Here is a 57,671-nt window from a genome sequence, read left to right on the forward strand (position 1 = left end):
TTTTGACAATGTCCTGCAAATAGGTAAATTGTCATTATTTCCTGATCGGTAAATACGGGATTGGAATTATTACTATATCTTTGACAGTAATACTTAAGTTCTGAATCGTATAAATCACAGATATACATATAAATCTTTATCAGTTTAAGCTCTTTCTTCTTGGGAATCATAATTAAAAAAATAATGGGGATTATTCTTTTAAGTTAATGATTTTCAAGAGATTGAGCAAATGTTCAACGCGCTTATTTCATTGATAATAAATAATTTAACTAAACAAATCAGCGAATTGTTTCAACTACTGATTCGCATTATCAATAAAAAGTATAATTTTTGCACAAAATACAATACCTTATGAATAAAGCACTACTGGCACTAATACTATCGCTTTGTTTATCGCAAACAGCTAAAGCCCAAAAGGACAGTGTTGATTATTACTTAGGGGCAATAAAGGAGAACTTCGACCAAAAGCATTTTGACCAAGTTATTGTAGATTGCTTTAAGGTAATCAATCTCGACCCCGATAATCTGGATGCTCACACATACTGCGGCATTTCGTACCGTATGATAAACATCTTTCCCAGTGCCATTCATTATTTTCAGCAGGCTGTTGAAATTTCGCCCCGCGACGGACGTATGCTCAATAATCTGGCAACTACATATGCTGAACTTGGATACGATAGTCTGGCACTTAATATTTATGACAGAAGCGTAGAAGCATCACCCTACAACGCCAATACTTACAACAACAGAGGAGCTTTGTACCTCGACAGGCAGGAGTTCCGTAAAGCGGAATCGGACTTCAGGCAGTCGATAGAAATGAACCCCTCATCGCCACACCCTTACGTGAATATGGGGAACTTCTATATGGATCAAAATAAGTACAATGAAGCACTACCTTACTTTGATATGGCAATAGAAAGAGCTCCCGGTTTTGCCAATCCTATCTACTGCAAAGCCCTAATGATTGAAAAAACAGGAGGCAAGAAAAAACATTACGAATCGTTAATAAAAGAGGCAGTAGAGCAATACACGAAAAACATAAAAGACAATCGTTACGATTACGATGCTTTGCTGCGCAGGGCAAAAGCTTACGATAAAATCGGCAAAAAGTATTTAGCGAAAATCGATTATAGGAAAGCCCTGAAAATGTTCGACCAACTGGTAAACCAAAACCCTGACAGTTGGCGGATGCTTTACGCTCGTGGATCGGCCTACTACGGACTGAAAGAATATGATAAGGCTAAATCCGATTTTGAAAAAGTTCTCTTCCTCAATCCTAAGCATAAAGGAACGCAGGGGAAACTAAAAGAAATAAAGAATAAAAACCTATAAATAAAAACTATTAAAATACACACACTTATGAATCAGTTTAAAATAATCAAAAAATCGAACTACTGGTCTACCGACCAATTATGCCAAGAAGTAGAAGAAACACTAAAACAACTGGAAGATGCCGGATACGAAATTATAAGCGTCTCGATGGGCGTGAATCTGTGGTGGGCACCCACAGCCTATATCACCGTAAAAAAATGAACGTATTTTTTTTAATATCGGCCGATATTCTTGTCTTAATTGCCATCAGGATATGGGTTTTCAAGAAATTAGAAAAATAATTAACTGAAAATCAAAAGGTTGAAAAAATAATTAAAGACGTTGTCGAAAACAGGAAAGAGCGTGAGAGAACACGACAACAGTTTTTACGCTGAACTTAAAACGCGCGGAAAACAATCGTTTTTCCTTCCACTTCAATAACAAAAGAATCGCCAAGGACTTCGTTCAGTGTTCCTTGCCACCAGTTGGTCAGTGTTCCACGGGTTATAGGGTATCTTAGGTTGTGCGTCGTTACGGCGTCTTGCCCTATACTGAAAATGGATACCTGCTGCCCTACCCTACTTTCAAATTCGGAAGTGCTGTCAATAGCCCTGTAAATGCCATAATCGGTAATAATTTCCACGTCCATACCGGGCAGGTCAAGATATTCGGCAAGGAGGCTTATATTACCTATGGTATGGTCTTCGCGCCTACCTGTTGCCCCAAGTATAACAATTTTTTTACGTCCCGAAGCCTCACAAAAAGAGATTGATTTGGTTAGGTCGTTCGTATCCTGTTCGCTTACAGTAAATATTATGGATTCGAACCACTTCCGATTTTCGGGCCTCAGCGAATCGCAATCGCCTACAATCGCATCAGGGACACGCTCCACTTGACTATCCATCAACTGATTAACTGCCCCGTCACAGCAAACAATATACTTGCTGTTTTTCAAAATAGTCAAGGGTAAGCAATTCTTCGGAAATTCACCGTTTGCAAGAACCACCGTTTGGGCAACAGTATCGAGTGTAGGGAGCTTATAGGTTTTCATTTTAAAATTTTATTTTTCTTTATTATCGGTTGCTAATGCCATGTTTCTCCAATTCAACAAACCGAAAACCGAAACTACGGCATAAACCGCATACAAAACAGCCGATGGGTACAATCCCATATAAAAGAACAATGCCGCCGAAACAACGTTGGCTACGATAAGCAGCAACCACTGTTCAGCATACCTTTGCGCCAACATCCACATGGCGGCAATACTCAGCGTTGTTATAAAACTATCGCCCCAAGCTACAGTGCTTTCTCCTAAATATTGCAACACATAGCCTATCAGTAAAAACAAAGTAATGACGACAGGTAATAAAAACAGAAAAACTTTCCGGGGTGCCCGCCTAACGTTCCTTTCGTCCGTTTGAGACGCTCTTCCCCACATAAACCACCCGTAAACGCCGGCAAGAATATAATATATATTGATGACAGCAAAAGCATATATCCCTGCCGATACAAAAACATATACATAGAACAACGACATGAGGATGCCTGTTGGCCACATCTTCATATCGGCTTTATACTCGTAATAGAGATATAGAAGCCCGAACAATGTGCCCAACAGTTCCTGCCAATGTGTTTCTATGAAATTTATCATTGATGGCGGTACTAAAACCTTAATGTTAATTTAGCCATGAAGTTACGTGTGGCTTGCGGAAACAGGCCTGTGTAAACTTCTTTGGTTCCGTCCGTAAATTTATAAGTTTCTGTCCAAGCATTAGCCACATATCTTTTATTTAAGACATTATTGACAAAAATTTGCAAATCGGCGCTGCCTACTCCTTCCAGCTTAAAAGTATATCCGGCAACCACATTACCTACAAAATAATCGTTCAGGCGAAGTTCTTCGTCCGAAGTATTATCGTAATATTGCTTACCCACGTATTTACCTACAAGCGACAGTGTTGCGTTCTTAACCGGAAAGAACGAAATGATTCCGCTACCAACAACATTGGGCGAAAACGAAATATCCGTTTTTTTATGAAATTCCGATACTTGTCCTTTGGAATTCCAATCAGTATCGTACAAATCGTAATAAGCCGTATAATTCTTTATTTTATTCTGGCTAAAACTAACATTGGCATCAACCCTAACCCAATTGGTTGGCTTTACTGCTCCCGAAAGTTCAATACCTATACGGTAGCTGTCAGGAACGTTTTCCATCAGCTTGTAGCCCACATCGTTAAGTTTTCCGGTTTGTACCATCTGGTCTTTGTAGTACATATAGTAAGCGTTTGCTCCGAACGAATACATAGCGCTTTGCTTGGTATAACCCAGTTCGTAGTCGAACAAACGTTCCGATTTTATTTTCTGTGTGCCGCCGCCTTTTATCGATTCTTTAATGTCTGTACGCAAAGGCTCGCGGTTGGAGATCGCCGCAAAAGCGTAAACATTACCATATTTGGCGTTTTCGCCCAAAGCATACGATACCCCTAATTTAGGGTTGAAGAAGCTGTAATTATTGCGGTTGTTTATATTGGCAAAATCGTCGTCCATGCCAAACATCCGGTAGTCTACATAGCGGTACTGAACATCGCCAAACAGATTCAGATTCTCAATAACATTATACTCTGCTTTTGCAAACAGGCTGAATTCTTTCTTTTCCGAATTATTCCTGTACCATTCGTAATTTTTTGGAATATTCTCGTTATACTTTACCCAAGGCAAACGCCCGTAATGGTTACCATGAAAAGCTGACACAAAGCCTCCTCCCGTTATTTTCAGTTTATCAGCCTTGTACTCTAAAGCCATATTTGCCGTATAAAGGTCGTTATCCATCAATTTCCGGCGAATAACATCCGATATTTCATACTCAACCCCGTCTACAATTTGGTTATCTAATCCGAATTTGCTGCCTAAACTTTGATCCGCTTTGTAATTTTCGTAATAGCCATAGCCATGCATGTAATTGAAACTGGCATTGAAAGTTAAAGAAGCACTCAAAAAGCGCGAGTAGCTAAGTTGCGCAATATCAGAATAATAATTATCGGTTTCATTGTCATAATAGCGGGTATTGCCGTCATCGTCGGTATATTCTCCGGCGGAGTTATAGCGACGGTCTTTTGCCATTTGCTCAGGACTGATACCTTCCCACGTTATGCCCGTGTGTTGCACTCCTTTCATATAGCTCAAACGGAACAGTTCTTTTTCGCCATAATACGACAGAGCCACATACAGGTTGCGGTGGTCAACCTTTCCGTTACGGATGTAACCGTCTCCGTTCACTTTCGAGAAACGGGCATCAAGCGACAAACCGTTTTTAAGTATTCCCGTTCCTGCGGCAAGCGAATACAGGCTTGTGCCGTAACTCCCCAAAGAACCTGTTGCCTCGCCATATGGTTTTGAATTTGCGGCCGTGGTATTCAACGAAATACTTCCCCCAATAGAGGCTGTACCGTTGGTAGACGTCCCCACCCCACGTTGCACCTGTATGCTTTGCAGCGAGTTCGAAACATCGGGAAAATTAACCCAATAAACCTCCTGACTTTCAGGATTATTAAGCGGCATACCGTTCAGGGTTACATTGATGCGGGTTGCGTCTACCCCACGTATACGCAGGGATGTATTTCCCACACCCGAACCATCTTCGGAGAATGCTACAACCGAAGGCAGTGTTTGCAAGATAAAGGGAATGTTTTTTGCCGCATTGTCTTGCTTAATTTGTGTTTGGTTGAGGTTAGAATAAGCTATTGGAGCATTTCCTCCGGCACGCTGAGCCGATACGGTTACTCCCTCAAGCTTAACTTGTTTGATACTGTCGGGCACTTCCACAGCACAGAGCGAAGATGCGGAGAATAAAGCCCCGATAATGAATAGAATTTCCTTTTTCATTTAAAAATAAATTATCAAATAAATAAAAAAGGGGTCTTAAAAAAAAGAGATGATTACCAAATTTAGAACGCCCACAGTATTATATAACTCTTAAAGCGTATCTATCTCCCTACGCCGGTACTAACCGAATCAGGTTCGATGGGTATGATCTCAGCCTGTTTTTAGGCACCCCCTAAGATTTCGGGGCAAAGGTATATATTTTTCTATAAAAAGCTTACTAAATACAAACAATATTTACAATATAACATTAAATATACGTAACACACTTATAATCTGATGTATAAAATGGCAATCAATCCATTCTGTAACCGAATTTACGGAGCAGATTGTCGCGGCTGCGCCAGTCTTTTTCTACCTTGACGTACATTTCGAGGAATATTTTTTTCTCAAAAAAGCGTTCAATGTCTTTCCGTGCCATTGCACCCACCTTTTTCAGAGCCAGCCCCTTATGGCCGATGATGATACCCTTTTGCGAATCGCGCTCGCAAACAATCAGCACCCGGATGTTGATGATATCTTTTTCTTCTTTAAACTCCTCTACAACTACCTCCACGGCATAAGGTATTTCCTTTTGGTAATAAAGAAGTATTTTTTCGCGGATTATTTCCGTAACAAAAAAACGGGCAGGGCGGTCGGTCAAAGCATCTTTCTCAAAATAGGGAGGCGATTCGGGTACAAGCTCCAACACTCTTTTCTTAACTAAATCTACATTAAATTTGTTAAGTGCCGATATTGGGTATATCTCGGCCTTAGGCAACAATCCGTGCCACTCTTGCACCAATTCTTCCAGTTCCTTCTGATTGGTCTGGTCTACCTTATTTATAAGCAGTAATACCGGTGCATCAACATTCTGTACTTTGTGCAGAAACTCTTCGTTTTTGGCAGTCTTTTCAACTACATCGGTAACATAAAGCAGAACATCGGCATCGCTCAACGCCGATTCCGAGAAATTAAGCATCGACTCTTGCAACTTGTAGTTTGGGCGCAGCACTCCCGGTGTGTCCGAATATACTATCTGGTAATCTTCGGTATTAACTATCCCCAATATCCTGTGGCGGGTTGTTTGTGCCTTCGATGTGATGATTGATATACGCTCGCCCACCAGCGCGTTCATCAAAGTTGATTTCCCCACATTAGGATTGCCTACAATATTTACAAATCCGGATTTATGCATTTTTCTCTTTCCTTATTATTTTTAATGTTGAAGTAACAAAGATAAATTTAATTATACAAAAAACGTATCTGCATTTACCGCAAATACGTTTTCGTTAATATGATGACAACAAAATATACTCTTGCAATTTTAAGTATTCTTTGTTTTAGTATGCCCATTTAAGGTAAATTGCACCCCAAGTAAAGCCCGCGCCAAAAGCAGCAAGGATTATATTATCGCCTTTCTTCAGTTGGCTTTCCCATTCGGCCAAGCAAACAGGTATCGTACCAGCACTGGTATTGCCATATTTCTGAATATTGATCATTACCTTATCGGACGACAAGCCCATACGATTGGCTGCCGCGTCAATAATACGGAGATTTGCCTGATGAGGAATAAACCATGCTATATCGTCTTTGGTGAGATGGTTGCGTTCCATAATCTCAGCCGCTGTATCGGCCATTTTAGAAACAGCATGTTTAAATACAACTTGCCCGTCTTGGTAGATATAATGCCATTTGTTTTTTACGGTTTCTTCGGTTGCCGGATAAGCAGAACCTCCACCTTTCAGGTATAGGTGAGGAATACCAACACCATCTGTGTGCAAAATAGAATCCATGATACCTACATTTTCTTCGGTAGGCTCCAATAAAACAGCCCCTACGGCATCACCAAACAAAGGACAGGTTGTCCGGTCGGTATAATCTGTAACAGACGTCATTTTATCGCCTGCCACAACAATCACTTTTTTATATTTGCCTGTACGCACAAAATTGGCTCCTGTTTCGAGGGCTACCAAAAAGCCAGAACATGCAGCTTCCATATCGAAAGCAAAGGCATTTTTTATCCCAACATTCTCGCAAACAATAGCAGCCGTTGCCGGAAAAGCATGATCGGGAGTGGTGGTTGCGAAAATAAGTATTTCAACTTCTTCGGGACGGGTTTTTGTTTTTTCAAGCAACTTTTCCACTGCTTTTGTGCCCATCACAGAAGTTCCTTGCCCTTCTCCTCTCAATATACGACGCTCTTTAATACCTACACGTGTGGTTATCCATTCGTCGCTTGTATCGACCATCTTGGCCAAATCGGCATTGGTTATAACATCTTCAGGAACATATGCTCCTATACCAGTTATCGCTGCTTGAATCATTGTTCTATGGTTTTATTTTTTATTACAAAAAAACGCCCTAAAATTTTTGAGTCTTTTAGGGCTTTTATTGTCTCGACAATCAAACTGCTACCTCTTTCTCTATAGCCAATTTACCTCTGTAATATCCACAATCAGGACATACAGTGTGGTATTTATGCCATGAACCGCAATTTGAACAAACGGCCAATGTTGGAGCCACAGCTTTGTCGTGAGTTCTTCTTTTTGCTGTTCTCGATTTCGATTGTCTGTGCTTAGGATGTGCCATTTTTTTATTTAAATTTAGTTATGAATTCTTTGTTTTATTTTTATGCTAATCTTTTCTTTCTCTATTGTGGCTCTGTTCAGTCTTCCACATTTATATCCTTGAGCGCGTCCCAACGCGGATCGGTAGGCATCTCTCCAGCCTCTTCGTTGTGCGCATCACTGTCCATAGTGTCAATATCGTCTTCGTCGTCAGCGTTGGTGGCCCTGTGTTTGTTCAATTTGGTCGACATCATTCTGTTGCATTTTCCCGGAGCATGCACACGCTTCATCGGGATACTGAGCGAAACAAATTCGAACAAAAACCAAGCTATATTTATCTCCCCTTCGTCTTCGGGTATGACAACTATTTCGTCGCTCTCTTCGGAGTATTCTTTTCCGAATTTCACAAACAGTTTGTTCTGTGCAACTACTTCTACCGACAGGTCGTCCAAACAACGGTCGCAGGGAACAGATACAACTCCATTCAAATCGAAACCGAATTCAAATGTCGATCCGATTCTTTTTACCACCAATTCTACCGACACATCGCCTCTGCGTATGTCAGACTCACCATCACCAATATTAGTGAAGTAAGTTTTATCCAATACGTAATTGAATGTGTGACTGCCTTCCGAAAGGCCTCTCAATGGTATGTTGTATATTCCAAATTTTCCCACAACTATTCCGGTTTGCACCATGTATAAGAATGGACGCAAAGGTAAAAACTTTTTTTTAAGTACCCAATATTTGAATAATCTTTCTATAACGACCGCATCAAATTTGGATAAAGTTACTTCAGATACACAAACTATCTAAAAAAAACTATTCAAATTTGATGCGGTTGCTCTAAAATACAGAATAAGTAACCCGTAGTGTATTCTCCAAATGCACCACGGGTACCGTTTATTTCTAAGTTATAGAATCCTTCGGCATTCTACAACAAAACATCAAAAACGCAACTTTATTTTTTACAGATAATACCTTTCTTGACAATTGTTATACCTGCCCCGAAAGTGTCTCTTCCAAAATATTTCCCGGTATTGAAACCCAAAGATAGCTTCACATCCAAATCGGGCATTTTAGGCGGAGTATAGGTCAAGTTGAGCAACGATGCTACACCATCTTTTACCGACTTATAAGGCACATAGTATGTCCCCCACGAGCGGCCGGTGGTTGCAAGCAGGTTATATTTGAAGGTTGGATGAAGATATCCCTCAATACCCAAATGAAAAGCAATTATACGGGAACTTTTAAAAACCAGACTTCCATCGGTGTTATACTCCGGCGAAAGAAACAAAGGCGTGCCCATAGTACGTCCGTAATACGACCGTCCCTGTACATAATCCAGATTGTTGTAATAATTATCGTTCCCGTTTCCTTTATTGCGTATGCCATCGTGCTCATCGTCCATCATCATATTAAAATGGATGGGGCCTGTTTGTTGTTTTGTGTATATGTATTCGAGAACAGCTCCCGATAACAATTGTTTTTTGCCCGACTTATACTCCACACCCAGCAACATATCCTTGTAGTTTTCAAAAACCATGCCTGAGCCATCGTCAAAAAAATGTTGCGTATATAAACTTATACTTTCTTTATCTTTCAGCTTGTAGTCGAGTTTCAAGGTATAGGAACCAACCTGCGAACCGGCAACATAAGCATTATCACCAAATGTTGATTTGGAAGAACCTTCTTTGGCTATCATTACCCTAAAAAAATCGTCCAATCCCTTGGGTTGCTTCACAATATTGTAACCACCGGGCGCATTTTTATCTTTCTGATAGAGGGTTCCGCCCCATTGCACTTGATGGTCTAAACCGAGAGTAAATTGTAATTTATGCTTTCCTTCAATATTACCGAATCTGAAATAAATGGATTTGTGGTGCGACAACACATCTTTTTCATAGCTTTGCCCATGGGGTTTCGCCACATCTTCCATATAGTTGCCATCCATATATTTCCCCACAGCAAAATCGCCTTTGATGTACATATTTCCTTTGGTTTTAGGGATCAAAAGGAATTCCGGAACGCTTATCTTAACTTCCGGCATGGGTCGCGAATTGTTAGAATAGCTAAAATCACCCGAACTTAAATAAGGATTTAATGAAGAAGTGTAATCTTCCTTCGACCCTATATTTAAGCGAACAAAGCGCCAATTCAACTCACCATAAAGTTGCTGTATCCAAAGGCTTCCGTACGAATGCGGAGACGAACCCGCAATGTCCAATCCTGCCTTAAAAGACCAATCTTTGTTGATTTTCTGTTCATGGAAAGCCCCACCTCGCACATAAAAATTATTAGCATCCAACGGAACCATTCCCCAGTTATGGTACTGCATCCAGAAAGGGGTATTATCGCCCGAAGACACCGAACCGAAAGTCTCGGCTCTATAAGATGTTTCGGACTGCGATACGGCTTTTTCCGCAAAAAAAACGAGACAAGCTATCAGTAAAGTTATGTGTGTTTTCATAGTAACGATCAGTATTTTTTGAAGGTATAGGTCTTCTTATCAACTTCCGACAACAAAACCAACCGTTTGCCGTCAACTTTTTTTATGATAAAAGTATTATCAAAATCTGTCCACCCAGAATATTTCAGAAAATCGTCTACCCTATATCTCTGGTCAATGCTTATTTGCACTTTATCGTCGGCCGGAAAATCAACATATCCGTAATAAACTTCGGCCTCATTTTCGTTTATAAGATGTGTAAAAGAAAATACCGCCTGTCGCTGGAAGCTATAATACACCGTGTCAACATGCGTTGTGTTACCGTTCGTGTCTTCAACCGTTTTCAATTGCCACATACCATTCATGCGGTGTTCCGAATCATCGTTACAGGAAACCAGCAGGAACAGCAAACCCAAACAAAGATATAATACTCTTTTCATCATAAATCATTTTAATATCTTCGCAAAAGTATAAAATTATACTCATTCCTGCTTCAAATGTTTTTAACAATAGGCATTTATTAATACTTTTGCAACATATTTTTAGAAATCAATACCTTAACAGAAAGTTATGAAATATATTCTTCTCCTTACACTTACAATACTAACATTTTCCATAAACACAGCAACCGCTCAAAACCTAAGGGGAAAAGTTACCGATAAAAACGGAGAAGCCGTATACGGAGCTACTGTCTACATAAAAGAACCCAATCAGGGATTAGCCTGCAACGAAGAGGGCGAATACCAAACAACCCTATCGCCCGGAAAATACACAATCGAATTCCGATGCTTAGGCCACAAAAGTAAGCACAGCACTGTTTCCATAAAAAAAGGAGAAACAACCGTTCTGGATATCGTTCTGGAGAACAGTCCGTTTAACCTGCAAGAAGTTACAATATCGAAGAAAGAAGATCCCGCCTACGAGATAATGCGGCAGGCAATAAAAAAAGCTCCGGTGCATGCCCGGATGGTAAGCAGCTATAAATCGGAATGTTACATAAAAGGTGTATTCGAACTTCAGAAAGTGGGTAAACTCGTCGATATGCTGTCAAAAACGGATGGGATGAAAATGTCGGACATGAAAGACAAGCTTTTTATCCAAGAATCGCTCAACGAAATAGAATTTACTGCTCCCAACAAGTACGAACAAACGGTAAAAGCGTTTTCGAGCACCATTCCCGACGATTTTGAGGCAAAAGACGCCTTGACGCTGATGCGGGGGTCGCTCTACGAAGAAAAATTTTCGGGGGCAATTTCGCCTCTCAACCCCTCGGCTTTAGACTACTATAACTTTCGTTACGAAGGCTTTACCGAAAACGGGAAAGAAACAATCAACAAAATAAAGGTCATTCCCAAATACGATAACCCCATGCTGTTTAAAGGCTGGGTATATATTGCCGAAGGCACTTGGGACTTACGCAATGCCGAACTTACGTTTTCCATTATGGGCATCGACCAAGCCTTCAACATTACATATAGCCCGGTCAAAGATGATGTTTACCTCCCCACTTCTTTTTCGAGCAACATGAAGGCGGATATATTCAGCATCAGCGGTTATTACAACTATCTGGCTTCAATAAAATATCTGGATATCGAAATAAATAAAGAAAACGATGTTATTGCCCAGATCGAAGAAAAGAAAAAACGCGACTTCGAAATAAAACTCGATACAAACTATCACGTAAAATCCGACAGTTTAGCAACTAAAAAAGATTCTACCTTTTGGCTTAGCGTTCGTAATGCTCCCCTCAACGAACGTGAAATAGTCAGTTACGAGATGAAAGACTCCATACAGCACCGTGTGGATTCGTTGCGTGAAAAAGAAACCAATACCAAATTCCGTTGGGGCAGCATCCTTACAGGCGGAAAAGTGGGAGGCGATTCCACCCGCTTTGAATTTCGTTACGGAGGGATACTCGGCGCATGGCCTCAGGAGTATAACTTTGCCGATGGCTTTTGGTTAGGGCAAAAATTCACACTTAGCACACGGTTCAATAACCGTAAAAACAAAATTTCGCTATCGCCACAGGTATATTACACCACCGCCCGCAAAAGCGTTGTGCATAAAACAACCCTCGCACTAAACTATGCCCCCATGAAGCTGGGATATGCCTACATTGAAGCCGGAGAAGAATCAACCGACTACAATCCCTACGGGACAAACCGCAAGGACAACACATACGGGTCTTTAATTTTTGGGCGGAACCGTAGCCAACTTTACAACAAAAAATACTTTGCCGTTGGCAACCTGATAGACATCAGCAACGGTTTGCGTATAGGTGTAGGCTTCACTTCGGCCAAACGTTCGGGCTTGGAGTGGAACACCAGATATAGCTTTGCCGAAGGTGGCCGGTTTTTAGGAGTGCGAGAAAAAATAGTAGAAAACCGCCCCGAAGCCAAAGACTTTAACCTGACCGCATACAGCGTACTGCTTACATACTCGCCCTACGCTTACTATTCGGTGTACAACGGGCAAAAAAGATACCGCGAAATCACATCACCCACCTTCAAGTTACTATACAGCGAAGGCTTTTCTGGTTGGCATTCCAACAGCTCACGCTTCCGCAAGCTGCAAGGAGAGATAAGGCAAGGCATCAAGTTGGGATATTTCTCGTATTTGGCTTACAGTGTAGAAGGTGGAGCATTTTTAGGAAATAAATCGAAAACGCATTTTGCCGATTATAAACACTTCGATGCCACAGATTATGTAGTGATGCGCAAAAGCGCGTATTCGTCCTTCCTGCTTATCGACAGCTACGAGGCATCCACAAACGACTATTGGGTACAGACGCAACTCAATTATTCGTCGCAATACCTTCTGCTGAAGCGGCTCCCGTTCTTGCAGAGAAAACTTTTTCGCGAAAACCTGCACCTCAAAGCCCTACATACCCCTAATCTGAAATATTATTCGGAAGTCGGTTATTCGATAGACCTGTTAGGTTTCCTGAATTGTGGTATCTTTGCATCGTTCAAAAAATTCGATTACGATAAATTCGGAGTACGCCTTTCTATCAGAACAGGCTTGTTTGGAGGAAACGATTAAAAATGACAAACATTAAACCTTGGATATCGGCTCTGCGTCCGCGCACGCTTTTTCTGGCCGTGGCCACAACCATTTGCGGTAGCGGTATGGCTATGAGCGCAGGGCGGTTCAGCACGAGCATATGTATCCTGACGATACTGACTGCCACCTTGCTACAACTGCTCTCTAATCTGGCTAACGACTTGGGCGATTTTCAGCACGGAACAGACATCACCGGTAAGCGCCTTGGCCCCATCCGTGCCGTTCAGAGTGGAAAAATCACTCCACGCCAAATGCTCACAGCCATAGGCGTTACGGCTGCATGCTCTGCCATTGTGGGATTATGCCTTATTTACAAGGCATCGCAATTTATGAGCATATACGTAATACTGCTTTTTATCGCTCTGGGGGCGACATCTATATGGGCAGCCATAAAATACACGGCAGGGAAAAACCCATACGGATACAAAGGCTTAGGCGATGTGTTTTCTTTTCTGTTTTTTGGTCCGGTATCGGTAGTGGGTACTTATTTTTTGCATACCCAAACCGTAGATTTCCGGCCTTGGTTACCGGCAATAGCTTTAGGGTTTTTCACAGCCGCCGTTCTTAATATCAACAACATGCGCGACATGGAAAACGACAAGGCTTCGGGCAAAATAACACTCGTTATCCGTATCGGATTGGCAAACGCAAAACGCTATCACACACTACTTACCTTTGGCGGAATAGGCTGTTTTGTCTGTTACAGTGCCTTATACGCAACAGCGTGGCATCAATGGCTTTATGTGGTGGCTTTTGTACCTTTTTTAGTGATTCTGCGCAATATTTTCAAAACAAGCAACAATAAAGCCTTAGACCCTTATCTGAAGTTTACATCTATGTCTGCATTCTTGCTTTCAATCCTTTTTGTGGTATGTATAAACCTGTAAAAGTATGGGAAAAATAAAAACTGATAAACTCAACGGCATACCCGAAACCCTGCTTATACCACTCTATTACAGGTCGGTGTTGGCCGGAGAAGATAATCCCTTGATAGATGCTACATACGACAGGGATATAGTAAAGGCCATCGACTACGATTTTTCTAAATTTGAAGCCGACCAACGCTCTCTAATCGGCATAGCAAGCAGAACACATATTATTGATAATATTACCCGCCAATGGCTAAAAGAACATCCAAACGGAATTATCATTAATATCGGTGCGGGGTTGGATACCCGCCCTTTACGCTTCCCGGCGGCCAGATGGTATAACGTTGATTTACCGGAGTCAGTAAATATCAGAGAGAAACTCGTGCCGGCAAATAATGAAGTGAATATCGCCGCCGATGCTTTCCAAAGGGATTGGATAACGCAAATTCCTAAACATAACGATGTACTCATCATTTGCGAAGCCCTCCTTATGTTTTTCCCACCGGAAAAAGTGAAAAGCTTTTTCCAGTCCATAGCATCCGTTTTTCATGATTCGTTGTTGGTATTCGAAACAATACCCCAAATGATGGCACGCAAAAAGAAAATGAACGGCAATCCCCTGCTATGGGCAAACGAAAATCTGACCGAAGTAGAAAACTGGGATTCCCGGTTACATACCATAGCTACATATTATCTGCCCGATTGTTTCTCCGACAGGTGGCAAGAAGCATACGCAACACTTAGTCCATTGTTAAACGACGAACTGAAAAAAGGCTTTAAAGTGGCTGTGATGGCAGTAAACCAAAGGTTGTGATTTATTTGCTCAATTTACGGAGGCATTGATACGCTCCCGGATCTTTGCCCAAGCATGGGTATCGAACAGGCAACTATTGCGCATCGTCCGATACATTTCTTTGAACCTCGACATCGGTATTGTGTAGCTCAATATATTGGCCTCGAAGTAAGGACGTACCGATGGGTCGAAAAACCCGACGAAAGTACGCTTGCCTCCCTCCTTGTTCTCAAGAATTGGTTGTGTTACCACACTACTGCAACCCGAACCAAATGTAGAAGTTACCGCCTCGTGGCTGTTATTATCGAAGAAAGCCCACGCAGTAAGCCCCGAAAGCACATCGGGCGTTGCAAGGAAAAGAATGGCTTCCACTTTATCAAACGTATCCAGCTTATCGACCCGTACAAAGTTCAGAAATCTGGCCTGTGTTCTGGAAACTCTTATCGATTCTATAAATTCCAATACCATTTCCGGAGTTTGTTTATACCTTTCTTTCAACGAAACAAAATTGGGTATGAAATCCGACATTTCGCTAAACCCTGTATAGAATTTCCCTCCCAAACAGCCAATAGTATCGGCATTGAGACTGACTGGTTCGCCTCGACGAACATCTTTCATTGCTTTAAAGAAACATCCTCCTATTTTTTCGGTTTGGGCAAGGGGTACATCCGAATACCAGAACGCAATGGGTAGTTCGGGCGCCGGGCCAAATGCTTCCCTGTAATTGTCGATAAATATACTGACTTCCATAGTTTTTTTATTTGATTCGTGTCCGTACAACAAATATACTCCGAAAATAATGTATTACAAAAGATTCGAGGTAGGTAAAAAAACAAAATATAGTAGACCTAAGAATCAGTTTGTTATATATTGGTTCACACTTTTTAGTTCTGTTTTTTGATAATTTAGGTTACCTTTGTTATTCGTAATTGCTGAAAAAACTAAATGACGAGTAGCATTTTATATGGAATATTGATAGGTATTCTTGTATCGGCTCCAATGGGGCCTATTGGCGTATTATGCATACAACGGACACTCAACGAAGGCCGGAAGCATGGCCTGCTGACCGGCGTAGGAGCAATGCTCTCTGATATGGTTTATGCCATAATAGCCGGCTTGGGCATGGGTTTCGTTGTAGAGTTTATAGAAAACAACCACTACCCTATCCAGATATTAGGCAGTTTGGTTCTCCTTGTGTTTGGATATTTTGTTTCTAAATCGAACCCTGCGGCAAATCTGAAGAAACAAGACGAAACAAAAAAAGCCACACCTTATTGGAAAATTCTGCTTTCGTCTTTCTTTCTGAACCTCTCGAACATAGGTATCTTTTTCTTTTTCATAGCCATGTTTGCCCGCTTCACATTCATATCGCCCAACAACGTAAAAGAAAGTTTTGTAGGGCTTCTGTCTATCAGCGTAGGCATACTGCTGTGGTGGTTTCTTGTTTCGTATGTCGTAAATAAGGTCAGCACACGGTTCAACCCCCGCGCATTGATGGTTTTTAACCGCATATTGGGCTATATTCTTATCCTTATAGGTATTATTGGTACAATATCGGGTATTTACAATTGGATAAACCTGAGATACAACATATTACCCATATAAACCCCACTCAAAAAAAATCTAATTATTATGGATATCCTGTTTATTATCATTCTTCTTGTTATCGGAATTTTACAAATAATTCTTTTCTTCAAGATTTGGGGTATGACCAACAACGTGCGCGCACTGAAAGGGAAACCACACCATATCATGCCAAGGTGTTCGGACGAAATGCCTTTATCTCAATTTAAATCAGACTTTTATTTCTTGTCATGCAACGGATATAAGGACGAAGCCAAAAGACTTCTACTCTCCAGAATATGGGAATGCAGCGATATGGCAACTCTTATAAGGTGTAAAAATCTCAAAACTTTTGATGAAACTTATGCCAATTTAAAAAGCGCATATTCGTATTTTTTTGAATATATTGGCGAAGAGTTCCCTACATACAACCAAATAAGAAAAGATAAAGAAGCCAGCGCGTCTTAATTTCCTAAAACCACCCCTTTCGTTTTAGCAACCAGATAGCCACTACCGTAACCAAAGCCATAACTCCCCAAGCAAAAAGGTATCCGTATTGCCAATTCAGTTCGGGCATTACATCAAAGTTCATACCCCAAACACCTACTAAAAATGTCAGGGGAATAAATATGGACGAAACAATGGTCAGCCGCTTAATAATATCGTTCATCCGCTGGTTATTATTATTGTAATATAAGTCTTGGAGCGACCTCAACGATTCGCTATAAATATCCAAATCGCCCAGCGAAGCACGCAACTTATCGTCAAAGTCATTGAAGTATATCAAACTCTCGACCGATATCAGATTGTTGGAGTTGTGCAACAGGTTCACATATTCTTCACGCATGGGCGATATAATACGCCTCATCGACATATAATTAGCTTTGCCATTACGGATAATACCCATAACATTTATATCCGTGTCCGCTTTATCTATCAGTAAATCCTCCAAATCGCTAAGCCGGTCGATAAATTGGTAAATCGCACCATCAATCTGTGCATAAATGCTATTGAGGAGGATATACAATAAATAATCGGCTGCTTTTTCGCGCAATTGCACCTGTGCCCCTCCGATAGCTTGCTCCACTTCATCAAAAAGCGGATTGCCCGATTCCTGAAAAGTAATCACAAAACCTTTCCCCAAAACCAAGACCAGTTGTTCTGTTTCGAGCATTTTATCTTCATTTACATAAGCATCCGATATGAACATCAAAGTGGTTTCCGGGTAAGCCACAACACGGGTCATTCGCTGTCCGGAAAACATGTTTCGTACATCAAACCTCTCAACCCCCAGTTCCTTACATATTGCCGAAATACGCTTTATATCGGTAAAGCCTACAACCTTAAACCACGATACGGTTCCCGGTTTGAGACAGTCGTACAGCCGAGTGTCTGGCAAAACATCTTTTACGGTAACCTGAAGTTTATCGTACTGTATAAGCCTCACTGTTGTAGGGATATCGAAGTTACCACCGTAAATTATATTCTCTGACAGGTGATGGGCATATGCCCTTTTACGAGGCTTTATCTTTCTGTTTGGGTGTTTTGACATGGCGATTCTAAAAATAATATATTATATTTGTTGGCTTATTAATGTAACAAACAGAAAGTAAAATAGCATCCCCTAAAAGAACTGAATTTCTATAACTTTTTTTAAACCGAATACATTAAAACACAGAATGAAAAACATCCTGTATGCCCTAAAGAATAAAAAACTACAACTCGTATTCCTGTTTTATATTTTACTTGTTTTACCCCTATTAAGCCCTTTGGCCGAAAACATATCGGGGTGGGATTGTTTTTTTATCATCTCTGCCAATTGTATTCTTTTTTGTTGCTTAGCTTTGCTTTCTCTGTTTTGCTCGTCAAAAGCCGAAAAAATCATTTTTTCTATTCTCCTCGTCTTGGCAATCATACCCGGTATTATTTATATAGCTTACCTGCTTTTTGCTCATGTTTTGCTCGAATCGAACAGCATTACCAGCCTTTTCGAAACAAATCCGGAAGAAAGCAAAGAATTCATAGCCGACTACCTCAGCCCGTGGGTTACGGTAGGCGTACTTACCTACGCTTTGATTCCCGCCATAATGATATGGAGGATGAAACCCGCTATACCCCTCAAAATAAAGGAACATAAGCCTCTCTTTATTACTATAACATTTATTATTTGTTCTTGTTTACTGTTAGGATTGGAAAAACTACCGAAGCCAATATACATAGCTAATTTTTACAGGACATTTATTTCGTACCAAATAAGGACACACCACGAACAGAAAGCTTTTGCCAAACGCCAAGCAACTTCTTACGAAGTCACCAACACAAAGCCTGACAGTATTCCCCAAACCATAGTTGTTGTTATAGGCGAATCGCTGACAAGGAATCACATGGGCTTGTATGGTTATGCCCGCCCCACCAATCCATTGTTATCAAAAAGAGGCGAAAACCTGTTTGTATATACAGACGTTATATCGCCCCAAGTGCATACCATTCCTGTAATCAGATCGGTATTGTCGTTTGCCGATAAAGAAAATCCCGATTATATAACCGAAAAGCCAACCCTGTTCGAGCTTTTTAACCGCGCAGGCTTCAACACTCACTTCATAACCAATCAACCGTTTGGCGGCAATGTAAAAACAAGCTACGACGTACTTCTGAATCTGGCTCAGCACAAATATAGCCTGAACAACCAGAAAAAGCACGACGAAGTGGTTTTACCCGTATTAGATTCCATCCTTACTACCGATACTGTACGCAGCAAACTGATTGTTATACACCTGATAGGCAGCCATATGGCCTACAAGTTTCGTTATCCCGAAAAGTTTGAGGTGTTTAATCATAAAAAAGACCGTCTTGTGGAAAACACCCCTTTCAGAAATGCGTTGGCAAAAGAGACAATAGATAGCTATGACAACTCTGTGATGTATAACGACTTTATTGTTGACAGCGTTATCCGACTGCTCGAAAAAAGACCGTTGGACAAAACTTCGATGATATATTTTTCGGATCATGGAGAAGAACTCTACGACACACGCAATTTTGCGGGGCATGCCTACGAAAAAGTTTCGCCCTACATGTGCCAGATACCTTTCATAGTATGGTTTTCTGACACTTACCTTAATCAGAATAAAGAAACCATTACCATAGATACCCGGCGTCCGTCTTCCACAAGCGATTTTATGCACAGCATTTCTACTTTAGCCGGACTCAAATATCAGGATTACGACCCAAGCAAAAGCATTTTTTCGGCACAGTTTAAACCTCAAACACGTTATGTGGGGCAAAAAACTTACGATGAAGTTCTTGAAATAAAATAAGCTGAAAACTGCGTCTCAAAAGCATTTTTTCGGTACAGTATGTAATGTTGAACATTAGCCAAACATCTTGTTTAAGAGAAAGAAGTCTTTAATGACTATGATTGATAAATCGCACTTTTTATGTAAGTTTGTACATATCAAAAAAAGAAATAGAAACAAAGCAGTTCTTACTTTTGACCTAAAAGTGAAGAATAGATGCAAAAATCCGGAATTTGAAAAGACATAAATGAAAGATCATATAATATCCAGCGTTGAAAACCAAAAAGCTATTTTGGTAGGGCTTATCACACAATATCAAACCGAAGAACAAGTAGAAGAATACCTCGACGAACTGGCATTCCTTGCCGATACAGCCGGGTCGCAGGAAGTAAAACGCTTCACCCAGAAACTTGACCAACCTAACCCCGTTACATTCGTAGGTTCGGGCAAATTGCAGGAAATAAGGCAATATATGGACGAAGAAGAAGTTGGTCTTGTGATATTCGACGACGAACTGTCGGCCAAGCAAATCCGTAATATAGAAAAGGAATTGCAGGTAAAAATACTTGACCGTACAAGCCTCATTCTCGACATTTTTGCCATGCGAGCGCAAACAGCCTATGCAAAAACACAGGTCGAACTGGCACAGTATCAATATCTTTTACCACGACTCACCCGCCTATGGTCACACCTCGACCGTCAGCGAGGCGGAGGAGCAATGATGCGTGGCGTAGGTGAAACCCAGTTGGAAAGCGACCGCCGTATAGTTAAAGATAAAATTGCCGACCTGAAAGAAGAGTTAAAGTCAATAGACCGGCAAATGGGCGTGCAACGCAAAAACAGAGGAAAAATGGTGCGCGTAGCTCTGGTTGGTTATACCAACGTAGGAAAATCTACCTTGATGAACCTCTTGAGCAAATCGGAAGTATTTGCAGAAAATAAACTGTTTGCAACACTCGACACCACTGTACGCAAGGTAATTGTAGATAACCTGCCTTTTCTACTATCCGATACCGTTGGTTTTATCCGCAAATTACCCACACATTTGGTCGAATCGTTCAAGTCGACTCTCGATGAAGTCCGCGAAGCAGACCTCTTGGTGCATGTAGTCGATATATCGCACCCCAATTTTGCAGAACAGATAGAAGTAGTAGAAAAAACCTTGCTCGAAATTGACGGGGAAGAAAAGCCCAGCATTCTTGTATTCAACAAAATTGATGCCTTTACATACGTAAAGAAAGACGAGGACGACCTGTCGCCCGTGAAACGGGAAAACCTGTCGCTCGACGAACTACGCCGTACATGGATGGCAAAGATGAAGAATAATTGTATTTTCATATCGGCTGTCAACAAAACGAATATCCCTGAATTGAAGCAGATGCTTTACGACAAGGTAAAGGAAATACACATAGAACGCTATCCATACAACGACTTTTTATTTCAGAAATACGAAGAAGATCATGAGTAATAGCATTTACAGAAAATTATCGGGCAAAGAAATAGCCCAACTTACCGAAAATCGCTGTTCTTGCTCCGATTGGAATTCGGTTGAAGTAAAAGATGGTTTTCTGGCACAATACGTGCAAGATGTAAGCTTTTCGGGAATAGTTAAACTGGGTACTTTCAATCGTCTTTTTGAACTGGAAGGCGGTGTACAAAAACATTCGGGCATATACCACGCAACCATACACAACTGCACCATCGGGGATGATGTCTATATATGCAGCATCCGCAACTATATAGCCAACTATACTATTTGCAATGACTGTTATATCGAAAATGTAGACGTCATTGTTGTTTCCGGAGAATCGTCTTTTGGGAATGGTGTAAAAGTTGCTGTTCTGGACGAAACCGGTGGGCGCGAAGTTGTTATTTATAACGATCTGTCGTCACATCTGGCCTATATCTATGCTTTCTATAAATATAAGCCCGAACTGATAAACCATATTGACCGCCTGATAGAAGAATACATACAGCAACATACATCAAACCAAGGCATTATAGGTAAAGGAGCGCGTATTATTAATTCAGGAGTCCTGAAAAACATCTGCATAGGCGAACACGCAAAGATAGAAGGGGCATCCCGCTTGTGCAACGGTTCGGTAAACAGTAGTTATCTTGCTCCGGTTTACGTTGGGAATGATGTTACGGCCGATGATTTCATTATATCTTCGGGAACAGTTGTGGCTGATGGTGCGAAGCTGAAACGGTGTTTCGTTGGGCAGGCATGTCAAATCAGATCGGGATTTTCGGCAAGCGATTCGCTGTTTTTTTCGAACTGTCATTTCGAAAACGGCGAGGCATGTGCCCTCTTTGCCGGACCATATACCGTGAGTCATCATAAATCTACGCTGCTTATTGGTTGTATGTTCTCGTTCATGAACGCCGGATCGGGATCGAACCAAAGCAATCATATGTATAAACTGGGACCTATACACTATGGCATAGGCGAACGCGGGGTGAAACTGGCAAGCGATTCGTACATCATGTGGCCTGCCCTGATTGGGGCATTTTCGTTAGTTATGGGGAGGCACTATAATCATGCCGATACTTCAGATTTTCCGTTCTCGTATTTAATTGAAAACAATGGCCAAACATACCTAGCCCCTGCTGTTAACTTTGCAACAGTAGGCACAACACGCGATGCCCGGAAATGGCCTAATCGAGATAAACGAACAGACAAAAAACTATTAGACAGCATTTCATTCGCCCTACTCAACCCCTATATCTGCCAAAAGGTAATAAATGCCATCAACATTCTCAAAACCATAGAAGCAGAGCAAACCGGCAAAGATGTTTACCAACACAATGGTGTGTTGATACGAAAATCCGCCCTGCAAAAAGGGATAAAACTATACAATCTTATCTTGGATAAGTATTTCGGAGAAGTTACAGAACGAAGCACAAAACTTGGTTTTGAGTATAAAAAAGAAGGAACAGAAGACTGGGTAGACCTATCCGGGCTGATTGCCCCCAAAGTCAGTATAAACAAGATATTGAATAATGCTTCGAGCTTAGAAGGAATAAACTCTTCCCTTGGCCAACTATTAATCGATAACGATTACTTAGAATGGAATTGGGCGAAAAACAAATCAGGTGACGTTGCCCTGCAAAATGTGATAGAAAAAGGCAAAGAAGCCACAACCCTGCTTAATGAAATGATAATAAAAGATGCCGAAAAAGAGTTTGATTCAAAATTCATGACCGGGTTTGGCTTAGACGGAACAGAAAAAGACACACATACCGACTTCCAAACAGTGAGAGGCACTCTAAATGAAAACCCTTTTGTAAAAGATCTGCAAAGGAGTGATAATGAAGGGGAAAACACTATTATTCAATAATTTTAACGTATAAAACAGTATCTTTTCGTTAAGCTTACAGAAATTATCAAACATTTTATTAGCTTTGTCTATATTTTTTAATGAATGCAAACACTAAAAATATGAAAAAGAATATTTTATCTTACTTAGGAATAACGATGCTTTTGCTCGGCTTTCTTTTTACAGCAAGTTCGTGTGATGGAGACCCCGGACCAATGGGCCCTCCAGGAGAAAGTACTCAATGGGCTATCCTGACAATGGATGTTGACGAAAGCAAATGGCAATGGGATCCGGATGATGAATGTTACTATTACGAATTCCGAAATGTGAGCCAATTAAACAGAAATGTTGTTGAGAACGGTGCAACCGTTGCTGCGGTATTGCTCGATGGTACATATCGTCCATTACCTTTTATTAGTAATTTTTACGATGGAGGAAATTACATTACCGAAACCATTAATTACGAATATGGTATAAACTTTATCCGTTTTAATGTAACGGCAAACGATTTGTTCGATAACACGCCTAACACTTATCTGCCACCATCTCGTTCTTTTAAAGTTACCTTGATGTGGTAGTGATCGGAAAATATTTATAAGATACAAAAAGAGCAGTTTTCTTTATTTAGGGAAACTGCTCTTTTTCATTTTTATTGGTTGTACAACAATGCAATATTAGAACAGGTAAGTTACATTAACGTTCCAAGTTTTATCTTTCTTACTTTTAAATATTGCGTCGGTAACACCTATTTTGTCTTCACCATAGTTGTCGGTCAATTTAAAGCGGTAATCCATACCTACTTCGAGTTTGCTGAATAGGTTAACGCCTACACCAAAGTCGAGCCCCATACCGAAGCTTTTTGACTTGATTTTGTCAAGGCTCTCCTGATTAAACTTAAAATCTCCACCACCTAACTTAAGTTCGGCATAAGGTCCGCCTTTAGCATATACGCCCAAAGTGCCAAGAAGAGAGAATGTTTTTTTAATATGCACAGGTACCATCAGGTAGTTGTAGTTCGAAAGTTTTGCGTCATAATCATTATCTTTCAGCTTATAATCTTTATAGCCGTATAAAAGAGCGGCATCAATGCCAACACCTACCAATGGTAAACCAAACTGTACTGTTGGCCCTACCTGAAAGCCCATCCTGTTGTGCGCATTCAATATATCTTTGCTTATTTTGTTTTCGGCAACATCAAAACCGGCTTTCAACCCGAATTTTATCTGAGAAGTTGCTGTGCCGACACCCATCAATAGAATGCACAAGGTTAAGGTAAACTTATTAAAGTAATTTTTCAACATATCCGTTAATTTAATTTGTTAATAAAAATCTTCGATAAATATATGAATATTATTTAAGTTGGAGAGCGAAATTCATGAAAAATAGAGCGAATAAGAAACTAATCTGTATTTTCTAAAACTGTTTAGTAATCGTATAATAAAAAAACAACGAGGAAGCATTTCTTTAATGAACACTTCCTCGTTAAAAAAGTTTTATGTTGAAGCCGTTTTTTCTTATTCGGCTAACAAAATACGCATCATTTCAATAACAGATTTCGAGATAGGAGTACCCGGGCCGAATATTGCAGCTACACCGGCTTTGTACAAGAAATCGTAGTCTTGAGCCGGAATAACACCTCCTGCCACAACTACTATATCTTCACGGCCAAGTTTCTTGAGTTCTGCTATAACTTGTGGAACAAGAGTCTTGTGACCGGCAGCCAACGAAGATACACCTAAGATGTTCACATCGTTTTCTACTGCCTGACGGGCTGCTTCTTCCGGAGTTTGGAACAATGGCCCCATGTCTACGTCAAATCCACAGTCGGCATACCCTGTTGCAACAACTTTGGCACCACGGTCGTGACCGTCTTGTCCCATTTTAGCAACCATGATACGAGGTTGACGACCTTCTTTCTTGGCAAATCTGGCCACCATATCGCAAGCTTCTTGGAATGATGGGTCTTTTTTCGTTTCTGATGAATACACGCCTGATATAGTTCTGATTATAGCTTTATAACGACCTACAATAACTTCGCAAGCATCGGAAATTTCGCCCAATGTTGCGCGTACGCGAGCTGCTTCGACAGCAAGTTCAAGCAGGTTACCTTTTTTAGTTTTAACACATTCGGTGATGGCTTCCAGAGCTTTCTTAACGGCTGCTTCGTCACGTTTAGATTTCAAATCGTTCAGACGTTCAATTTGCTGACGGCGAACTTCTGTGTTGTCAACATCAAGAATATCAATAGGATCTTCTTTAGCCAAACGGTATTTGTTGATACCGATAATTGTTTGCTGGCCAGAGTCGATACGGGCTTGTGTACGTGCGGCAGCTTCTTCGATACGCATTTTAGGAATACCTGTTTCGATAGCTTTAGCCATTCCGCCAAGTTTCTGTATCTCTTGAATAAGCTCCCAAGCTTTATGTACAAGTTCGTTTGTTAGTGTCTCAACGTAGTAAGAACCTGCCCATGGGTCAATTTCTTTACAGATTTGAGTTTCTTCTTGTATATAAATCTGAGTGTTACGTGCGATACGTGCCGAGAAGTCGGTAGGCAAGGCAATAGCTTCGTCCAAAGCGTTGGTGTGAAGCGATTGTGTGTGTCCTAATGCGGCTGCCATAGCTTCGATACATGTACGGCCAACGTTGTTGAATGGGTCTTGCTCTGTCAAAGACCAACCTGAAGTTTGGCAGTGAGTACGCAACGCCAACGATTTTGGGTTCTTAGCGCCAAAACTTTTCACGATTTTAGCCCACAACAAACGTCCCGCGCGCATTTTGGCAATCTCCATAAAGTGGTTCATACCGATAGCCCAGAAGAACGACAAACGTGGAGCAAAAGTGTCGACACCGATACCCGCGTCTATACCCGCTTTCAGGTATTCCATACCATCGGCAAGAGTGTAAGCCAACTCGATGTCGGCAGTAGCACCCGCTTCCTGCATATGGTATCCCGAAATTGAGATAGAGTTAAACTTAGGCATCTTTTGCGATGTATATTCGAAGATGTCGGCAATGATTTTCATGGAGAATTCTGGTGGGTAAATATATGTGTTACGCACCATAAATTCTTTGAGGATATCGTTTTGTATCGTACCTGCCATTTCTTCTAACTTAGCACCTTGCTCCAAACCTGCATTGATGTAGAATGCGAGAACAGGCAAAACGGCACCGTTCATAGTCATAGAAACTGACATCTGATTCAAAGGAATACCGTCAAAAAGAACTTTCATGTCTTCGACCGAACAGATAGAAACCCCTGCTTTACCTACGTCGCCAACAACACGAGGGTGGTCGGCATCGTATCCGCGGTGAGTAGCTAAGTCGAAAGCTACGGAAAGACCTTTTTGTCCTGATGCAAGGTTACGGCGATAGAACGCGTTCGATTCGGATGCCGTAGAAAAACCTGCATATTGGCGGATAGTCCAAGGGCGCATAGCATACATGCCCGAATAAGGTCCGCGCAAGAATGGAGGAATACCCGAAGCATAGTTAAGATGCTCCATTCCTTCCAAATCTTCTTTTGTGTAAACTGATTTTACAGGTATCAATTCGGGTGTAAGCCAGTCGGCTTTGATCCCGTTCTTTTCAGTCCATTCGGCAGCGTTTGTGGCTGCGAATCCTGTATTTTTTATATCTATATTTTTAAAATTTGGTTTCATTGTTTTCTCTCCTGTTTAATGTTATTCGATTCCCAATTTCGCATTAAAGATTCTCAAAGTATCAAGAACGTTGCTCTTAACATTGATGAAATGCTCAATGCCTTGTGCTTTCAGCTCTTCGGTTGAAGCAGGAGCTCCGGCAACAACAAAGTGTTTGTTATTTTGCTGAGCCAGTTTGTAAGCTTCAGGTGCATAAGTAGCATATTCATCGTCGCTGGAACAGATAACAATGATATCCGCGTTTTTATCGCAAGCGGCTTTAACGCCTTCTTCAACAGTTTCGAAACCTAAGTTGTCGATAACCTTATAACCGGCACAAGCAAAGAAGTTTGACGCAAACTGAGAACGAGCCAAACGCATAGCCAGATTACCGATTGTAAGCATAAATACTTTAGGTGCGCCCGATTTTTCGGTAGCCAAACGAAGCTTTTCGAAATCGGCAGCCAAACGGGTTGTTGGTAGAGCCATATATTGAGCCTCGCCTGTTGAACATCCGCATCCGCAAACGGCATCAATGTCTTTAACAATCTTGGCCGAAGCGTTTTCTGTGAAGTTAGGATATTGGTTAGTACCCAAAAGAATTTCACGACGGGTAGCAACAGATTTGCGGCGTGCTTCGGCCGAAGCGCAGATTGCAGTCTGGATGCTTCCGGCTTTCAATTCTTCATAGAATCCTTTTTCGTCAACAGTAAGGAACAATGCCCAAGCTTGTTCTGCTATGGAAGAAGTCAGGTTTTCGATATAATAAGAACCAGCCGAAGGGTCGGTTGTGTTATCGAAATGGCATTCTTCTTTCAGAAGTAGTTGCTGGTTACGGGCAATTCTTTCTGAGAAATCGTCAGCTTCTTTAAACGACTCGTCGAAAGGACGAACGGTAAGAGAATTGACATTTGCAATCGTTGCCGACATCGCTTCGGTTTGTGTACGAAGCAAGTTTACGTGAGCATCGAAAATTGTTGTATTGTATGTCGATGTTTCGGCATGGCTGTAAATCTTAGCTGCGCATTTATCGTCAGTATAAGCATTTACTATTTCGGCCCACAACCAACGGGCAGCACGGAATTTTGCGATTTCCATAAAGTAGTTAGTGCTGATACCAAAATTAAATTTAATCTTTTTGGCAACTGTTGCAGCATCTACACCAGCTTCTACAAGTTTATTCAGTATTTCGTTTCCGTCAGCAAGGGCGTAACCCAATTCCTGATATATATAAGAACCTGCATTGTTGAAGGCAAGACCATTAACGGCCAACACTCTGAACAGAGGAAGTGCTTCGGCAGCCTTGACAATCTCAGTGGCTTGTTTTACCCAATCGGCATTATCCCGGCCTTTTTTAAGGATTAGTTTGAATGGGTCGAAGTTTACTGAGCCCACGCATTTTGACAAGTCTACCTGTTTAGATTTTAGATAGTCGGCTAAAAGGTTCACTAACTCGAGCGATTTTTTGTGACAAGTAGAGAAGTTCAACTCAACCGATTCGGGGCAGATGCCTGCTAAAAGAACCTTAAGGTTATCGGCTGTAACATCGTCGCTTTTAATGATAAAGTTCAAAGAAGTTACACCTTTCTCCAAAATATCCAATGCTTTTGCGTTGGCTGCTTTCATGTCAACAACGGTTATGTCTTGGCGTACATACCATTCGTTGTCTTTTTTTGTTCCCCTCACATAAGGAAATTCTCCGGGAAGAGCATCGGCAGTTTTTAAGCCTTCTATATTCTCACTTCTGTAAAAGGGGTTAACGTTGAAGCCTTCGTTTGTTTTCCAAACAAGCTTCTTTTCAAAATCAGCACCTTTCAGATCGGCAACAATTTTTGCCATCCATTCTTCCGTTGTAACGGGAGGGAAATCTGTAAACAGCTTTTCTTTTAGATTTGCCATGTTTATTTAATATAATTATTTAGTATATAGGTTATCCAATGTATTTATTTCCAGATATTTCTACGTAAAATATTCCGAATCGTAAGTTTTATAATATTATAATACCTGATTCTGAAAAAATTAACTTCGAAAAAAACCACCCAAAGGTAGTCTTTTTGTTTGGGATATAATACCTTTTTATCAATAAATTTGATGTCTTATTTGCTTATTCAATCTATTGACACCGACAATTTTTGAAAAGAGAAGAATAAATAAATCATTTTATTTTTTTTGGCAATATATTACCCCTTTTCTGAAATACGGAGGAACAATGTTATTTGGCTTTGATAATGAAATCGTCTGATTTTGTACATAAAAAACCGATAGATAAAAATCTATCGGTTCTAAATATTTTACTATAAATCCCATCAGCCTGTTTTAGAGCAGAATAACATTATCTTATTTTTATACAAATGCCTTCAGACTCATGTCTTTTACGGGAGCCGAATAGATAATAGCCCCTGATGAAATGAAATCGACACCTGTTTCTGCTATGCCCTTAACCGATTGGATGGTTATACCTCCCGATGCTTCGGTTTTTGCTGTACCATTGATAAGCTTTACGGCCTCCGTCATTTGTTGAGGCGTCATATTGTCGAGCATAATAATATCGACCTGCTTTGTAGCAATAGCCTCCCGCACTTCTTCCAGATTGCGGGTTTCAACTTCTATCTTTAAGTCAAGATTGTTTTCTTTCAGGTATCTGACGGTTGCTTCAACGGCTTGGGTTATTCCCCCCGCATAGTCGTTATGATTGTCTTTAAGCATAATCATATCATAAAGCCCATAACGGTGATTTTGCGCTCCACCAATATAGACAGCCCATTTTTCGCACATGCGGAAGTTCGGGGTTGTTTTGCGGGTATCCAGTATTTTTGTTTTTGTGTTGGCTACCAATGTGGCCATTTCTGCAGCCGAAGTTGCTATTCCACTCATTCGCTGCATGCAGTTTAAAACAAGGCGTTCGCAAGTAAGAATGGAGCGGGCAGAACCCGATACAATGAAAGCAATATCGCCTTTCTGTACTTTTTCGCCATCATTTTTCAGAACTTCCACTTTTAGGCTTTTGTCGTAATAACGGAAAATCTCTTGTGCCAAATCTACACCGGCCAATAAGCAATCGTCCTTTATGAGCAAACGTGCTTTTTGCTGTGAATTTTGGGGAACACTTGCCAGAGTTGAATGGTCGCCACTGCCCACATCTTCGCGCAGGGCTTCGCTGATGAAGTGCCGCAAGTTTTCGGAGGTAACGTAATCGGGTCTATGCATTTTTGTCAAGATCTTTGTTATAGAATGCCCCCCTGTTTTCGTTCTGCTCTATGCTTTGCGTTATGATAAGGAAAGCAACGCTCACAAGGTTTCGCAGCTCCGAGAGTTGAGGCGAAAGGATTGAAAAATTATATATTTCTTTTACCGAACGGTAAATTTCTTCTTCTTTTTGTTTTGCTAATTTCAGCCGGGCATTACTGCGGACTATCCCCACGAGATCGCTCATCAGCGTTTGCAACTCTTTGCGTAAATAATTGAGCAATACCATCTCTTCGTTTACACGCATCCCTTCTTGGTTCCATTCGGGTACTTTATTGAGGTTTATGTAGTTGAAGTCATCTTCGGCCAGCCTTTCAACGGTTTTCATGGCAGCCCGGTGACCAAAAACAAGGGCTTCGAGAAGTGAGTTCGAAGCAAGCCTGTTTGCCCCGTGCAGCCCCGTGTTGGAACATTCGCCAACGGCAAACATATTTTTGATGGTGCTTTGTCCCACCAAATCTACTTCAATTCCTCCGCAAAGGTAATGACAAGCCGGAACCACAGGAATCAAGTCATTAAACATGTCCAGACCCTCGTCCTTGCATTGTTGGTAAATGTTGGGGAAATGTGCCATAAATTTATCGTGATCCAGATGGCGGCAATCCAGGCAAACATGGTCGTCGCCCCGGAGTTTCATCTCATTGTCGATGGCACGGGCTACGATGTCGCGCGAGGCGAGTTCCTCCCGTTCGTCGTACTTGTGCATGAAAGGTTCGCCCGATACTGTGCGGAGCTTAGCTCCAAATCCACGCACGGCTTCCGATATGAGCGACAACTGTCCGGCCTTTCCGCTGTAAAATGCTGTGGGGTGGAATTGTATAAACTGCATATTGCTGATTTTGGCTTTTGCACGGTGAGCCAAGCCAATACCGTCGCCTGTTGCAATAAGGGGGTTTGTTGTGTTTTTATAAACATGCCCGCAACCACCTGTTGCCATGAGGGTTATTTTTGCCGACATTTTCTTTATCCTTCCGGTTTTCAGATTCAGCACATATGCCCCATAGCAGTTCAGATTGTATTTGTCGAACGATTCGTTTGGTACATGATGCTCGGTTATCAAGTCTATCACATAGTGATGATTCAGCAGTTCGATGTTTGGCTTGTGTTTTACTGCTTCCAAAAGAGCCCGTTCAATTTCAGCACCTGTTATATCCTTATAGTGAACCACCCGATTTTCGGTATGTCCGCCTTCGCGGCCAAGGTCGAAAGTTTGCTCGTTATTTTTGTCGAAGTTTGCTCCCCATTCCACAATTTCACGAACTCTTTCGGGGCCTTCTTTCACCACTACTTCAACGGCTTCTTTTTTGCACAACCCGTCGCCGGCACGCAAGGTGTCGGCAATGTGTTTTTCAAAACTGTCTGTTTCGAAGTTGGTTACGACAGCTACGCCGCCTTGTGCATATTTTGTGTTCGATTCTTCGTCGTCCGATTTTGTGAGAACCGTAATCTTTGCATCGGGTTTCTTTTGTGCAATTTTCAGCGCATACGATAGTCCTGAAATTCCAGACCCTATCACCAATACATCTGTATATATCATCCCATCATGTTTATTTGATATTCTTCGAAAGCTCCAACATCTTGTTTATAGGGCGTAGAGCTTTTAACCGTAGTTCTTCGTCCATCAAGATTTCGGGGAGTTCATATTTCATGCACAAATACAATTTTTGCATTGTATTCAACTTCATAAAGTGACATTCGCTGCAATTGCAGGTCTCGTCGACTGTCAGCGCGGGAATAAGTTTTTTGTGCGGAGCGCGTTTACGCATCTCGTGGAGGATTCCTTCTTCGGTGGCAACGATAAACTCTCTGCAATCGTCATTCACTACATAGTTCAACAGATTGGCAGTGGACCCTACATGATGCGCCACTTGCAACACTGGTTTTTGAGCTTCGGGGTGGGCAATCAGTTTAGCATTGGGGTGTTCGAGCATTTGTTGAGCAATACGCTCAAGCGAGAAAGCTTCGTGCACGATGCAAGCTCCATCCCAAAGAATCATGTTGCGCCCTGTTATCTGATTGATATAGCGCCCCAGATTGCGGTCGGGAGCAAATATTATTTTTTGATCTTGTGGCAATGAGTTGATGATGTGTTCAACGTTAGACGAAGTGACGATAATATCGCTTTCGGCTTTTACCGTCGAATCGCAATTAATGTAGCTCACAACAATGGCATCGGGATGCTTTTCTCTTAAAGCCCGTAAGCCTTCGCCCGAACAAGAGTCGGCTAACGAACAACCAGCCAGAAGATCGGGCAAGACAACTTTTTTGGTGGGGTTCAGTATTTTTGCAGTTTCAGCCATGAAGTGAACGCCGCAAAAAACAATCATGTCGGCATCCGTATTTTCGGCAGCCCGTGCCAATTGTAGGCTATCACCCAGAAAATCGGCAATATCTTGGATATCGCCTATCTGATAATAGTGAGCCAAAATAATGGCATTTTTTTCTTTTCGCATCCGGTTTATTTCTTCAACCAGATTTGTACCCTCAGGTATTGGCATATCCAGATAGCCTTTAACTTTAAGGTTTTCGATAGCTTTTTGGAGTGTTGACATATTATGATTTAATGAAATAGGCACGAATTTACTTATTTATATTCTAACAAACGTAATTTGCATTTGTTTATTTGTTTTCCGTCTGCAAAATGTAATAGCCTTGCTTTTTGCTTCAGGAAAGGATATTTTATTGCTCTGTATTTTTAGCTTCGTTCCAGAGTGCGTCCATTTGGGCTAAGGTCATGGTTTTTATGTCCTTGCCCTGTTCTTTTGCTTTCTGCTCAATATAGTTGAAGCGGCTGATGAACTTCTGGTTGGTACGTTCCAGAGCATTATCGGGATTTACTTTATAGAGGCGCGCGGCGTTGATGAGGCTGAAAAACAGGTCTCCGAATTCTGATTCCATCCGGTCGGGGTTCATTTGGCTTACTTCCGATTGTAGTTCCTGATATTCTTCTTGCACTTTTTGCCAGACGTCTTCCTTCTGATTCCAGTCGAAACCTGCATTGCGGGCTTTGTCTTGTATGCGGTGGGCTTTTGCTATTGATGGCAACGATGCAGGTACGCCTTCGAGTACGGTTTTGTTACCTCCTTTTTCTTTAAGCTTTATTTGCTCCCACGATTTTTCTACTTCGCCGGCTGTTGCTGCCGCATCATCGCCAAAAACATGGGGATGGCGGAACACAAGCTTGTCGCAAAGGGCGTTGCATACATCGGCAATGTCGAAAGCGTTCTTTTCTTCGCCTATCTTTGCATAAAAAACCACATGGAGCAACACATCGCCAAGTTCTTTTTTTATTTCTTGGTTGTCGTTACGGATGATTGCTTCGCACAGCTCGTAGGTTTCTTCTATTGTATTGGTACGCAGGCTTTCGTTTGTTTGTTTTGCATCCCAAGGACACTTTACACGTAGTTCGTCCATCGTATCGAGTAGGCGGCCAAAAGCCTGCATTTTTTGTTCTTTAGTATTCATCGGAAATAAGAAATCTTTTTTTATACAAAAATAGCAGACTTCGGCGAAATCTGCTATCTTTTATCATAAGACATTTAGTTTTTATTCGGCTGTTGCCTCTGCTTCTTCTTTACCAAAATTGCTTAACCCTGTTTTCAGGAACTTAATGTACTTGTCCACATCCTCGTCGTAAGCATAAGATGGGCCTATTGGGTTGCCTTTATGATCGAGCGTTACATAATATGGTTGCGAGTTGGTTCCAAACTTATGGCGTTGCAAATAGCTCCATTTGTCGCCCAAGGTTTTCAGTTTGCTTGTTTTACCGTTTTCGGTTACTTCAATTGGCTCGGCAAGTTTGGTTTTGTCGTCAACCATGAGTGTGATAAGAACGTAGTCTTGTTCCAGATATGTTTTAACTCGTGGGTCAATCCAAACCGAAGCCTCCATTTTACGGCAGTTTACACAACCAAAACCGGAGAAGTCGACCAATACGGGTTTATTATTCTGACGGGCATATTCCATACCGGCTTCGTAATTGTCGAACTTAGCGTGAACGGCTCCGTCGTACAGATTAAAATCTTGCGTAGTTGACGGTGGGGCAAAAGCACTGATAGATTTAAGCGGTGCACCCCAAAGACCGGGAACCATATATAGCGCAAAGCTTAATGATATCATAGCCAAGAAAAGACGGGTTACGGAAATGCTTTTCAAATCGCTGTCGTGCGAAAATTTAAGTTTACCAAGCAGATAAAGTCCTAACAGCGCGAATATGATAATCCAAAGTACAAGGAATACTTCTCTGTCCAATATGCGCCATCCGTAAGCCATATCGGCAACCGAAAGGAATTTAAGAGCAAGTGCAAGTTCAAGGAACCCAAGAACCACTTTCACTGAGTTCAGCCATCCGCCCGATTTTGGCATGCTTTCGAGCCAAGAAGGGAAGATTGCGAACAAAGAGAAAGGTATAGACAGTGCTATGGCAAATCCAAACATACCTGTTGCCGGAGCAATGATTGCGCCTGTACTGGCTGCTTCGACCAACAGTGTACCGATAATAGGGCCTGTACATGAAAACGACACCAACACCAGTGTGAATGCCATGAAAAATATGCTGAGGATACCTGTTGTAGAATCGGCTTTGCTATCCATTTTGTTTGTCCACGAAGAAGGAAGTACCAATTCAAAAGCACCCAAGAATGAAGCTGCGAACAAAACAAGTATTGCAAAGAATATGAGGTTAAACAGAGCGCTTGTAGATAAGTCGTTCAGTGCGCTCGCACCAAATATACCGGTTATAACCAAACCTAACAGTACGTAGATAACTATAATGGAAAAGCCATAAGTCAACGCGTCTTTTATTGCTTTGGCTCTGCTTTTTTTATTTCTTTTCAAGAAGAAGCTCACTGTCATCGGTATCATTGGCCATACACAAGGCGTTAGCAGGGCTACCAATCCTCCACCAAAACCAAGAACAAAAATCATCAGAAGCGATCTGTTTTCAACACTTCCGGCAGCACCATATTCTCTTAATTCTTCGATAACAGGTGTCCATAAATCAGTGTTTCCATCAGTCGATGTTGTGGCTGCGGGAGCTACTGCTGCTACCGAGTCGGTTGTTGTTGCTATCGAATCCGATTCTCCGTCACCTTCGGCGGCGGTATCGTCACCTTTATCGTCGGCTACAACTAAAGTCGCAGGCAGGTCTTTAGACGAAAATTTAAAATCTATGGGTATCGGAGGCATACAGGCCTGATCGTCGCAGGCTTGTGCCCGGACGTCACCTTCCAATTTGAATTTGGCTTTATCTGTAACCTTGAAGCGTTGTACAAAAGTTGCCGAGTTGGCAAAGAATCCGATTTCCATTTCAAAAACGGGGTCAAACTCTTTGTGGGCGGCGCGTGTTGCCCTGAATGAGCCTACTTTGGTTGCGCCTTGTATCGCGTCTATCGAAAGTGTAGTAGGGTTAGGTCCGTCTTGAGGCACTTTTATGTCGTAAATATGCCAATTTTTCTGGATAGTGGCAGTTGCGGTAAGTTCCACTTCGCTGTTGCCTTTATCCACTAATTTAAAAGACCATGAAACCGGATCTTGTGCAAATATTTTGCTGGCAAATGCGGTTACAAGGAATATCAGAAAAAAAATCTTTTTAGCCATAAGTAAGATTAAGTATGTAATACGATTCTATTGAATAATCTGGTTGGCAAAGTTATAAAAAAAAATATTCTCCCTGTAAACACCTGCGTTTCCTAATTTTTTAACTCTACAACATGTTTTGCGTAGCATGTTACGGCATGTAATAAAATCAATATTGGGTTAGTGGATTGAAATATAATCTATTGGGAGGGCATGAGCTATTAACACTTTTGCGGAATATTTTTGTAACGATCACAAAAACACTCCGTCGGAATATTTTAATAAAGGCGCATTTTTAAGTAACATTAAATTTCTTTGCAGATTATTTTATATGATTTCAGTTTTCTATACTTGCTTTTGACACAATGGTAGAGACCACAGGCTTTTTGTTATTTTATCAGCTTAATTATTTTCTCGGAACTTAAATCGTTATTGTATAACTCATTGAGTACACTCTGTCTTATAATGATTTCTTTTTCATCAAAATCTTTTTCGTAATATTCGCAAATAGTTTTTAGAAGACCGGTTTGATTTTCGGGAAAGTCTATACACAAACTATCCAACCCCGAACCTTCGGTTATGGCATGATTAGCTATACAGTATCGTCCCGAATACAAGGTGTTTATTAGTTTTAGTTTTACTCCTGCCGGATGTTTTGCGTACAATATATTAATGGATGCGTTTCGGACTAAGTCCTGCATTTCGTCATGGTTTGGACTTGCCTGAACGGAAACATTGTTTAGCGACAAGGCGCTTTTTTTAATTGAGGTATCCGGATTTTTTCCTGCTATAATAAGCTTTAAAGAACGGTCGGCCTTAGCCACATTTTCGATGAGAAATATGGCCGCGTTTATGTTTTCCGAAACGCTTAAGTCTCCATGAAAAAGCAAATAAGGATGCAACACTTCTGTTTTTATATCAACATCTTTGTTTTGATGAAAAACAGGGATATAAACCGTCTTGTTTTCTCCATACACTTGCTTGTAGTAGCTGGCGTCAGACAGGGATAAAGGAATAATATAGTCGGAATATTTTAGTTGGGATTCAAACTTTTTTAAACGGAACTTCTCTATCGTGAAAAATATTTTTTCAACAACAGAACCACTTGTTTTTGCCAACCCCGAATAATAATGATGCTCTATATTGTGCGCCCTGACTATTTTTGTGCGATGCCTCAACTCCGGATTGTTTATATAATAGCAAGTATGTAATCCTTCAAATAAGATAGGATAATTGTTCGACAATAAGTTGCGAAGTAAATTCTCGTTTTCCCTGCTTTTTACAATATACGGTAAGGTTGACAACTGCGATAAGAAGCCGGTTTTTCTTTTATAATAATATACTTCGGCACAATATTTATTCAATTCGTCGGAATGTTCCCTTCCATATTCAAAACAATGTAGCGTGATTTTTGCACCCGCTTTATACAATGCCTTTATTTTATAAAAGACATCTATAACACCTCCATAATTTGCCGGAAAAGGAATATTAAAAGAAACAATATTGATATTCATTACAAATACATTATATTTCGGACAAAGATAACGTAATTTAAAGAGCGACTAATTTTCAAACAATTTTTTTACACTATCTTTGTTCTAAAAGAAAGATACATCGTGCTGATAGCTCAACAAAAGAAAAAAGAAAATATTGCCGAATACCTGCTGTATATGTGGCAGGTAGAAGATTTGATTCGTGCCAACGGATTGGATATCAATAAAATTCAGCAAAATATTATTGATAAATTCAATCAGCCGGAAGACGTAAAACAACAAATACATGACTGGTATGCCAATCTGGTGGAAATGATGCGGTTGGAACATGTTGCGCAAACGGGGCATCTTCAGATAAATAAAAATATCATCATAGATTTAACCGATTTGCACTTGCGTTTGCAGAAGTCGCCACAGGAAGCATTCTATACAACAGCCTATTATAACGCTTTGCCCTATATTGTGGAACTACGGGCTAAAAACAAAAAAACGGACGTGCCAGAAATAGAGACTTGTTTTGAAGCCCTTTACGGATTTCTCCTGTTGCGGATGCAAAACAAAGAAGTGTCGGCACAGACTCAGACTGCAATTAAGCAAATATCCGCTTTTTTGCGGATTCTTGCCGAAAAATATAGGCAGGAGAGGGATGGCGAATTGGAATTATAACAAAAAAACATACAAAACTTACATTAAAAATGTATATGCAAAAAAATATATTAGTAACAGGGGCTAACGGTCAGTTGGGTAGCGAATTGAGGAGAATTGTTAGTAATGACGGAACTAACTTTCGTTTTTTCTTTACAGATGTGGCCGAACTTGATATAACTAACCCGGAAGCAGTGGAGGCTTTTGTTTCTGGAAATTCTATCGATTATATAATTAATTGTGCTGCTTATACGGCTGTCGATAAAGCGGAAGATGATGAGGAACTTTGCCGGAAAATAAATACGGATGCGGTACGCAATCTGGGAATGGCTGCGACGAAACATGGGGCGAGGGTTATTCATGTGTCGACCGACTATGTTTTTGATGGAACAAAAACGAGTCCTTACGTCGAAACTGATGCCGTCTGTCCAAAGTCGGTTTATGGTATTACCAAGCAGGCAGGCGAAGCTGTATTGCAGGAGGTTTGCCCCGAATCGGTTATTATCCGCACGGCATGGCTGTATTCAGTTTATGGGAATAATTTTGTAAAAACCATGATTCGTCTGGGTAAGGAGCGCAACGAACTGAATGTTGTATCCGACCAAACAGGCACGCCAACCAACGCCGCCGATTTAGCAAAAGCAATAGTAAATATATTAAATATGGCCGAAAAAGGAGGTTTCGTTCCGGGCATATATCATTATTCTGACGAGGGAGTTACGACCTGGTACGACTTTACTGTAGCTATTCATAAATTGGCAGGTATTACAAGCTGCAAAGTGAATCCGATACCAACAAGTGCCTATCCCACGCGCGCCGTCAGACCACAATATAGCGTATTGGATAAAACTAAAATAAAAACAGTCTACAGCCTTGGAATACCTCGCTGGGAAGATAGTTTGGCTGTTTGCATCGATGAGTTGTTGAACTAATTGTCCCGTCCTAAAAAGGGGCTATAGGTTTAATTAGACAAAATATTAATAATTTATGAGATAGTTGTCGAGCTAGCCCGACAACTATCTTTGTTTTTTACAGGTTTTGATATCTACATTTTTTTGCTTTGCATTTCATCTGAAGTTTTCATGGATCATCCCGAATTCTTGTGAAGACAAATTTAATTTTTCGAGCGAGAAGAAGAAATAGAATATAGTATCAATCAAAAGGAAAATCACCATAAGCTGCTAACAATAAGTATTCTATAGATACAAAATACGCCAACTCTATATATAAAGCTCCCTATTAAATCAAAAAAAATATCTTTTTGTTTTCTCCTCCACAACTTTCCAGGGTGATCCCAAATTTTTGTTTTTAAGTTTCTAAATAAAAGAAGCGTACTATCTTCCGTCCTATTTCGTCTATTTGAATTTGCGGATTCCTATAAACTGGACATAAAAAGTACAATCCCCCTATAATGGGAGCTTTATTCTGATAACAAAGATATAATATTTTGTAGGATACAAATATTTTAATCTATAAAGATGAGATAAATATAATTTGCGTGAAATTAAATGGAACTAAAAATCTATACTGAAATTCTTTTACTCTTTCGTACTAAAATGATTACTTTTAATGCAATTTTGTTAACACTCAATATAATTTGTATTTTTGAGATATGCAGAAAACAATCGACCAAAAAGGATAATATTATGGGATGTGAATGCGTGCATTGCAAAAATAATCTTCCATTTGATTTACCACATGAGATTATTGAGGCTGCAAAGAACGGAAATTTAGTGATTTTTGCAGGTGCGGGGATTAGTACAGAATCAAAGAGAATATTTAAAGAAACCTTATATGGAGATGTGGCTTTAGATTTAGACCTTCCTGCTAATACAAATTATGATTTCCCAACCTTAATGTCCTTATATTGCGAACAAAAGAATGGGAGACAATTACTATTAGAAAAAATTAGGCATCGATTTGAATATTGCCATCAATTTAATGAGCTATATATGGATGCTACAAGCTTTCACCGAGAGTTATCATCAATATATTTGATAGATACAATCTTTACTACTAACTGGGACGATTATTTTGAAAGAGAGTGTAATGCAATCCCAATTGTAACAGCAGAAGATTTTGCTTTTTATAATACTTCTGGTCGAAAAGTTTTCAAGATTCATGGCTCAATAAGTAATTATGGAAGTATTATTGCAACTACAGAAGATTATAATAATTGCTATAAAAATCTTAAATCGGGATTAATGGGTAGTTATTTGAAAACTATTTTAGCTACCAAGACTGTTGTTTTTATAGGTTTTTCATTTAACGATTTCGACTTCAATAAGATATATTCTTATCTTAAAAAGGAAATGAGAGATATTTTGCCTCATTGTTATATTGTTACCATAGACAATTCATTCAAAGAAAGATTTGCAAAAGAAAAAGCAACTGTAATTAATACGGACGGGAGATATTTTATATCAATTATTAGAGAACATTTAGAGGGTTCAAATTATCTAATTCCAAAAGACAATCTTGAAACAATAGAACTATTATCAATTTTAAATGCTAAAGCCCATAGAGTTTCTACCGACTTATATTACGAGAAAAAATCTACAACAAGATTATATAATTTATTTTATCAGGATGGTCTTAAACATGCTTTTGATTATTTTATGTACCATTCCAAGTCAGGAATAATATTTAATGCTGAAAAAATATTTAATCAGATTAAAACTTATGAGTATTTTAAAAAGGGAATGCTAAAAGCCAAAAACTACCCAGATTATACCTATGTTGAGGGGTATATTATGGGCTTATACTCAATTATTGATAAAAATATAATTGATGATTTTCCTCTTTATTATATTATTGGATTGGGGCATGTAAATGACAATAAAGAGTATATTTCTTTATTAGAAGAGCAGGAAATTTATCACAAAACGGCAGATAAAATAGGAAAAAAATATTTCAAAGAATACTTCGATGAAAAAACCGAAACAGTCCCGCATCATAGACCTTTTATATTTTAAATTTTAAGAACATAAGCGAATATACCAACTTCCCGAAAGATTTCTTAGTAAGAACAAAAGACAACCTCAACAATTACGAAGGGGATTATGCTGTTACAAATTTGATTAATAGCTATTTATGGCTAATAATTATTCCTGATGAATTATTAATAAAAAAGTTACCTAATTACCAATTTACAGATAATGATAACTCTATATATAAAGCTTATAAAACGGAAACCATAGCGGAAACAAAAAAGCCTAACTAATAATAGTCAGACTCTATTTGTCGGGATACCAGGATTCGAACCTGGGACCCCCTGCTCCCAAAGCAGGTGCGCTAACCGGACTGCGCTACATCCCGTAACAGGTGGCATTTAAACCGATGCAAAAGTACCACTTTTTTTTTAACTACAAAACTTTTTTGCGTTTTTTCGAATAAAGAAAAGCAAACAATTTTTATTGTAAAGGTGTTTGGGGCTTTTTAGTACAAAATAATAAAGCAAGAATATGTTGATTTTACAACTGTAAAAACATGCGGCATACAATTATATCACTATATTGCACATCAAAACAAACAAGTACTTTTCATGAGAAAGTTTAATATAGTTGTCCTCCTTACACTTCTTCTCCTTTTCGTTTCGTGCCAGAAGAGACAGGATATAGACAATCTATTTTCAGAATAGAAACTTCAACAACCTCAATAATAAATATGAAACAGAATTATTTTTTAGCAGGATGTTTATTATTTTTTTATGTTCTATTTACCCAGAATGCAAATGGACATACCAATCAAGTGTGGTGGGATAACTTACCACAAAAAAACAATAGAAATATATTAAAAGTACTGCCCACAGAGCCACAATATGCTTACGATGTGAAGTGGTATTTTCTGAATCTTCATGCCGAAAATAATACGGTACAACTATCGGGAGACGTTACCATTAAAGCCGAAGTTATTCTTCCATCTATGGAAACCTTTTCGTTTCATCTTCATGCCGATTATACCATCGACAGTGTCTTTGTAAACGGGATAAAAAAAGAATTCTTAAACAAGGGTGACGAAAGATTAGTTACCAACTTGAATTTTGAAAAAGGCACATTGTTCGATGTCCGGATACACTATCATGGGGCTTTGATGGAAGACAATGGGCATTTTTCCGGAATAAGAACGCAATTGGAAAAGAGCACAAACAAAAATGTTACATGGACGCTATCCCAACCCAATAATGCTTATCAATGGTTTCCCGTAAAGCAAGACCTGACCGACAAGGTCGACTCCGTTTGGGTATTTGTCACAACATCGAACATCAATAAGGTAGCATCGAACGGCTTGCTCAGTAATGTTGTTCCACTCCCTGACAACAAGGTACGATACGAATGGAAATCGAACTACCCTATTGACTATTATTTGATATCGATAGCCGTTGCCGATTATATGGACTACTCTTTCTATGCCGAGATTCCAGAAGCAAAAACAAATCTATTAGTTCAGAATTATATATATAATGATTCGGATTTTTTCGAAAAACACAAACCAAATATCGACAAAACGAGAGATATGATTACATACTTTTCTTCGATATTTGGTCCTTATCCGTTTCAGTCCGAAAAATACGGACATGCCGCTGCGCCTATGGGAGGAGGCATGGAACACCAAACAATGACAACATTAAGCATTTTTAGTGAAGGTGTAATTGCACACGAGCTGGCACATCAGTGGTTTGGAGATAATGTTACATGCTCATCGTGGGAGTACGTTTGGCTGAACGAGGGTTTTGCCATGCACGCCGAATACCTTTGGTATGAACATCTTTATGGACAGAAATATGCATTCGATGCTTTTAACAACAATATATTAGAAAACATTCGAATAGAAGGAAAAGAAGGCAGCGTTTATGTACCAGCTCAATATATTGACGATGCCGACCGGATATTCAGCAATATTTTAACATACTACAAAGGTGCCGCACTTGTCCATATGTTAAGGCATGAATTGGGCGATGATTTATTTTTTAAGATGCTCCGTGCTTATCAACAAAAATTTGCAAACTCTTCTGCAAATTTGAAGGACTTTATAGATGTTTTGTCCGAATTGTCGGGAGAAGATTTTACTTACTTTTTCGATCAATGGTTTTATGGGGAAGGATACCCGTGTTTCAATATCACTTGGCAAGAAACCGATAGCAAATTGTATTTAAAGTCCGACCAAACCACCACAGTTCCGGCCACTACTCCCCTATTCAAAATAAATTTTGACCTGCAAATCAATTATGAAGATGGATCCAGCGAATTAGTTTCTTTTTTTCAAGGCCAGACGTCACAGTATTTTTCGCACGATATACCCTCCGATAAGAAAATAAGATCCATTACATTCGATCCTTCGCATTGGTTGTTAACAAAAGCTGAAGTAAGGCAAGGAACAGCATCGGTAGAAAATGAATTTGCAGACAGTGATATCAGTGTATCCACCAATACAACAACAAAAACAATTAATATTGAGTTCGGAAGCGCATTGAATGGTGAAAAAGTTATTCAATTGTTCAACAACTCCGGAAAAATGGTTTTGAGCACCAAATCCAATAGTACAACACATATCATCAGTACATCAAATTTGGATAGTGGAGTATATATCTTGTCTGTTTCTTGTGGCGGTAATATTTATAACGAAAAGCTTATAATACTTCCTTCGTAATCTAAAAACATCTCCGGAGAGTTTCACTAAAAGCAAAAAAAACAGGATTCAAGTCTAAAAACCTGAATCCTGTCCATATTTCATTATCTTATCTGGTGTCTTTCCTTATCTTGCTATAAACTTATTTGTTTCAACTAAGTTTCGTCCTTCTTCTATTGTATAGAAGTAAACACCTTTCGACAAACCTACGCTTTGCGAACCACTTAAGTTTCTTAGTGATGTTTTATAAACAACGCGTCCTGTTACGTCATAAACCGCTAACCGACGATTAGCCGATTTATCGAAATCGTATACAAACTCAGTGTTGCCACCGGCTGTTATAACATTTACGTTACGTTGGCTAATTGCATCATCATTAATACCCTGAGTATCTTTATAATCATAGTTTATAGTAAGAGTTACAGACTCTTCAGTATTACTTTCAGGATATAGTTTATAAATAACCTTTACTTGCGTATAAGAGCCTTTTTCAGGAAGAAAAGAAAGGTGTGGATTTCCTGATGATACACCAACCGGCACCGAGAAGTTTAGCGAAATATCATTATTGCCTATAACACAGTTGCCAAAACAAAAACTTAACTCACCTGCCTGTGGCGCAGTTACTACAGTTTGGCTCATAGTTGCGTTGACAGGAAATATAGAGGTATTTTCGCAATGTACTCCCGACTCCATAGCCAAGCCGCCAAAACCATCATCTTCAACTTCTGTAATTGTTATCTCCGCATTATCAGCCATACGTTGTCCATCACGAACAAAAAACAAAGACTGAGCAGAAATTGATGCTCCACCTAAAAACAGTGATGCAACAAATAATGTAAAAATCTTTTTCATATATTTTTCAGTTTTATTAATTTATAGTCTTTTTTCAAATCTCTTTTAGTAAAGAGATATCTCTTCTACATCGTACACCTCTTTGGTCTGTTCATTATATACAAACCCTACAACACTCATATTGTCGGTATTCCATACAAACTTACCATCAGTGCCCTTAGCTATAGTATAAACAACGTTTTTCGTCACTTGTTCATCTTTAGCAACAGTAACAACTTCGCCATAAATGCTATTAATGGCATCCCTGAATATATGATTGTGTATGTATTTGTCATTATAACCTCCATCCGGCATTTGCTGACGGGCTTGTATTCCGCTTTCTAAAGCCCAAAGCAATACTTTAAGATTATCTTGATCTTGAACACCTGTTACGGTATATTCTACATTCACATCGCCCGTTGTGGAATTAAAATTACTTGTTAAAGCAATATTCACCGGAGACATTTTTGCTGCGCGAACACTTACCAAACCAGGCCATGAGCTATATTCGCTCGATGGCTTACCTCCATCAACTACTGCTGTTGGAAAAACATTTGGCACACCATAAAACTCTATGTATTTATCACCCATATCTGTACGCAAAGGTTTTACAGATTGATTCCCGGCATGCATAGACACCACAACAAGACTATCTCCGTATATTGTACTGACAAGATTGTGAGTTAGCTCGGCTGCGGTTGGGCAATTAACACATCTCTGCCCTGTAAAATCGACCAATAAAACTCTTTTACTTGAAACCACCGGAAAGTCGATATAACGATCTGCTTCGTCAATATTATCGCATGCCTGAAAAGACAGAGCAAATATGGCTGCGAGTATATAAATTAGTTTGTTCATTGTTTTTTCTTCTTAAAAATTGTAGCTATAAGATAGTTGTAAACCTTTGTAAGCCGGTACTATGCGGCATACACCTCCCGAGCAGTTATAGCCTTCGCGTGTACGACCATAGCTTACCATCAATCGGTGCGATTTGTATGTACCTGTAACCGACCCCATATAATAATGAATATCAGTTTCGCCCACATTGTATGTATCCGATACCGAAAACATCAGATACGGAAGCAGAGAATATTCCAAAACTCCCGCAATCCAATCACCATAATCTTGTTTGGTTGTCAGATATTGCAATTCCCCACGCAAGGTGTTCTTATTATTAATTTTATATTTACCTTCAAGAATAAAAATATGAGTTTTCACTATTTCTGCTTTATCTAAAGTAGTAGGTTTTCCATATACAGCCAAGTGATTAAAATATTGATGCATGTATGTGAAATTCATCAACAGTGGAGCACTCATTTTCTTTTCTACTCCAAAAATCAAATCCTGATAATAGATTTTTCCACCCATCTTGAAGAAGGAAGAATTATAGCCTTTTGTACCCATCCATGTACCATATTTTTGTTCAACAGGATCCATTTCTATACTGCGGATATGAGAACCTCCAAGTTTTACGCGTGTTCCGTATTTTCCTCCCAGCGGAGTATTGCGTTTGAAGGTATATGATAGTTCACCCTGGAAAGCCCACTCTCCTTCGGGCTGGGTTGAATACGGATAGAGCGTGGCCAATGCGTATGTTTGTTGCTGAACAAATGCCGGCAAGTGGTTTATAGTAGAAGACAATGTTGATGGATTTCCACCTGGAGCCTGTCGTGTACTCATAAACGACATATTATCGCTGCGTTTTGCCTGCAACAATACACTCATCCCTTTTTTAGAATATGAACCCGCTAACAGCAATGCTTGTCCTTTGCGATAGATATAAGGGTGATTAAGATTATTTTCTTTATAAACACTTCTGAATGTAGGGTCATTGTTCTTTATAGCATATTCTGCTAAGAAACTATAATTACCCTTTTGCAGTTTTGCTCTGAAATCGAAAGCTCCAACATTTTCGGGCAGATTAAGTTTGTAATGTATAGTAGGATCATCAGGATTCACTCCTGCTTCTATAAATTCATCGCCTCTGTGTTTGCCTACATACGAAGCACCAAAAGTAAGGTATGTGTTCGATTCCGCAAGTTTTTTACTCCATTGGTCAATGCTAAATTCAGCATCCGCACCCCAAATAAATGTTTTGTGGTGGTCAAAATAATAACGTTGCTTACCTCCCAAAACTTTCAAGCGTACTCCTTTAAATGGCTGAGCAGCGATACGCCCCCCACGCAGAGAGTTATCTATACCCAAACTACGCTCTTCGTAAGTACGGAAAATGAGACCACTACCAAACTGATCGTAAAAATCACCGGCAGTAATCTGTATCTTGTCGAATTTGGCTGTCACATAAATATTAGGAACACCCCAACCCTCAAAGTCTTTTTCGTCGAAACCTATCAGCGGATGCTCCATAAATTCGAGGCGAGCCCCGGCTTCAATATGTTTACTGTTCAGGTTTAAGTTGAAATATGTATTGGTGAGCCACCAATCGTCCGAGCCTTCGGCCCCGATTTTCTTATCCTTTTCGGGGAAAAGCATTATTTCCGACTGGAGACTACCATTAATTTTAAAATCTTTCCAGAAACTGTCGTTTCCTTCCTGCGCTGAAGCCCGGTTCGCCGAAAGGAGACCGAGCAACAACAAACTGCCTAACTTCAGATAATTCTTTTTCATAGATTATTCTTATTCCGCATTGACAAGTTTACGAACTTCTTCTATAAGATGCTCTTCCGACCCATCGCTATATCCTGTTCTGGTTGAAACAATTTTTCCGTTTCCATCTACAACAAACGTTGCGGGAATCATATTTACACCTAAAGCACGTTTAAAGTCGCTGTTAGGGTCGAGCAAAACATCGTAATCCCAACCAAAGCCATCAACCAAAGGTTTTACTTTAGCGGCATTCTGAGCCTCATCAATCGACACGGCAAACAGTTTTACACCTGTTTCGTCTTGCCAATCGGCATAAACTTCATTTATGGCTTTCAACTCACGGTGGCAAGGTTTGCACCATGTTGCAAAAAAGCTTATAATGAATGGCTTGCCATCATTGTTGAGTTTCGCTGTATCGATAGTTTTTCCGTCCATTGTTTTTAGGCTTACCGACGGAAGCTGTGCAAATCCGGTTAAAACACATGTTAGTGCCAGGATTAGAGATAAAAAATACTTTTTCATTTGTATAAAAATTTAATTTTAATCAAAACAAAATTTGCTAAAAAGGTTATCATAAATATTGAACACTCAATCTGTATCTACAAATATAGGTATTTATTCGTCAACCGATATTAATGCCCAGTATATACAATAATATTTAAGATTTTAGACTTACTCGTTAACAAAAGGTTTAAAGTCCGCAAAAATAAAAAATCTATCTCTAACTAAGATAGATTTCTTTTAATGCTGTAAAACAGGTTGTTCTTTTATTTCAAATTATTAATCATCAAATGCAGTCGGTTCACTATGTTTACATCGCTTACACCGCTATCGTAGTCGAGCGATAATAAGTTCATCCGAGGGTAAAGTGTTTTTATTTTTTTCTCCACTCCTTTAGCCACAATATGATTGGCAATACACCCAAAGGGCTGCAATGACACCACATTATTCACATTCTGCTTGGCATACGACACAACTTCGGCCGGCAACAACCACCCTTCGCCAAACTGCGCTGTCAACGACACAATGCCCTTAGCGTGTTCCGACTCTTCAAATATATCGGGCAATGGCACGAAGTACCGAAAAGCAGACGATGCTTCATTTACTTTATTCACATATTTATAAGTAAGCTTATAGATTTTCTTCATCAGCCAATCTGGCAAACCAGACCGTTCCAAATTACTTTCCTTCGAATATTTCCTGTTTACAAAGGTCTGCAAAAAGAAATTACTCAACATCGGAGGGCATACCTCTATCTTATTTTCTATCAACCAATTTATGACATCACGATTAGCAAACGAATGGAATTTCAGATATATCTCTCCAACAATTCCAACTTTCTGATAGCTATCATCATCATTGACAATACCATTAAAGTCAGCTGCCGCAGTAGCCAACAGCTGCAACAATCCTTTAGAATCGTTAGCGGCTATACGCTGATTGGCGGCTTCTATATAATAATCTCTCAACTTCTGAGCCTGCCCCCTACTCTTTTCGCGTACCACCGAAGCGTGATAGAATTGCGACAGGCAGTCGCCAAACAATATGGCGGTAAGTGTAATCTTTATTATCTTGAACCAATTTATATCAAAGCCCGACTGTTCGTTGCTCAATCCGCCAAAAGCCAGTGCAACAACAGGTATTTGTGGGTATCCGGCATCCACCAAGCCATTCTTTATTAAGGCAATGTAATTAGTGGCACGACATTGCCCTCCTGTTTGTGTTATAGCTACGGCGGTGTTTTCAGGGTCGTATTTTCCGGATTGTACGGCCTTAATAATATCACCTACAACCAGTGTTGCCGGATAGCAAACCTCGTTGTTTGCATATTTCAGTCCGGTTTCGGCCGATTCTATATCGCTCTTGGGCAACTGATCTACCTCAAAGCCCGAAAGCTTTAGTATGGTAGGCACAAACGGCGAAAGATAGTCTGTAAAGAAAGGCGCGATAATCTTCCGCTTTTTCTTGTCTTCCTTCCGGTAAACTTTTGTTGTAACAAAGGGTTTGATTGCCCCCGACTTAGCGCCACTGTATTTAAGGCTTTCGATGAGAGATCTTACACGTAGTTTGATGGAACCGATATTGCTTACATCATCCAACTTCAGTATAGTCAACGATTTATTGTGCCGTTTCAGTATATTAGCTATTTCGTCCAGCAAAAAAGCATCGGGGCCACAACCAAAAGACGTCATCTGCATGAAATGAATATTCGCACCTTCCGTGGCAACCCATTTGGCAGCTTTTGTTATACGGTTAATGTATGCCCATTGCGATATCATGTGAGTTTCGCGGTCTACATCAATGCTATCGTTGTTCCGTGTAATATCTTCCGTCAAAACATTTACTCCTAAATCGGCAATCATGTCCGATAGTTTGTGTTGCACAAGCGGATCACTGTGATAAGGTCTACCGGCCAAAAGAATAGACAATCGCCCCTCTTCACAGCTTTTCTTATACAAAAGTTCGTTTGCTTCCCGCATTTCCTCCTCATACCGGAGCTGAGCGGCAAGTGCCTTATCGACCGCCCTGCAAACCTGCTTATCGGAAACACCCAATGTTTTGAAATAAACTATACAATTTTTCTTCAGCAGTTTTTCGTCCTTAAATGTTATGTTGGGCGAATCGACAGGTATATTGTAGCTTTCAAGAGGGCCTATTGCGCTTTTCACCACATCCGAATAACCCGACACGATTGGGCAATTATAGCTATTCACCGCCTTTGCGTTTTCTTGCCTCTCATAAACCACATAAGGAAAAAAGATGCGGTCTACACCTTTTTCCATCAAATCGTAAATATGACTATGAACCAACTTTGCAGGAAAACAAATATTATCAGACATCACCGAATGGACTCCCTCCTCATATTTCTTGAAAGTTGAGGGTTCCGACAAGTATGTTTGTACACCACATTCGTTGAACAAAGCGTTCCAGAACGGATAATTTTCGAACATATTCAAAATACGGGGTATGCCCACCACAGGCTTCGACGCATCGCCACTCAGCCTTGGGCGATTAAATATCTTATCGTATTTGTCTGTATATAGGTTAGTGCCTCTTACTTGTGCCGCCGCACCGTTCGAAAATATTTTTTCACACTTATTTCCGGAATAATAAATATTTCCGTTATCGAATGTATATTTATTGATGAGGCAAACGTTTTCGCATCCACGGCAATTAATCTGCCGGGCTGTGTATTGGGCTGCCTGCAACAGGTCTTGGAGCTTTACAACTTTCGTTTGGCTCTGCATCGACTTCGAAAACAAAGCGCATCCGTAAGCCCCCATCAGTTCGGGCAGGTTGCTACGATGCACTTCCAAGCCTATAAGGTTCTCGAAGGCTCGCACAACCGAATCGTTGCGCATAGTGCCTCCCTGAACTACAATATGCCGGCCCAGCTCTGTGGTATTTTTCAGTTTAAGGACTTTATACAAACAGTTTTTCACTACCGAATAAGACAGCCCCGCCGAAATATCGGCTACGGTAGCCCCCTCGCGCAAAAACTGTTTTACCTTCGAGTTCATGAACACCGTACAGCGCGTACCCAAATCGCAAGGATACTTGGCCGTACAGGCAATCTTTGCAAAATCTTGCACCGTATAATTCAGCGATTTAGCAAACGTTTCGATAAACGACCCACAGCCCGACGAACAAGCCTCGTTTATCTCCATTCGGTATAATGCCCCGTTTTCGATAAACATGGCCTTCATGTCCTGCCCACCAATGTCGAGGATAAAAGAGACTTCGGGGTCCATCGTTTTTGCCGATAAATAATGGGCTATTGTCTCTATCACCCCATAATCGAGCCCAAATGCCGCTTTTATTAAATCTTCGCCATATCCGGTGGAGCAACTGCCTTTTATTTGCAGATCTACGCCTGCTTCATGACTTTTGGCAAGCAGTTCTGACAAACCATTACGGACAGCCTGTATAGAGTTCCCTTGATTGGGAGCATAGTAGCTATAAAGAAGGTTTCCGGCTTCGTCAATCAACGTTATTTTGGTTGTTGTTGAACCCGAATCTATACCCAGATAGCAGTAACCTTTGTGATCTTTAAGCGGTGTGGATTTTATTTGTTTTTTATTTTTTTGCTCATGCCATTCCTTAACATCCTGATCATTACTGAAAATCGCTTCCAAACGATTATCTATTTTCAAATCGAGCCCTTTTTCCTCTTTTTGTAAGAATTCTAAGAACCCCGACAATACTACCGGCTCAGCCTCTGTCCTATCGGCCAAAGCAGCCCCCCATGCAGGGAGCAGGTTTGAGTTGTCAAGAATCACATAATCGTCTTCGTTCAGATGTAGATAGTTTATAAAGGCATTCCGCAAAGCGGGAATAAAAGTAAGAGGCCCTCCGCAAAACAATACTCTGGGGTTTATGCTGCATCCGTGCGATAATGTAACAACAGTCTGCACGGCTATCGCATGAAAAATAGACGCCGCAATATCGGCTTTCGATACATTTTTACTCACCAAGTTCTGGACATCGGTCTTCGAGAACACACCACAGCGCGAAGCTATGGGATATACATGTTCGGCCTGCAAAGCCAAAGAGTTCATCTCCTCTATGCTGCAATCGAGCAGAATTGACATTTGATCTATAAAGGCACCCGTCCCTCCGGCACAGTTGCCATTCATTCGCATATCGGGTACACCCCTATCCGAAAAGTAAATAACCTTGGCATCTTCGCCGCCGATATCTATTACAGTCGAGATATTTGAGAATTTCTTTTTTATCAGATTTGATACAGCAACAACTTCTTGCTCAAAGGGAATAGAAAACCGTTCTGAAAGCCCCATGCCTGCCGATCCGGTTATAGTTAAGCCTATTTTACATTCGCCAACAACCGCCAACAATTGCCCAAACAACGTGCGAACTGCTGTTTTCACATCGGCATGATGCCGTTCATATTTAGAGAAGATTATCTGTCCCGAATCGTCTACAGCAACCATTTTTGCAGTAGTAGATCCTACATCCAATCCCACTTTAAATATATTCATATCAAATCTGTATTTATCTTTCAGCACCCACAACCAACAGTGCATTTTTTCTCAAGAACAAAGATATAACAAATCTTATTTTCAAACAGGCGTTTAATACATTTTTTAAGAAATACGAACATCGAATTAAGAATAAGAAAAAAGAGATACCCATAGCGGATATCTCTTTCCATAATCTAAAAAAACCGTCAAGGAAAAAACCTGTTAAATGTTTAATTTTTCGTATTATACTTTTCCTTCTCGCTTCGTACTATTTCCCTACGGTCATTTTTAAATTTTAGTTTTAGTTCTTTTATTTGTTTTTGTTGCTCTGTTTGATCTATACTGCTTCTTTTTATGGCCTCAAGTTCTTTTTTATGATTTTCGCGCAGAGCCGAAAGTTTCCCTTGTGTTTCTTCGCTAAAACGGAACTTCATTTTGCAATCCATATCCCCCTTCATTTTCATGCGGTTTATTTTCTTTCCGTAATAATCGTTCTTCACTCTACCTGTCTCTTTCAGTGCGGTCTGTTGTTCGGGGGTAAGTACTTTATTTATGGCCTCGTTTCTGGATGCTCTCAGACTTTTTCCTTTGTAGTTCAGGTCTTTCTTTTTTTCTCTATAATCGGCATTTATGGCATCTATCTGCTTTTGCTGTTCGGTAGTCAAATCCAGTTTTTGCAGCAAACAAAGCCTATCTTTTTTTTGAGGAGCACGAGCATTCTCGGCACTAATGGTCAATGTTGCTGTTGCGATCAGTGCTATGACAAAAAATAACTTCTTCATAATCTTTCTAAATTTTTGAGTTTACGTTTTTTTGTTTCGTTTTCTGTTTAGATTAAAAAGCAGTCCGAACGTTTAATCAACATAGTAGATTTAACTTTTTGTCACCATATTCGAGCTAATAACTTAAAAACGCTAAAACTTAAAAGACTAACACTTTATATTCAAATCGATCAGCACCTTCTTTATACTCTCAAAAGTAGTGATACGGGTAGGAACAAGAGGAAGCCGGAGTTTATTTTCGATATACCCCATCATGTTGAGCATGCTTTTTACACCGGCAGGATTACCATCAACAAACAGTAGGTTAAACAATTCGCTAAAACTGTGATGTATGGTCAAAGCACTTTTATAGTCACCTTCAAGGGCAAGGCGTGTCATACGGCTGAACTCCTTAGGGAAAGCATTTCCTATAACCGAAATAACACCAACAGCCCCCAATGTAATGAGAGGAAAAGTAATAGCATCATCGCCCGATATGACATCGAAGTCTTCCGGTTTGCGCTTTATTATTTCGTCCATCTGGTTCATATCGCCCGATGCTTCCTTTATAGCAATCACATTCTTAAATTCGCGGGCTATGCGCAATGTAGTTTCGGCAGACATGTTTACCCCCGTTCTGCCTGGAACATTGTACAGAATGACAGGCAGTTCCGATGCTTCGGCTATCGTTTTATAATGCTGATAAATACCTTCCTGCGATGGTTTATTATAGTAAGGAACAACCGACAGGATAGCATCTACTCCCTCGAACGCTCCATTCTTCAACTCGTTGGCTATGGCACGGGTGTTATTGCCCCCCACCCCTTGAATAACAGGGATGCGGCCCGCAACGCGCGAAACCACCAAATCTACTATCTGCTTTTTTTCGTCATCGCTAAGAGTAGGTGTTTCGGCGGTTGTACCCAACACAACCAGATAGTCTGTTCCATTCTGAAGCTGATAGTCTACAAGGCGGGCTAAGGCTTCGTAATCTACACTTTCGTCATTTTTAAACGGAGTTACCAATGCAACCCCTACTCCTTTAAGGTTTATTTTCGGCATAATGAGGGAAGAATATCTATATAAATACAAATCTACAAATTATTTGAACTCCCAAACATATAGTTCAAATAAAATTTTATTTGTTCATACACGTACAAAATATCTTTATCTTCGTCTTTGAGGATAATGCAATCGTAAACATTCTTTTCAGATTCCTTTATCCCGATACAAAAAGAACTTTTGTTTTTCATCAGAAGATAAGTAAGGCAATTTTCTTTTCCCGAAACCGTGAAATCGAACAAAGTATCGTACCGCAAATTATCGAATTCCGCTTCTATGGGTGGTTGTAGCATTTGCTTCCAAGATAGGTCTTTTTCCTGTTCTATAACCCTTACTTCGGGCAGAAACTTAAATTGAGGCCCGGTGGCATCCGTTTTTTCTTTGTTGTCAACAGTCCATGCCGATACTTGCTTGCCGCAGCCTTTCAGGTCGAGTATAATTTTTTCGGCCAAAGGATAGTCCTGATAATCGAAAAACAAGACAACATCCCTAACCGCATCGAACGATTTGAAAGAATGAGGTCGATTGTTCTTCTTATAGACATCATTGATTCCCTTTTTCAGGAAAAAATTTGTTTTTATAAACTTCATATCTCTTCTATTCAATCATTTTCAGAAACTCTTCTTCGTTCAGAATCCTTACATTCAGCTTTTGTGCTTTTTCGAGTTTTGCAGGCCCCATATTGTCGCCGGCAAGGATAAAACTTGTTTTGGAAGAAATTGAACCACTGTTTTTACCCCCGTTCTGTTCTATGAGGTCTTTATACTCGTCGCGCGAGTGTTTCTCGAATGTTCCGCTTATAACAATTGTCTGTCCTTGCAGCTTATCGGTTCTTTGTTCCATAACAGAACTGCTCACCTCCAACTGCACACCAAACGAACGGAGTTTTTCGATAAGAATCCTGTTGTCTTCGTCTTTGAAGAAGTTTATAACACTGAAGGCTATACGCTCGCCTATCTCGTCAACCTCGATCAGTTGCTCAAGGGTTGCTTCTGCCAATTTTTCTATCGAAGGGAAAGCCGAAGCCAGTTTCTTTGCAACCGTTTCGCCTACATAACGGATACCTATCGCATACAATACACGCTCGTAAGGAACGTTTACCGACTGGCTGATGGCTTCCGTAAAGTTCTTCGCGCTCTTTTCGGCCCATCTGTCCAAACGGATCAGTTCTTGCCAACGTAAGGTGTACAGGTCGGCTATATTGGTCAGTAGTTTTGCATTATAAAGTTGGTTAATAGTTTTTTCCGATCCCCCTGCAATATTCATCGCTTTGCGGGTAATAAAGTGTTCTATCCGTCCTTTTATCTGGGGAGGACACTCTTTTGCATTAGGGCAGTAATAAACAGCATCGCCTTCGTCACGGACAAGTTTTGCTCCACATTCGGGACAAGTGTCTATAAACCTGACTTTCTGGGCAAACATATCACGCCCGGAAGCATCCACTTCGGTTATTTTGGGTATTATCTCACCTCCTTTTTCCACATAAACCATATCGCCTATATGCAGATCCAGAGCCTCTATGGCATCGGCATTATAGAGCGAAGCCCGTTTAACCACTGTGCCCGAAAGTTGTACCGGTTGCAGATTGGCAACAGGAGTCACAGCCCCCGTGCGCCCTACCTGAAAAGAAACGAAAAGCAATTTTGTGAGTTCTTTTTCAGCTTGAAATTTAAAGGCGATAGCCCATCGGGGGAATTTGGAGGTATAACCCAAATTTCGTTGTTGCCGCAATGAATTTACTTTAAGCACAATGCCATCTGTGGCAACAGGAAAACTTTTACGTTCAACGTCCCAATGTTTTATAAAATCGAAAACCTCCTGCAAGCTTTTCACTTTGCGTGTAGCGTCCGATATCTTAAATCCCCATTCACGGGCTTTCATCAGATTCTCGTAATGGGTTTCTGACGACAAGTTTTTCCCTACCATATAATACAGATAAGAATCCAACTTGCGGGATGCCACAACTTTAGGGTCTTGTTGTTTTAATGTGCCCGATGCAGCATTACGAGGATTGGCAAACAAAGGCTCTTCTTGCTCGGCTCTTTCTTGGTTGAGCTTATCAAATACCTTCCACGGCATCAGAATCTCGCCCCTGATTTCGAATTCGTCGGGGTAGCCGCTTCCTTGCAAAGTGAGGGGAATGCTGCGTATGGTGCGTACATTTGCCGTAACATCGTCACCCACAACACCATCGCCACGGGTTACGGCCTGTATCAACTCCCCATTGCGGTAGGTCAGGGAGATTGATGTTCCGTCAAATTTGAGTTCGCAAACAATTTCGAAATCATCGTTCAGGTCTTTTTTTACCCTCTCGTAAAAATCCGTCACCTCCCCTTCGGAATAAGTATTGCCCAGCGAAAGCATAGGATATTTATGGGCAACCTGTTTGAAGTGCTTATTTATATCGCTCCCTACGCGTTGTGTTGGAGAATTAGGGTCGGCATATTCGGGGTATTGGGATTCCAAGTCCGAAAGTTCCCGGAGCAATTTGTCGAATTCGAAATCGGATATCATAGGATTCGACAGTACATAATAATTATGATTATGCTCATGCAAAATTCTCCGTAGGTTGTCTATATGTTGCTTAGGGTCTGTTATTGCCATATTCTTAGGGTGATTGCTATTACTAACACAAAAGTAAAAAGAAAAAGCATTATTTTATAGTTTAAAGCAAGCTAAAGAAATTCAAAAAACACTGGCTTTCATTTTCAATCCTGCCGCTTGATCAAAACCAAACATAAGGTTCATATTCTGTATAGCCTGTCCGGATGCTCCTTTCAGCAGGTTATCTATGAAAGATTGTATCAACAGTTTCGTTCCATGCTTTTCGATGCAGAGAATGCACTTGTTTGTGTTTATCACTTGTTTCAAGTGGGGATTCTTTTTTATGACAAAAACAAAGGGGGCATCCCGATAAAAATCTTCGTACATTCGGATTGCATCTTGCTCTGTTCCATCAAAATGGGTGTATGCCGTAACGAAAATACCCCGCGTGAAGTTGCCCCTGATAGGGATAAAGTTTATATCCTCTTTAAAGTCGCTTTGCAAGGAAGCTATAGTTTGGCGTACTTCGCCCAGATGTTGGTGACTGAAAGCCTTATAAACGGAAACATTATTGTTCCGCCAACTGTAATGAGACGAAAATGTGGGTTTCACCCCCGCACCCGTAGTGCCTATAATGCCTGTGATGTGTACCTCGGCATTCAACAATCGGGCTTTTGCCAATGGCAGCAACGCCAGTTGTATAGCTGTGGCATAACAGCCGGGGTTAGCCACACGGTGTGCCGTTTGTATCTGCTCTTTATAGAGTTCGGGCAAACCATACACAAAATCATTATCGGGAGCATTGAGGCGATAATCGTTCGACAAATCTATCAATTTCAAGCTATTAGGAATAACATTCCCGGCAAGGAATTTTTCTGTATCGCCATAGGGTGTGCAGAAAAACAGTACATCCACTTCGTCAAGAGGCAGGCTATCGGTAAAGACCATATCCGTCTCGCCAAACAAATCGTTGTGAACATCGTACAACTTATTGCCGGCATTACTTACACTATTCACAAAATGAAGCTCAGCGTAGGGATGATTCAGAAGTATCCTTATCAGTTCGCCGGCTGTATATCCGGCCCCGCCTACAATTCCGGCTTTTATTCTATTCATGGCTCCAATCTTTTTTTCAGATACCGCAAGAAAGCAAATCTTGGCCTTGTCTGTAAATATTCCAAATTGTATTGATTGGCGTATGCTTCCCGTTCGAAAGAAATATTCATATACGCCCTATCCGGATTTCTATATCGAATCCACTTTGCGGTCCACTCAACGGTATACCAAAGGTAGAAAAATATATACAACAACTCCTTCATTTGTGCAGTATGTATCGCCTCGTGGTTAATGATATGGGCCGAAAGAACACCATACTCTTTCCGGGCAAAAATAAACCCGAAGATATTGATGGCTGCAAACCTTTTGAATGGGAATATGTTGTTGTATATTATCTTCATTGTCGGAGGAAAGAACAAACCCTGTTTAAATTAACATCATTAAACAGGGTTTTTATTATTTATCAGTAAACAAATGCCTTATCCTTTAGCCTCTGGCTCATCTTC

48 protein-coding genes, 1 tRNA gene and 1 riboswitch (1 of these 50 running past the window's edge) are annotated in these 57,671 nt (G+C 40.4%); of the genes, 16 read left to right on the plus strand and 33 right to left on the minus strand.

The genetic code is table 11. The features are described 5' to 3' along the window. Window positions 1–351 precede the first annotated feature (351 nt). Window positions 352–1,332, plus strand: a complete 981-nt coding sequence (locus tag M2132_RS07475; RefSeq protein WP_280672781.1) for a tetratricopeptide repeat protein — start codon at window positions 352–354, stop codon at window positions 1,330–1,332. Window positions 1,333–1,359: 27 nt separating this feature from the next. Continuing rightward, window positions 1,360–1,533: a hypothetical protein gene (locus M2132_RS07480; RefSeq protein WP_280672780.1), complete on the plus strand. Its 174-nt coding sequence runs from the start codon at window positions 1,360–1,362 to the stop codon at window positions 1,531–1,533. 175 nt (window positions 1,534–1,708) lie between these two features. Here M2132_RS07480 and M2132_RS07485 read toward each other — a convergent pair whose 3' ends face one another. The 9 genes from M2132_RS07485 to M2132_RS07525 all read right to left on the minus strand — a co-directional run bounded on the left by M2132_RS07485 (window position 1,709) and on the right by M2132_RS07525 (window position 10,631). Continuing rightward, window positions 1,709–2,362 (minus strand): thiamine diphosphokinase, encoded by a 654-nt coding sequence (locus M2132_RS07485; RefSeq protein WP_280672779.1) that lies wholly within the window; start codon window positions 2,360–2,362, stop codon window positions 1,709–1,711. A 9-nt stretch (window positions 2,363–2,371) separates the two neighbouring features. Then, window positions 2,372–2,962, minus strand: a complete 591-nt coding sequence (pnuC, locus tag M2132_RS07490; protein WP_280672778.1) for a nicotinamide riboside transporter PnuC — start codon at window positions 2,960–2,962, stop codon at window positions 2,372–2,374. Window positions 2,963–2,973: 11 nt separating this feature from the next. Further along, a complete protein-coding gene (locus M2132_RS07495) occupies window positions 2,974–5,196 on the minus strand; it encodes a TonB-dependent receptor (protein ID WP_280672777.1) in 2,223 nt (740 codons plus the stop codon). Window positions 5,197–5,284: 88 nt separating this feature from the next. Beyond that, a riboswitch (TPP riboswitch) is annotated at window positions 5,285–5,379 on the minus strand. 109 nt (window positions 5,380–5,488) lie between these two features. Beyond that, complete coding sequence (gene era / locus M2132_RS07500; RefSeq protein ID WP_280672776.1) at window positions 5,489–6,370, minus strand: GTPase Era; 882 nt, start codon at window positions 6,368–6,370, stop codon at window positions 5,489–5,491. A 145-nt stretch (window positions 6,371–6,515) separates the two neighbouring features. Beyond that, entirely contained in the window at window positions 6,516–7,499 is a 984-nt protein-coding gene (locus tag M2132_RS07505) for a beta-ketoacyl-ACP synthase III (RefSeq protein ID WP_280672775.1), read from the minus strand. Window positions 7,500–7,578: 79 nt separating this feature from the next. After that, window positions 7,579–7,764 carry a 50S ribosomal protein L32 gene (gene rpmF, locus M2132_RS07510; RefSeq protein WP_280672774.1) on the minus strand — a complete coding sequence of 62 codons (186 nt, stop codon included), beginning with the start codon at window positions 7,762–7,764 and terminating at the stop codon, window positions 7,579–7,581. 76 nt (window positions 7,765–7,840) lie between these two features. Further along, on the minus strand, window positions 7,841–8,419 hold the full coding sequence (locus tag M2132_RS07515; protein ID WP_280672782.1) for a DUF177 domain-containing protein: 579 nt from the start codon (window positions 8,417–8,419) through the stop codon (window positions 7,841–7,843). Between the two features lie 284 nt (window positions 8,420–8,703). Continuing rightward, window positions 8,704–10,212 (minus strand): capsule assembly Wzi family protein, encoded by a 1,509-nt coding sequence (locus tag M2132_RS07520; protein WP_280672773.1) that lies wholly within the window; start codon window positions 10,210–10,212, stop codon window positions 8,704–8,706. An 8-nt stretch (window positions 10,213–10,220) separates the two neighbouring features. Continuing rightward, complete coding sequence (locus tag M2132_RS07525; protein ID WP_280698248.1) at window positions 10,221–10,631, minus strand: lipocalin-like domain-containing protein; 411 nt, start codon at window positions 10,629–10,631, stop codon at window positions 10,221–10,223. Window positions 10,632–10,761: 130 nt separating this feature from the next. On the opposite strand from M2132_RS07525, the gene M2132_RS07530 reads away from it, so the two are divergent. From M2132_RS07530 to M2132_RS07540, 3 genes are read left to right on the plus strand one after another with little or no spacing between them, the layout of a single operon-like run. Continuing rightward, window positions 10,762–13,233, plus strand: coding sequence for a DUF5686 and carboxypeptidase regulatory-like domain-containing protein (locus M2132_RS07530; RefSeq protein ID WP_280672771.1), 2,472 nt, complete (start codon window positions 10,762–10,764; stop codon window positions 13,231–13,233). Window positions 13,234–13,235: 2 nt separating this feature from the next. Further along, window positions 13,236–14,141, plus strand: a complete 906-nt coding sequence (gene menA / locus M2132_RS07535; protein ID WP_280672770.1) for a 1,4-dihydroxy-2-naphthoate octaprenyltransferase — start codon at window positions 13,236–13,238, stop codon at window positions 14,139–14,141. Window positions 14,142–14,145: 4 nt separating this feature from the next. Then, complete coding sequence (locus M2132_RS07540; RefSeq protein ID WP_280672769.1) at window positions 14,146–14,937, plus strand: class I SAM-dependent methyltransferase; 792 nt, start codon at window positions 14,146–14,148, stop codon at window positions 14,935–14,937. 9 nt (window positions 14,938–14,946) lie between these two features. Here the strand turns inward: M2132_RS07540 and M2132_RS07545 are convergent, their stop codons facing one another. Beyond that, complete coding sequence (locus tag M2132_RS07545; protein WP_280672768.1) at window positions 14,947–15,666, minus strand: DUF169 domain-containing protein; 720 nt, start codon at window positions 15,664–15,666, stop codon at window positions 14,947–14,949. Window positions 15,667–15,861: 195 nt separating this feature from the next. Here M2132_RS07545 and M2132_RS07550 point away from each other — a divergent pair, with 195 nt between their 5' ends. Further along, window positions 15,862–16,521: a LysE family translocator gene (locus M2132_RS07550; RefSeq protein ID WP_280672767.1), complete on the plus strand. Its 660-nt coding sequence runs from the start codon at window positions 15,862–15,864 to the stop codon at window positions 16,519–16,521. A 27-nt stretch (window positions 16,522–16,548) separates the two neighbouring features. Continuing rightward, on the plus strand, window positions 16,549–16,947 hold the full coding sequence (locus tag M2132_RS07555; RefSeq protein ID WP_280672766.1) for a hypothetical protein: 399 nt from the start codon (window positions 16,549–16,551) through the stop codon (window positions 16,945–16,947). Between the two features lie 4 nt (window positions 16,948–16,951). On the opposite strand, the gene corA is transcribed toward M2132_RS07555, so the two are convergent. Further along, window positions 16,952–18,031 (minus strand): magnesium/cobalt transporter CorA, encoded by a 1,080-nt coding sequence (gene corA, locus M2132_RS07560; protein WP_280672765.1) that lies wholly within the window; start codon window positions 18,029–18,031, stop codon window positions 16,952–16,954. 127 nt (window positions 18,032–18,158) lie between these two features. Here corA and M2132_RS07565 point away from each other — a divergent pair, with 127 nt between their 5' ends. The 4 genes from M2132_RS07565 (at window position 18,159) to M2132_RS07580 (ending at window position 23,670) form a co-directional block, all read left to right on the plus strand. After that, window positions 18,159–19,793 (plus strand): sulfatase-like hydrolase/transferase, encoded by a 1,635-nt coding sequence (locus M2132_RS07565; RefSeq protein ID WP_280672764.1) that lies wholly within the window; start codon window positions 18,159–18,161, stop codon window positions 19,791–19,793. Window positions 19,794–20,019: 226 nt separating this feature from the next. Next, window positions 20,020–21,240 carry a GTPase HflX gene (gene hflX / locus M2132_RS07570; RefSeq protein WP_280672763.1) on the plus strand — a complete coding sequence of 407 codons (1,221 nt, stop codon included), beginning with the start codon at window positions 20,020–20,022 and terminating at the stop codon, window positions 21,238–21,240. Beyond that, window positions 21,233–23,113 (plus strand): DUF4954 family protein, encoded by a 1,881-nt coding sequence (locus M2132_RS07575; protein ID WP_280672762.1) that lies wholly within the window; start codon window positions 21,233–21,235, stop codon window positions 23,111–23,113. The genes hflX and M2132_RS07575 overlap by 8 nt, the downstream gene beginning before the upstream one ends. Before the next feature lie 101 nt (window positions 23,114–23,214). Then, a complete protein-coding gene (locus M2132_RS07580) occupies window positions 23,215–23,670 on the plus strand; it encodes a hypothetical protein (RefSeq protein WP_280672761.1) in 456 nt (151 codons plus the stop codon). A 96-nt stretch (window positions 23,671–23,766) separates the two neighbouring features. Here the strand turns inward: M2132_RS07580 and M2132_RS07585 are convergent, their stop codons facing one another. The 9 genes from M2132_RS07585 to M2132_RS07625 all read right to left on the minus strand — a co-directional run bounded on the left by M2132_RS07585 (window position 23,767) and on the right by M2132_RS07625 (window position 37,070). Next, on the minus strand, window positions 23,767–24,393 hold the full coding sequence (locus tag M2132_RS07585; RefSeq protein ID WP_280672760.1) for an outer membrane beta-barrel protein: 627 nt from the start codon (window positions 24,391–24,393) through the stop codon (window positions 23,767–23,769). Between the two features lie 213 nt (window positions 24,394–24,606). Next, window positions 24,607–26,754, minus strand: coding sequence for a methylmalonyl-CoA mutase (gene scpA, locus M2132_RS07590; protein ID WP_280672759.1), 2,148 nt, complete (start codon window positions 26,752–26,754; stop codon window positions 24,607–24,609). Between the two features lie 21 nt (window positions 26,755–26,775). Continuing rightward, window positions 26,776–28,632 (minus strand): methylmalonyl-CoA mutase small subunit, encoded by a 1,857-nt coding sequence (mutA, locus tag M2132_RS07595; protein ID WP_280672758.1) that lies wholly within the window; start codon window positions 28,630–28,632, stop codon window positions 26,776–26,778. 444 nt (window positions 28,633–29,076) lie between these two features. After that, entirely contained in the window at window positions 29,077–29,940 is an 864-nt protein-coding gene (gene nadC / locus M2132_RS07600; protein ID WP_280672757.1) for a carboxylating nicotinate-nucleotide diphosphorylase, read from the minus strand. Then, window positions 29,933–31,516, minus strand: coding sequence for an L-aspartate oxidase (nadB, locus tag M2132_RS07605; RefSeq protein ID WP_280672756.1), 1,584 nt, complete (start codon window positions 31,514–31,516; stop codon window positions 29,933–29,935). Before nadB ends, nadC begins: the two co-directional genes overlap by 8 nt. Window positions 31,517–31,526: 10 nt before the next feature. Next, window positions 31,527–32,531, minus strand: a complete 1,005-nt coding sequence (gene nadA / locus M2132_RS07610; protein ID WP_280672755.1) for a quinolinate synthase NadA — start codon at window positions 32,529–32,531, stop codon at window positions 31,527–31,529. Between the two features lie 127 nt (window positions 32,532–32,658). Beyond that, a complete protein-coding gene (mazG, locus tag M2132_RS07615) occupies window positions 32,659–33,444 on the minus strand; it encodes a nucleoside triphosphate pyrophosphohydrolase (RefSeq protein ID WP_280672754.1) in 786 nt (261 codons plus the stop codon). Between the two features lie 81 nt (window positions 33,445–33,525). Then, entirely contained in the window at window positions 33,526–35,577 is a 2,052-nt protein-coding gene (locus M2132_RS07620) for a protein-disulfide reductase DsbD (protein WP_280672753.1), read from the minus strand. Between the two features lie 368 nt (window positions 35,578–35,945). Further along, window positions 35,946–37,070, minus strand: coding sequence for a glycosyltransferase (locus tag M2132_RS07625; protein ID WP_280672752.1), 1,125 nt, complete (start codon window positions 37,068–37,070; stop codon window positions 35,946–35,948). 102 nt (window positions 37,071–37,172) lie between these two features. On the opposite strand from M2132_RS07625, the gene M2132_RS07630 reads away from it, so the two are divergent. From M2132_RS07630 to M2132_RS12115, 4 genes are all read left to right on the plus strand, one after another. Further along, the gene (locus M2132_RS07630) at window positions 37,173–37,715 is read left to right on the plus strand and encodes a DUF4924 family protein (RefSeq protein WP_280672751.1); all 543 of its coding nucleotides are present in this window, start codon (window positions 37,173–37,175) and stop codon (window positions 37,713–37,715) included. A gap of 35 nt (window positions 37,716–37,750) precedes the next feature. Next, on the plus strand, window positions 37,751–38,626 hold the full coding sequence (gene rfbD / locus M2132_RS07635; protein WP_280672750.1) for a dTDP-4-dehydrorhamnose reductase: 876 nt from the start codon (window positions 37,751–37,753) through the stop codon (window positions 38,624–38,626). A gap of 576 nt (window positions 38,627–39,202) precedes the next feature. Further along, complete coding sequence (locus M2132_RS07640) at window positions 39,203–40,669, plus strand: SIR2 family protein (RefSeq protein ID WP_280672749.1); 1,467 nt, start codon at window positions 39,203–39,205, stop codon at window positions 40,667–40,669. 11 nt (window positions 40,670–40,680) lie between these two features. Then, on the plus strand, window positions 40,681–40,917 hold the full coding sequence (locus M2132_RS12115; RefSeq protein WP_407932416.1) for a HEPN family nuclease: 237 nt from the start codon (window positions 40,681–40,683) through the stop codon (window positions 40,915–40,917). A gap of 20 nt (window positions 40,918–40,937) precedes the next feature. On the opposite strand, the gene M2132_RS07645 is transcribed toward M2132_RS12115, so the two are convergent. Then, window positions 40,938–41,012: transfer RNA gene (locus tag M2132_RS07645), tRNA-Pro, on the minus strand. Window positions 41,013–41,360: 348 nt separating this feature from the next. On the opposite strand from M2132_RS07645, the gene M2132_RS07650 reads away from it, so the two are divergent. Continuing rightward, window positions 41,361–43,343, plus strand: coding sequence for a M1 family metallopeptidase (locus tag M2132_RS07650; RefSeq protein WP_280672748.1), 1,983 nt, complete (start codon window positions 41,361–41,363; stop codon window positions 43,341–43,343). Between the two features lie 105 nt (window positions 43,344–43,448). Here M2132_RS07650 and M2132_RS07655 read toward each other — a convergent pair whose 3' ends face one another. The 12 genes from M2132_RS07655 to M2132_RS07710 form a co-directional block, all read right to left on the minus strand. Beyond that, window positions 43,449–44,174, minus strand: coding sequence for a T9SS type A sorting domain-containing protein (locus tag M2132_RS07655; protein WP_280672747.1), 726 nt, complete (start codon window positions 44,172–44,174; stop codon window positions 43,449–43,451). Window positions 44,175–44,219: 45 nt separating this feature from the next. Further along, window positions 44,220–45,011, minus strand: a complete 792-nt coding sequence (locus tag M2132_RS07660) for an Omp28 family outer membrane lipoprotein (RefSeq protein ID WP_280672746.1) — start codon at window positions 45,009–45,011, stop codon at window positions 44,220–44,222. Between the two features lie 12 nt (window positions 45,012–45,023). Then, entirely contained in the window at window positions 45,024–46,781 is a 1,758-nt protein-coding gene (locus tag M2132_RS07665) for a DUF6029 family protein (RefSeq protein WP_280672745.1), read from the minus strand. Between the two features lie 9 nt (window positions 46,782–46,790). Next, window positions 46,791–47,282 (minus strand): TlpA disulfide reductase family protein, encoded by a 492-nt coding sequence (locus M2132_RS07670; protein WP_280672744.1) that lies wholly within the window; start codon window positions 47,280–47,282, stop codon window positions 46,791–46,793. 245 nt (window positions 47,283–47,527) lie between these two features. Further along, complete coding sequence (locus tag M2132_RS07675) at window positions 47,528–51,760, minus strand: acyl-CoA dehydratase activase-related protein (RefSeq protein WP_280672743.1); 4,233 nt, start codon at window positions 51,758–51,760, stop codon at window positions 47,528–47,530. Between the two features lie 212 nt (window positions 51,761–51,972). Further along, window positions 51,973–52,524, minus strand: coding sequence for a hypothetical protein (locus M2132_RS07680; RefSeq protein WP_280672742.1), 552 nt, complete (start codon window positions 52,522–52,524; stop codon window positions 51,973–51,975). A gap of 147 nt (window positions 52,525–52,671) precedes the next feature. After that, a complete protein-coding gene (gene dapA, locus M2132_RS07685) occupies window positions 52,672–53,565 on the minus strand; it encodes a 4-hydroxy-tetrahydrodipicolinate synthase (RefSeq protein WP_280672741.1) in 894 nt (297 codons plus the stop codon). A 32-nt stretch (window positions 53,566–53,597) separates the two neighbouring features. Then, window positions 53,598–54,155 (minus strand): DUF6913 domain-containing protein, encoded by a 558-nt coding sequence (locus M2132_RS07690; RefSeq protein WP_280672740.1) that lies wholly within the window; start codon window positions 54,153–54,155, stop codon window positions 53,598–53,600. Window positions 54,156–54,162: 7 nt separating this feature from the next. After that, on the minus strand, window positions 54,163–56,169 hold the full coding sequence (gene ligA, locus M2132_RS07695) for an NAD-dependent DNA ligase LigA (RefSeq protein ID WP_280672739.1): 2,007 nt from the start codon (window positions 56,167–56,169) through the stop codon (window positions 54,163–54,165). 81 nt (window positions 56,170–56,250) lie between these two features. Continuing rightward, window positions 56,251–57,225, minus strand: a complete 975-nt coding sequence (gene argC / locus M2132_RS07700) for an N-acetyl-gamma-glutamyl-phosphate reductase (RefSeq protein ID WP_280672738.1) — start codon at window positions 57,223–57,225, stop codon at window positions 56,251–56,253. After that, a complete protein-coding gene (locus tag M2132_RS07705) occupies window positions 57,222–57,566 on the minus strand; it encodes a hypothetical protein (protein WP_280672737.1) in 345 nt (114 codons plus the stop codon). The genes argC and M2132_RS07705 overlap by 4 nt, the downstream gene beginning before the upstream one ends. A 78-nt stretch (window positions 57,567–57,644) precedes the next feature. Beyond that, window positions 57,645–57,671: the end of a flotillin family protein gene (locus tag M2132_RS07710; RefSeq protein WP_280672736.1), read on the minus strand. It continues 1,509 nt past the right edge of the window; only the last 27 of its 1,536 coding nucleotides appear in the window; its start codon lies off the right edge, out of view; it ends in the stop codon at window positions 57,645–57,647.

Source organism: Dysgonomonas sp. PH5-45, from assembly GCF_029893235.1.
Classification (GTDB): domain Bacteria; phylum Bacteroidota; class Bacteroidia; order Bacteroidales; family Dysgonomonadaceae; genus UBA1309.

Excerpts from the sequence above, each read along its gene's own strand:
- M2132_RS07705 (WP_280672737.1), bottom strand. The coding sequence starts at position 57,566 with ATGAAGATAATATACAACAACATATTCCCATTCAAAAGGTTTGCAGCC.
- M2132_RS07580 (WP_280672761.1), top strand. The coding sequence starts at position 23,215 with ATGAAAAAGAATATTTTATCTTACTTAGGAATAACGATGCTTTTGCTC.
- nadB (WP_280672756.1), bottom strand. The coding sequence starts at position 31,516 with ATGATATATACAGATGTATTGGTGATAGGGTCTGGAATTTCAGGACTA.
- mutA (WP_280672758.1), bottom strand. The coding sequence starts at position 28,632 with ATGGCAAATCTAAAAGAAAAGCTGTTTACAGATTTCCCTCCCGTTACA.
- M2132_RS07650 (WP_280672748.1), top strand. The coding sequence starts at position 41,361 with ATGAAACAGAATTATTTTTTAGCAGGATGTTTATTATTTTTTTATGTT.
- M2132_RS07690 (WP_280672740.1), bottom strand. The coding sequence starts at position 54,155 with ATGAAGTTTATAAAAACAAATTTTTTCCTGAAAAAGGGAATCAATGAT.
- M2132_RS07625 (WP_280672752.1), bottom strand. The coding sequence starts at position 37,070 with ATGAATATCAATATTGTTTCTTTTAATATTCCTTTTCCGGCAAATTAT.
- M2132_RS07525 (WP_280698248.1), bottom strand. The coding sequence starts at position 10,631 with ATGAAAAGAGTATTATATCTTTGTTTGGGTTTGCTGTTCCTGCTGGTT.
- dapA (WP_280672741.1), bottom strand. The coding sequence starts at position 53,565 with ATGCCGAAAATAAACCTTAAAGGAGTAGGGGTTGCATTGGTAACTCCG.
- M2132_RS07680 (WP_280672742.1), bottom strand. The coding sequence starts at position 52,524 with ATGAAGAAGTTATTTTTTGTCATAGCACTGATCGCAACAGCAACATTG.
- M2132_RS07555 (WP_280672766.1), top strand. The coding sequence starts at position 16,549 with ATGGATATCCTGTTTATTATCATTCTTCTTGTTATCGGAATTTTACAA.
- M2132_RS07575 (WP_280672762.1), top strand. The coding sequence starts at position 21,233 with ATGAGTAATAGCATTTACAGAAAATTATCGGGCAAAGAAATAGCCCAA.
- nadA (WP_280672755.1), bottom strand. The coding sequence starts at position 32,531 with ATGTCAACACTCCAAAAAGCTATCGAAAACCTTAAAGTTAAAGGCTAT.
- rfbD (WP_280672750.1), top strand. The coding sequence starts at position 37,751 with ATGCAAAAAAATATATTAGTAACAGGGGCTAACGGTCAGTTGGGTAGC.
- M2132_RS07655 (WP_280672747.1), bottom strand. The coding sequence starts at position 44,174 with ATGAAAAAGATTTTTACATTATTTGTTGCATCACTGTTTTTAGGTGGA.
- M2132_RS07565 (WP_280672764.1), top strand. The coding sequence starts at position 18,159 with ATGAAAAACATCCTGTATGCCCTAAAGAATAAAAAACTACAACTCGTA.
- M2132_RS07550 (WP_280672767.1), top strand. The coding sequence starts at position 15,862 with ATGACGAGTAGCATTTTATATGGAATATTGATAGGTATTCTTGTATCG.
- M2132_RS07670 (WP_280672744.1), bottom strand. The coding sequence starts at position 47,282 with ATGAAAAAGTATTTTTTATCTCTAATCCTGGCACTAACATGTGTTTTA.
- M2132_RS07520 (WP_280672773.1), bottom strand. The coding sequence starts at position 10,212 with ATGAAAACACACATAACTTTACTGATAGCTTGTCTCGTTTTTTTTGCG.
- rpmF (WP_280672774.1), bottom strand. The coding sequence starts at position 7,764 with ATGGCACATCCTAAGCACAGACAATCGAAATCGAGAACAGCAAAAAGA.
- M2132_RS07475 (WP_280672781.1), top strand. The coding sequence starts at position 352 with ATGAATAAAGCACTACTGGCACTAATACTATCGCTTTGTTTATCGCAA.
- ligA (WP_280672739.1), bottom strand. The coding sequence starts at position 56,169 with ATGGCAATAACAGACCCTAAGCAACATATAGACAACCTACGGAGAATT.
- M2132_RS07640 (WP_280672749.1), top strand. The coding sequence starts at position 39,203 with ATGGAACTAAAAATCTATACTGAAATTCTTTTACTCTTTCGTACTAAA.
- M2132_RS07585 (WP_280672760.1), bottom strand. The coding sequence starts at position 24,393 with ATGTTGAAAAATTACTTTAATAAGTTTACCTTAACCTTGTGCATTCTA.
- M2132_RS07495 (WP_280672777.1), bottom strand. The coding sequence starts at position 5,196 with ATGAAAAAGGAAATTCTATTCATTATCGGGGCTTTATTCTCCGCATCT.
- M2132_RS07505 (WP_280672775.1), bottom strand. The coding sequence starts at position 7,499 with ATGATTCAAGCAGCGATAACTGGTATAGGAGCATATGTTCCTGAAGAT.
- era (WP_280672776.1), bottom strand. The coding sequence starts at position 6,370 with ATGCATAAATCCGGATTTGTAAATATTGTAGGCAATCCTAATGTGGGG.
- M2132_RS07665 (WP_280672745.1), bottom strand. The coding sequence starts at position 46,781 with ATGAAAAAGAATTATCTGAAGTTAGGCAGTTTGTTGTTGCTCGGTCTC.
- argC (WP_280672738.1), bottom strand. The coding sequence starts at position 57,225 with ATGAATAGAATAAAAGCCGGAATTGTAGGCGGGGCCGGATATACAGCC.
- M2132_RS07545 (WP_280672768.1), bottom strand. The coding sequence starts at position 15,666 with ATGGAAGTCAGTATATTTATCGACAATTACAGGGAAGCATTTGGCCCG.
- mazG (WP_280672754.1), bottom strand. The coding sequence starts at position 33,444 with ATGAATACTAAAGAACAAAAAATGCAGGCTTTTGGCCGCCTACTCGAT.
- M2132_RS07480 (WP_280672780.1), top strand. The coding sequence starts at position 1,360 with ATGAATCAGTTTAAAATAATCAAAAAATCGAACTACTGGTCTACCGAC.
- scpA (WP_280672759.1), bottom strand. The coding sequence starts at position 26,754 with ATGAAACCAAATTTTAAAAATATAGATATAAAAAATACAGGATTCGCA.
- M2132_RS07620 (WP_280672753.1), bottom strand. The coding sequence starts at position 35,577 with ATGGCTAAAAAGATTTTTTTTCTGATATTCCTTGTAACCGCATTTGCC.
- M2132_RS07675 (WP_280672743.1), bottom strand. The coding sequence starts at position 51,760 with ATGAATATATTTAAAGTGGGATTGGATGTAGGATCTACTACTGCAAAA.
- M2132_RS07660 (WP_280672746.1), bottom strand. The coding sequence starts at position 45,011 with ATGAACAAACTAATTTATATACTCGCAGCCATATTTGCTCTGTCTTTT.
- hflX (WP_280672763.1), top strand. The coding sequence starts at position 20,020 with ATGAAAGATCATATAATATCCAGCGTTGAAAACCAAAAAGCTATTTTG.
- M2132_RS07485 (WP_280672779.1), bottom strand. The coding sequence starts at position 2,362 with ATGAAAACCTATAAGCTCCCTACACTCGATACTGTTGCCCAAACGGTG.
- corA (WP_280672765.1), bottom strand. The coding sequence starts at position 18,031 with ATGTCAAAACACCCAAACAGAAAGATAAAGCCTCGTAAAAGGGCATAT.
- pnuC (WP_280672778.1), bottom strand. The coding sequence starts at position 2,962 with ATGATAAATTTCATAGAAACACATTGGCAGGAACTGTTGGGCACATTG.
- M2132_RS07530 (WP_280672771.1), top strand. The coding sequence starts at position 10,762 with ATGAAATATATTCTTCTCCTTACACTTACAATACTAACATTTTCCATA.
- M2132_RS07540 (WP_280672769.1), top strand. The coding sequence starts at position 14,146 with ATGGGAAAAATAAAAACTGATAAACTCAACGGCATACCCGAAACCCTG.
- nadC (WP_280672757.1), bottom strand. The coding sequence starts at position 29,940 with ATGCATAGACCCGATTACGTTACCTCCGAAAACTTGCGGCACTTCATC.
- menA (WP_280672770.1), top strand. The coding sequence starts at position 13,236 with ATGACAAACATTAAACCTTGGATATCGGCTCTGCGTCCGCGCACGCTT.